Genomic DNA, 57,671 nt, shown 5'->3' on the forward strand with positions numbered 1-57,671 from the left:
TGCTCACGGTGCTGATGTTCACGCACCACGGCAAGAGCGGCCGGCGTTTCGCCGACGTCGGCGACAATGTTTTCTACTGGGATTTCGTGGTCGTGACCTGGGTCCCGATCTATCTGCTGATCTATTGGGTACCGAGGCTCGGCTGACATGCGCGCGGTGTGGTTGGGAACTTCCTGGGGTGGACTTCTATCGGGGCCGTTGGCTTGGGCCGTCTCGACGCAACTGAACTACGCGCTGGTCCCCTGGCAATGCAAGCATCAGGTCCCGGTCGTGCTTCCCGTGGCATTGCTGCTTGCCTTGCTTTCTCTTCTCGGCGGTGCACTGTCCTGGCGGGCGAAGCGACAAGGCGGCGCCGCTTTCAAACCGGAGCGCACGCGCAGCACAGAGCGTTTCGTCGCCGATCTCAGCATGCTGGCGGCTTTGCTGTTTGCGCTCGTCATCATCATGCAGGGCAGCGCCGCGCTGATCCTCGACGAGTGCCTGCGATGAGCTTCGAGCCGCTCTTCTCCACCTCGATCTGCTATGGCTCCGGTGCGCCCGAGGCCGGATGGACGCTGGCTTTCCCCATCACGCTGCCGCTGGCTGGTCTTGCGCTCATCTACGCGGCCGGTGCGACCAGGCTGTGGCGCCGCAGCGGCCCCGGCCGGCCCTTACGGATGCGTCAGGCACTGCTGTTCGCCGCCGGGTGGGGCGTGCTGACGGCAGCGCTGGTCAGCCCGATCCATGCGCTCGGCGAGCGAATGTTTGCCGCGCATATGATCGAGCATGAACTGCTGATGGCCGGGGCGGCGCCGCTCCTGGTCGCCGCCTGCCCGGCCGCGGCGTTGCTGTGGGGATTGCCAGTAGCCTTCCGGCGCGCCCTGAGAATGGTTGGACATGGACGATTGCTGCAGATGGTCTGGGCGTTTGTCACCCGGCCCCTCAACGCCACAGTCATCCACGGCATTGCGATATGGATTTGGCATATTCCGATCCTGTTTGAGACAGCGCTCGAGCGTGGCGTGTTCCATTATGCCCAGCATGCAAGCTTCCTCGGCACCGGCCTGCTGTTCTGGTGGGCACTGCTGCCACGCCCGGGTCACCAGCAGGCCTATGGCAACGCCGTCATGCATCTTTTCTTCACCTCGCTGCACACCGGCCTGCTCGGCGTTCTGCTGCTTCTGTCGCCGAAGCTATGGTATCCGGAAAACGCTGCCGGCGCGGCATTGTGGAATCTGAGCCCGATTGAGGACCAGCAACTTGCCGGGCTGGTGATGTGGGTCCCGGCCGGACTGATCTATGGCGGGGTAGCGTTGCTGCTGGCTGGCCTCTGGATAAGAACGAGCGGGACAAGGGGGGCGGCGCATGCACTCCGACCTGTCTAGGCTGATTGCCGGCGCTGTCGCCGCGGTTGTTCTGCTGGTCCTCACCGTCGCCGCGCTCACCTGGTGGTCCGGCCGCACCGCCCGGGTCCAGCATGAGGCGGATGAGGCCACCGGCGGCGTAGGCGCACGCGCCATACCCATCATGAGGGCGAATGGATGTGCCGGCTGCCACACGATCCCCGGTGTGCCCGGCGCGGAAGGAAAGGTCGGTCCGCGCCTCGACGCCAGCCTTGCCGGCAGGGTCCATATAGGCGGTGTGCTGGCGAACAATCCGGAGAACATGATCCGCTGGATACGCGCTGCAAGGGAAATCAATCCGCGAACGGCGATGCCGTCGACTGGCATTTCCGAGCAGGAAGCGCGGGACGTCGCGGCTTATCTATACGCGCTCAAATGAGTACTGCTCGCCGGGAATGGTTCCGAGTGTCGGCCATAGCGATTGCACGCAGATCGACCCGCAGCGTCTGGACCGAACTGAACTATAGGCTTTGCAATACGCTTTCGGCAGCACAGATTTGATAGGTCCCGTCGGATCGCAGATACGCGAGACCCACCGCAGCCGCGATGGCCACTCCCGCGGCAGCGAGCAGGAGCTTGTCTCGCGGCTCCTGGTTGCTGAGTACGCCCTGGACGGCCGAAGACGCCTGGCCGACCGTGGCAGCTGCTTCGTCAGCGGCCTCGCCGGAGACCCGACGCAATCCGTCAACCACCCCGGGCATCCCGGCCCCCAGATTCCGCACCTTCTCTATGACGGTACCGACCAGGTCCCCCGCATTCTCACTTACTGTTTCGGCCGCCTCGGCGCTCAATTCACCCACTTTCGACGCGACCTCGCGGGATTGCTCCTTCAGCCGCCCTCTTTGCGCGTGCGGCAGATGACGGCAAGGGCGAAGGTGAGGTGCGCGCGGGGATGAAGGCGGGGAGCGGGTGCGCATCTCGCGGTCGGAGCGGTCGAGCGAGCGCAGGCGCGGCAGGGGGATTTTGAGAGGGAGGTAGGGCGCGTCCCAATAGGACCAGGCTCTAGGCGTTGCCCCGAGCCGCAGACGCCTCGGCCCAGGCGGGTGACGATCCTTCGCGCAAAAAGGAGGCTCGGGAAGACGAGCTGGCGTGTATCCTACAGGGAGCTCTGTTGGGCTAGGAGTTCGTTTTTCCCTAATTCTGAGGCGGCTTTAGCCATTATCGAGCACCAGAATCGATGCGACGTTAGCCGATTTTCCTTTGACTTATCTCATTGAAATTGTTCGACCATGTTAATTTCCGTGTATTTAAAACTTGTAATTGCACGGCATCATTGACTTGTAAACGTACAGCGTATGGAACAAGGCGGCCATCTGGAATTGCCGCAGGACGATCGCTGATATTGGTGCCTGACCCTAAAAATTTCTTTCGCTCTTCGTCGGCACTGGCGAGGTGGGAAGACTCAGTGCGGTGTCATTTGGTGGCGAGCGCCCAGCAACAGCGTAAGATGTATAGACAACCGGTCGCAACTGGTGTTCGTTTCCAATCCGATCGCATGCAATTCGGAAAATGCAGGAATCGTGACCATGGACGCCGCTTCCTTGTTTGATCTGACGGGAAAAAAGGCTCTGGTGACGGGCGCCAGCCGCGGCATCGGCCAGGCCTTGGCTGAGGCGCTCTCCGCGGCAGGTGCCGACGTCGCGGTGACCGCCCGCGACGAAGCGTCCCTTCTTGAGACGGCGGACCGAATTAGCGCTAACGGAAGAAGGTCGCTTTGCCGGTCACTCGACGTGCTCGACACCGATCGCATCCGCGTGGTGGTCGACGAGGTGGCGGATGCCTTTGGCGGGCTCGACATCCTGGTCAACAACGCCGGCTATGAGAAAGTCCAGCCGTCGCTCGACGTGGACGAAGCGGTGTGGGACCGCATCGTATCGACCAATCTGAGGGGCGCCTTCTTCTGCGCGCAGGCTGCGGCGCGGCGGATGGCTGCCGACAGCAGCGGTGGCGCGATCATCAATCTTTGCTCGCTGACCTCCTATGTCGGCATTCCGACCGCGGCACCTTACGGCTCCTCGAAGTCTGGACTTCTGGGCATGACGCGCGCGCTGGCCACGGAATGGGCATCGCTCGGCATCCGCGTCAACGCCATCGCTCCGGGGTATTTCCATACGGCGATGACAGATGCTTTTTATCAGGATCCCGACTGGCAGATGGCAATGCTGGCCAAGATACCGCAGCGGCGTTTCGGCACGATGGAGGATCTGGCGGGAGCCGTTGTATTCCTGGCGAGCGGGGCATCCGCCTATGTCACCGGGCATTGCCTCCCAGTTGACGGCGGCTATCTCGCATCCATCTGAGCGACTGAGGGCGGGTGCAACAAGAACCGTGTAGACCCATGTTGTATATGGTTGTATATACCACCTCGCAACGCTGGACGTTCTTGCATGCGGCCGGCGACAAAAAGGGGAACCACAATGCAGGAGCCTTTCCGGGCCGGAGCTTCGCGGGAAGCGGAAGGCGGCAGGGAAATTGCAGTCACAGTCCGCAACGTCGGGATGGACTTCGATGGGGTTCACGCCGTCAAGAATGCGTCCTTCGATCTGCCGAAGGGCCGGTTCCTCACCATTCTGGGGCCTTCGGGGTCCGGCAAGACGACCCTCCTGCGCATGATCGCGGGATTCCAGACCCCGAGCAGCGGCGAGATCTTCATCAACGGTGAAGCGGTGAGCGCGGTGCCACCGCACAAGCGGTCGATCGGCATGGTCTTTCAGAGGCTTGCGTTGTTTCCACATATGACGGCGGCTGAGAATGTCGCCTTCCCGCTGAAGATGCGTCGGCGCGATGCACGCACCATTCCCGAACGCGTCGAGCGATACCTCGCGCTGGTCCGGCTCGGGGGCTATGGCGGCAGGCGCATTCACGAACTTTCCGGCGGGCAGCAGCAACGCGTCGCGATCGCGCGCGCGCTGGTGTTCGAGCCCGACCTGCTGCTGCTCGACGAGCCGCTGGCTGCGCTCGACCGCAAGCTGCGCGAGGAAATGCAGCTCGAATTCCGCCGCATCCAGCGAGAGCTCGGCGTCACCACGATCAACGTCACCCACGACCAGCGCGAGGCGCTGGTGGTTTCCGACGACATTGTGGTCATGGATCAGGGCGAGATCCAGCAGAAGGCGCGGCCAATCCATACCTACCGCCAGCCCCGCAACGCCTTCGTCGCCAATTTTATCGGCGTCACCAACTTCATTGCCGGTACGGTACGGTCCGTATCGGAAGGGGGCGACGTCTCCATCCTTCGCGGTGCTCTGACGCTTGCCGGAAAAATCGGCGATCCGGTCAATCCACCTGCGGAGGGCGGCAAGGCGTCGGGAGCGATCCGCGCCGAGCAGATCCGTCTCGCCGGCGACGCTGCTCAGCTGTCGAAGCTCGATTGCGTGCTGGCCGGGACTGTAATCGATACGATCTTCGAAGGCGAGCGCATGGTCTACGAGGTAGCCTGCGCCGCGATTGGCGACGAGGTCATTCGCGTTTTTGACCATGATCCCGCCGCGCACACGCAGTTCGACATAGGCGAAAGCGTGTTCCTGGGGTGGAATGCCAGGGACATGCTTGTTTTTCGATAGAACCGGAAACCGGTCAAACCCAGAGGAGAATGCAGATGAAGCGCTTCAAGCCGACATTATCCCATCTTTCCCGCAGAACCTTCCTTCAGGCCACCGCCGCGCTCGGCGGCGCCTCAGCTCTCGGCCTGCGCAGGTCCTATGCGCAGGAACCGGAAAAGCCGGCGGAGATCATCGTGCGCGCCTGGGGCGGCAGCTGGGTGGATAGCCTGAAGGCCGGCGTGTCCGACAGCTTCACCAAAATGACGGGGATCGCTGTCCGTCACGACCTGACTGAAGACAACGAGATCCAGCCCAAAGTCTGGGCGGCCGTGGCGCAGAACCGGGTCCCGCCGATCCACATCAACTGGGACACCACCACCAATGCCACGAAGTCGGCACTGCGCGGCGTGACAGAAGATCTCTCCGACCTGCCGAACCTCGCCAATGTGACGGACCTTGCCAAGCCGGCCGGCCTGGAAGGCTTCCCGATCGTCAATACCTACGGCTATGTCTATGTGCTGGCCTATCGGCCTGCGGCGTTCCCGGACGGACCGCCGAAGTCCTGGAAAGACCTGCTCGACCCGAAGTTCAAGGGCCGGCTTGCCTTCTACAATGACGGCATCGGCTTCCACTTCCCAGCCCAGGTCGCCGGTGGCGGCAAGCTGGAGGACATACCCGGCAACATGCAGCCGGCTTGGGATTTCATCACCAAGATGAAGGCGCAGCAGCCGCTGCTCGGCGAAGATCCCGACTTCACCACCTGGTTCCAGAACGGCGAAATCGATGCCGCCTGCACCATCTCCACCAACGCCCGGGAGGCCCGCAAGAACGGCGTGAAAATCGAATGGGTTGTGCCGGAGGAGGGTGCGAAATTCGACACGGACGGTTTGTGGATCCCCAAGGGCCTGCCGGAAAACGAACTCTACTGGGCCAAGCAGTACATCAACCATGCGCTGACCAAGGAAGCCCAGCAGGTCTGGCTGGACGGCCTCGGCTTGCCGGGCGTGGTGCCGGGCCTCACACCGCCGAAGGATCTGGTGGGCGACCCGTCCTATCCGACCACCGAAGCGGATTTCCAGCGCCTCATCCGCATCTCGTCGAAGATCCAGGTCGAGAACGAGAGCGAGTGGTTTTCCAAGTTCAAGGCGATCATGCAGGGCTGACGCCGGGTCGGCCGGTGCTGCGCTGGCGGCACCGGCTCCTTTACGAGGTCGGTTACGGATTTCTCATGCGGGCAGCCAGGACAGCCTATCCCTTGAAATGGCGTATCATGGATGCGCTGGAAGGCATTGCCGCCGCCATCTGGCCAGCGCGATTCAGGCGCGCCACGCCCTATGTGATGCTGCTTCCGGCAGTGCTGCTGGTCGGACTGCTCGTGCTTGGTCTCATCCAGATCGCGGATGCAAGCCTGCGCACGCTTGACACCACCACCTTCCAATTCTCGGACGATTATTCCATCGCGAATTTCCGGCGGGCGCTGACAGAGCCGCTGTTCCTCGTTGTCGCGCAGCGCAGCCTCATCGCCGCCCTGATCGTCACCGCGGTGACACTCGTCTTCGCCTTTCCCTACGCCTATCTGATGGTGCGCACGCGTTCGCCAAGACTGCGCAAATTCCTGCTGATTGCGCTGTTCCTGCCCTTCTTCATCGGCCAGGTTGTGCGTGCATATGGCTGGCTGATCATCCTCGGCAATCAGGGCATGGTGAACGAGGCGCTCGGCCTTATCGGGGTCGCCCCGATGCGACTCATCTACAACTATCCCGCCGTGCTGTTCGGCCTCGTCCAGTACATGCTGCCCTTCGCCGTACTGATGCTCGCGCCGGCACTCACCGCCATTCCCGAAGAGCTGGAGGCGGCCGCTGGATCGCTCGGTGCGAACTGGGTTCGCACATTCATCCATGTCGTGTTGCCACTCGCTCGTCCGGGCTTCATCGGCGCCGGCGTGGTGGTGCTGACGCTTTCGCTCACCGATTTCGCAGTCCCCGCGATCCTTGGCGGCGGCTCGCAGGACTTCATCGCCAACGCCATCTACGATCAGTTCTTCCGAACGTCTGACCAGGGCCTCGGCGCGACGCTGGCGCTTATGCTTGTCGCGCTCGGGTCAATTCTCGTCGGCTTGGTGTTCGCGCTGTTCGGAGCCGGAACGCTTGCGATGGGGAGGTCACGGGCGTGAACGGCTCGCGCAGCAAATCCGTTGTCTTGTGGACCCTGGTCACGATCGCCCTGGTGACGCTTTCAGCGCCGACGATCGTCGTGCTCGGCGCTTCCTTCACCGGCGGCAACATCATCACGTTTCCGCCGGACGGGCTATCGCTGCGGTGGTACGCGCGCATCTCACAGGCCTCCGACCTGCGCAACGCTTTCCTGCGCACGCTCCATGTCGCGACGGTATGTACGATCGTTGCCATTCCCGTGGGCACGCTGGCTGGCATCGCGCTGGCGAAATATGCGGTGCGTTTTGAGAAGACGATGCAGATTTATCTGCTGCTGCCCTTTACCATCCCGCTGATCGGATCGGGCATCGGCCTCATGCTGATTTTCGGCAACGCCGGCATTCTCGGCCAGCTCTGGCCGGTCGGCATCGCCTGCTGCGTCATCAACCTTCCCTTCATGATCTGGGCGGTGACGGCGAGTGCCACCGGGCTTGACCCGGACCTGGAACTGGCCGCCGCCAACTGCGGCGCGCCGCCGCTCCAGGTGTTCTTCTCCGTCACCCTGCCGGCGGTGATGCCGGGGGTGATCACCGGCTCGCTGCTGATGTTCATCCTTGCGCTCAACGAGTTCCTGGTCAGCCTGCTGCTCGTCGATGCGCGCATCGTGACGCTGCCGGTGCTGATCTACAACTCCATCCGCTCGATCATCACACCGGATCTTGCCGCGATCTCCGTGGTCTTCATCGCCTGCTCGGCTGTCGCCATCTTCCTGCTCGACAGGCTGGTCGGGCTCGACATCTTCCTGAAATCGAAATGAGGAATGCCGGCCTGCCGGCCGCAAAGGGAAATCCTATGCCAAACGTATCGTTCCACGACCTGAGCCAGATCGACGCCGCCGGTCGTTCGGCACTGATGCGGCGCTCAGAGACCGATCTCTCTGGCTTTATGGAGAAGGCCGCACCGATCATCGAGGCGGTCCGAACAGAAGGCGACGCCGCGCTCGTCCGCTTCGCCCGCGACTTTGACAAGGCAGATCTCGATGCCGCGCGGCTGAAGGTCAGCCCCGCGGAGTTCGACGCCGCCTTCGACATGGTGGACGAGGACGTGGTCGCCGCCATTCGCTTCGGCATCGACAACATCCGGTATTTCCACGAAGAACAGAGGCCGGAAGCGATGTGGCTCAAGGAAATGCGGCCCGGCGCCTATGCCGGCGACCGCTTCACGCCGATCCGCTCGGTGGCGCTCTATGTCCCGCGTGGCAAAGGGGCGTTCCCTTCGGTGACAATGATGACCGCGGTGCCCGCAGTGGTGGCGGGCGTCCCGGAGCTTGCTATCGTCACGCCGCCAGCGCCCGATGGTTCGGTGGACGCAGCGACACTGGTTGCAGCGCGCCTCGCCGGCGTCGCCACGGTCTACAAATGCGGTGGCGCGCAGGCGGTCGCCGCGGTCGCCTACGGCACGGAAACGATCAGGCCGGCGCTCAAGATCGTCGGTCCAGGCAGCCCCTGGGTGGTTGCGGCCAAGCGGCTGCTTGCCGGGGTGATCGATCCCGGCCTTCCCGCCGGTCCGTCCGAAGCGATCATCCTCGCCGACGACAGCGTGCATGGCGGGCTAGCCGCGCTCGACCTCCTCATCGAGGCAGAGCACGGACCGGACTCATCGGCCTACCTGGTGACACACAGCCGCCGCGTGGCCGAGGAGGCATTGGCCGCCCTGCCCGAGCACTGGGCGCGCATGACCGAGCAGCGAGTAGCGTTTTCCACCGCGGTGCTGACCGGCGCCTGTGGCGGCATCGTCCTGACGGCGGCGATCGAGGAGAGCTACCGCTTCATCAACGACTATGCACCGGAGCATCTGGAGATACTCTCCAACGATCCCTTCGCATACCTTGGCCACATCACCGAAGCCGCCGAGATCCTGATGGGGCCGCACACGCCAGTCTCGATCGGCAATTTCGGGTTAGGCCCCAATGCCGTCCTGCCGACCAGCCGCTGGGCTCGTACCTGCGGCCCGCTCTCGGTCACGGATTTCGTCAAGCGTTCTTCCATCGGCTACGTGACGGCGGCGGCCTATCCGGAATTCGCGCGCCATGCCCGCACGCTTGCCCGCTACGAAGGCTTCTCCTCGCATGAACACGCCGTCTCCGACGTGCGCGACCGATATCTGGTGCGGTAGCGACGATGAAGGCTGCCAGACTCCACGCGGCGGGCGATTTGCGGGTTGAGGATGTGCCGTCTCCCGGCGAACCCGCGCCTGGCTGGGTGCGGCTCAAAGTGACGGCTGCCGGCATCTGCGGCTCGGACCTCCACAACTTCCGCACCGGTCAGTGGATCAGCCGGGCGCCGAGCGTCGCCGGGCACGAGTTCTCTGGCGAGGTGACAGCCGTGGGCGCCGGCGTGTCCCAGTTGGCCTGCGGAGATCGGGTCGTCGCCGATTCGCGTTTCTGGTGCGGCGAATGTCCTGCTTGCCGGGCCGGCCTGCATAATGTCTGTGCCAGACTGGGCTTTGTAGGCGAGGTTTGCGACGGTGGCTTCGCGGAAGAGACGGAGCTGCCGGCGCGGCTGCTCCTGCGCCACGACCCGGCGCTCGATCCCGCAATCGCCGCCATGGCGGAGCCGCTGGCGGTCGCCCTGCACGCCGTCCGGCGACTGTCGGCGCCGGCCGGGGTGCCGGTACTTATCGCCGGTTGCGGCCCGATCGGCGGGCTGGCTGCGCTGCTCCTGTCGCGGCACCGCGAGAGGCCGGTCCTGGTCGCCGACCGCAATTCGGCACGTGCGGATCTTGTGGCCGAGGTGAGCGGCGCGACCGTCGTCGACCTGGACGCCCTGCCCTGTGATCCCAATCTGCGCCATGCCATCGACGCGACGGGAAACGTGGCGGTGATGGCGCAACTGCTCGATCTCCTGGCCGGGGGTGGCACGCTGGCGCTGGTCGGCATATCGCATGGCCGCCTCGATCTCGACCCCAACCTCCTGGTCGAACGCGAGATCGCGCTTGTCGGTTGCCACGCCTTCGCCGACGAGCTTGCGCCGGCCGTCGCGATGCTTGGTGATCTCGCCCCCGCGCTGTCGCGCTTCGTGTCCGAAGAGATCGCGATCGGCGAGATTCCCGTCGCCTACCAGCGCCTGATCGCAGGCACGAGCGGCGGGTTGAAGACCATCATCCGAATGGAGAGAGGATGATGATCAGGCTTCCCGAAACCGCCGGGCCCCTCTACGAAAAGGTCAAGGACTACGTGCTCGGCAACATCGGCAGCGGCAAATGGCCGAAGGACCGCAGGCTGCCTTCCGAAAACGAGCTGGTCAGCACGCTTGGCGTCTCGCGGATGACTGTGCACCGGGCGCTGAGGGAACTGACCTCGGAAGGCCACCTCCTGCGCATCCAGGGCGTAGGCACCTTCGTGGCGCCGCCGAAACCGCAATCGGCCCTCATCGAAATCAGGAACATTGCCGGCGAGATCGCCGCGCGCGGCGCACGCCACAGGGCCGAGGTCGTCGTCCTCGAGAAGATCCGCAACCCGGCGCTGGACCTCATTGTCGCCTTCGAGTTCACGCGCCGCAGACCGGTCGCCCATTCGATCATCGTGCATTTCGAAGACGAGGTGCCTGTCCAGCTCGAGGAGCGCTTTGTCAATCCGGCTCTCGCACCGGACTACCATCGGCAAAATTTCGTTGCGACCACCACCTACGACTATCTGCAGCGGGCGACGCCGCTGACGGAAGTGGAGCACGTGATCTCGGCCGTCGCCGCAGAAGAGATGGCGGCCCGCCATCTGATGATTCGGCCCGGCGACCCCTGCCTGCTCCTGCATCGGCGGACCTGGTCGGGCGCGGCGGTCGCGACCGTCAACAATCTCACCTATGTCGGCAGCCGCTATTCGCTTGGCAGCCGCTACGCGCCCTCACCCGCCGCATAGCAGCAACGGCCCGCCAAGCGGGTGGGCAGCGTCATCGGCCCAACGGCTGCCTTGATAGGGAAATCAGTTCTGCCTCGTCGATCACGCCGGCCATGTAGTGGCAATAATACGAGACGCGAGCGCCTCACGCTGACCAGTCGATTGACCTTCAAGCTTGAGCTGTTGGAACGTTCGAGCCAGCAGAGCCAACTCGGACGGATCAAAAATACCAGCTTCCTCAGCTTTTCGACGGATCGCCATGGCTTCCTCAAAGACGATGACGTGTCTTTGCAACGTTTCCGGCGACATTGTGTTCCTGGAGGTGCTCAAGACAAGCTTGGGCGCGCGCGCCCTTGCTAGCCATCAGCTGACAGCGGCTAACCCCAGTGGCCGCTAGCCGGCCTGCCCTAAGAGCGCACCACCAGAGGCACCAGACCTTCATGGCGATGGTCGAGATAGCACACAACGCGGTCGCCAATGCGCTCGAAGATGAGATCGACTTTCGCCTCGCCGATGGCCAGATGGCGGATAACAATGTTGTCGATACCGATCGGCAGCCGCGGGCGTTCCACAGTGATCTCGCGTTTCCAGCCGTCGACCCGGATGCCCAGGCAGGCCTGCAGCATCATGAACGCGGAGCCTGCCGACCAGGCCTGCGGCAGACATGCGACCGGGTAGGCCACCGGTGAATCGCTCGCCGCGCGCGTAAAGCCGCAGAACAGCTCCGGCAGCCGCATGTTGAAACGGACCGCCGCCTCGAACATACCGCTCATCAGCTTCACGACGTTGTCGCGCTCGTGATAGCGGGCGAGCCCGGAGGCGCAGAGTGCGGTGTCGTGCGGCCAGATCGAGCCATTATGATATGACATAGGGTTGAATGGGATCTCGTCGTCGGCCAGTGTGCGAACGCCCCAACCGCTATGGAGATGACCAGAGAGCAGCTGGGACGCGACTGACTGAGCCCGTTCCGCCGACGGCAGCCCGACGTAAAGCAGGTGACCGGCATTGGATGTGCGAACCGCGCATTGCTTGCCTTCTCCGTCGATTGCCAAAGCATAGAAATCGCGGTCCGGCATCCAGAAATGCGTCTCCACTGCCTGACGGATCCTCTCTGCCAGGGCGCTCCAGTGCGCCGCCTTTGCATCGTCGCCGCGCCTGGCGGCCAGCGCCGCCATCCCTTGATATGCGGCGAAGGCATAACCTTGCACCTCGACCAATGCGATCGGTCCTTTGGGGATCGTGCCGTCGGCATGGAAGACGGCATCGGAACTGTCCTTCCAGCCTTGGTTGAACAGACCCGTGTCGGCCGCCCTGTTGTAGGTTACAAAGCCATCCCCGTTGCGCGCTCCGACCTCTTCCATCCACGCAGTGGCAGCGCCCAGGGAGTTCCACATGCGATCTACGAATGCCTCGTCTCCGGTGCGATCGGCGTAGGACGAAGCCAGGTAGACATAGAGTGGCGTGGTGTCGACGCCGCCATAGTAGCGGCCGAACGGCAGTTCGCGCAGCACGGCCATTTCCCCCTTGCGGGTTTCATGCATGATTTTGCCAGGCTCGGCATCGTCGAATACAGAGGTCTCGGTCGATTGATAGTGGGCAAGGAAGGCCAGGACCCCTCGAGCAAGGTCCGGATTGAGCCAAAGCATCTGCAAGGCGGAAATGACGCCGTCGCGGCCGAAAGCCGTCGAAAACCAAGGGATGCCGGCATACGGGTATGGCCCGGTCTCCAGATCGGTCGTCAGCAGCGCGATGTCGGCGCGCGTGCGTGTCAACCAGTCATTGAACACGCGCCCGGAGCTGAAGACGGTGGCGCCCTGCCGGCGCTTTGAGCGCATCGCGAAGCGGGCTCGCGCAGCGGCCGCGCGAAAGCGGTCGCTGGAGGGGGTTTCTACGCTGTGGCCGACCTCCAGGTACAATGCTCTGCTGTCACGCCTTGCCACAACAATGAGGAAATCGGCGTGATCGGGGTGCACCTGATCGGGCTTGATCGAGAATGCGATAACCGATTGACGAGCCACATTGTCGAGGCCTTCATATCGGAACGTTACGCTCGCCTCGCCGACCAGTGCGTCATGCGCGCGACCGCGGCGGCTGCGCATAGTGCCGCGCACCTCGAACATGTCACGGAAATCGGCGTCGAAGTCGAGCCGGACCGGCAGAACAACCTCGCGCGCGGAGTAGTTGGTGAACTTGATGCGTTCGAACATGCGGTCCTGCCAGATGAACCGCGTCCGATCGACGTGGACGACGCCCGGCAATGCTTCGCTGCCATTCGGCCCGATAGTGGCTAGATTGGTGAGATTGGCGGTGAATAGGATGTTGTCCTGCGACAGCGAGGCGCCGAGCAGCGACGGCATCCGGCCGCCAATGAACAGACGGAAGCGCGACAATACACGCGTGTCGTCGCGGAAAAGCCCGTCGCCGGTGCCGCGTATGTCGCCGTAGCTGTCTGCGACGACGAAGCAATCCTCGTGTTTCAGCGCAAATTGCCGATGCGGCTCGCGCGGTGCCGTTTCGTCGATTGCCGGCAGCGCCACGGCTGGATCAATCTTGCGGTCTTCGAGTTGAGTGGTCATGGTCACCCCCTCCCGTTCAGAAGCGAACAAGGCGGCTCAGGCGCTGATCCGGGCAGCCGAGCCGTCGCCTTGCTCGGTCAGGTAGACATAGTCATCATTGCGGCATTTTTAGCGCGCTTGTTTTGAGAACCAAGTGCTTTCGTTATGTCGTCCGAGAGCGAGCCATAGATCGCCACGTAGTCGCGGCACATGCGCTCAACCGTGAATCGCTCTTCAAAAGTCCGTCGCACCCGTGCACGATCGAGGCCGTTTATCCGCCGTACCGCGTCCACAGCTCCGTCGAGCGTGTCGACGATCAACCCGGACACACCATCGTCGATGACCTCGGGAACGGCGCCGCGTCTAAACGCTATCACAGGCGTGCCGCAGGCCATCGCCTCGATGGTTACGAGTCCGAAGGGTTCCGGCCAGTCAATAGGGAACAAAAGCGCTGCCGCATTGCCCAAAAAGTCTGCTTTTTGCCGTTCGTCGATCTCGCCGATGAATTCCACGTGGGAATTTCGAAGCACCTGGGGTTCGACCCGCTCTTTCCAATATGATTGGTCTACCTTGTCGATCTTGGCGGCAATCTTCAGCGGCATTCCGGTACGCGCTGCGATTTCAATCGCTGTTTCCGGCCCCTTTTCCGGTGAGATGCGGCCGAGGAAGGCGAGATAGCCCGAGGCTTTCGGGCGAAAAGGGAGAAGGTCGCGAGGCAGACCGTGATACACCGTTCCGATCCAATGGACAGGCGGCATGGGCCAGCGTTGATCGTCAGAAATCGAAACCAGCGGAATGTCATCAAACATCGCATAAAGCTGCGCCAGATCCGGGAGGTCGAGCCGTCCATGAAGTGTCGTAACGGTTCGCTCGGCAAAGTCCCGGACTACGGGGAAGTGGAGAATATCGATGTGAAAATGCAGCACGTCGAATTCATCGGCCCGCCTGCGCACCTGTTCAAGCATCATCACGTGCTGGGGAATATCGTGCCGGACCCTGGGATTCAGGCGCAATGCAATATCGCAACACGGTACCAATTCGGCAGAGGTGCGTGAATCACCGCTGGCAAACAAGGTCACATCATGCCCCTGCCGAACAAGCTCCTCAGTCAGATATGAAACTATTCTCTCGGTCCCGCCATAGGTCCGCGGCGGCACGGCTTCGGTAAGAGGGGCGATCTGGGCAATTTTCATCTGCAACACTTCTCGAAAGTGAAGGTCATCCTTCAAAAAGCTCCGACGGCAATCCCCTTCCTCGCGTTCATTGCGGTGCGGTCCTCCTCGCCAACTCTCGAAGCGCCGATATGTTCCCGGCGGGAACAAACGCCCGAGTCAGGGGAGTTCAAGCAGATGGACCAAAAGGAGAACCAGGATGGTTACGAAGCTTCAGGACACAAAAGCCGTCAAGGGACCGAGCGACGAGCATGGCGGCAACCGCGGCGGCAATCAGGAGAAGAAGGACAAGCCGCAAAAGAGCAGCCAGGCTGCCGGCAAGAATCCAAACCGCGGCGAGGACTGAACGATGCCTGCCCCGCAGGCGGACCGTAATGGCTGCGATCCCCGACCATCGATAGGAGTGACACCATGACAAAGACCAGCTCGTTTACGAAAGCCGAGCATCCTGTATCAGGAAAGAGGGCAAGCGGCAGCGACAAGGCCAAGGAACCGGCCAAGGGCGGCGCCCAAGCCAGGAACGCCCAGGAATGGGGCGGCGGATCGAAAGCGTCGAAGGGCAAGATCACCCGGGCAGACCGGGAAAACTCCAACTCGAGCCGGCGCAGCTAAGCTTTTGCATTCATCTAATCAGTCGGCGCGCATTTCGAACTGCTTGGACGGGATGGGTTCGGATTGGGGTGGTTCGGATTACAGGCCCATCTCGCCTGTCGTTTGCCCCTTCGACGTTGCAATTCGAAAATGATCGAAGGCCCCGTGCCACAGCGCCGGCAATTGCGGCCTTGACGCGATGTGCATTAGGTCGTTTGTTGCGGGCGGGAGTGCCACGGGAGGAAACCATGGAAGTCACCCTGGGGGCGGATAGCCTCGCAGCGCGGTTCCACGTTTTCACGCCAATGACCGGCGAAGGCTCCCGCGCATGAATTCCGGAGCGATCCTCGAAGCAGCGGGATTGACTAAGGAATTTGGGGGTTTCGTCGCTGTCAGCAATGTCAACCTGACGGTCGAGCGAGGATCGATCCACGCGCTGATCGGGCCCAACGGCGCAGGCAAGACGACCCTCTTCAACTTGCTGACCAAATTCCTCCAGCCGACGCGCGGCGCGATCCGCTACCAAGGCCGCGACATCACCAGGATGCAGCCGGCCGACATCGCGCGGCTGGGCCTGGTGCGCTCCTTCCAGATATCGGCGGTGTTTCCGCACATGACGGCACTCGAGAATGTCCGCATCGCGCTGCAGCGCCGGCGCGGCGACAGTTTCGATTTCTGGCGTTCCGAGAAAGTGCTCTCCAAGCTCAATAGCGAGGGTGCGGCTCTTCTCGCCGATGTCGGCCTGACCGAGTTTTCGGATATCCGCGCCAGCGATCTGTCCTACGGCCGCAAACGCGCGCTTGAGATCGCGACGACGCTGGCGCTGAACCCTGAAATGCTGCTCCTCGACGAGCCTATGGCCGGCATGGCGCAAGAAGACATCGAGCGCATTTCGGCGCTGATCCGGCGCATCTCCAAGAAGCGCACCATTTTGATGGTTGAGCATAATCTTTCGGTCGTAGCCTCGCTGTCGAACCGCATCACCGTGCTCGCGCGCGGCAAAGTCCTCGCCGAAGGCGACTATGCTGCGGTTTCCAAGGATCCGCGCGTTATCGAAGCCTATATCGGGGCCGGACATGTCTGAAGTTGAACTGACGAGCAGGCCGGCTCCTGCCCCCTCGGCGAAACCGCTGCTGCGCGTCGATGGCCTGCAGGGCTGGTACGGCGAGAGCCATGTGCTTCACGGCGTGAGTTTCGAGATTGGCGAAGGCGAAGTGGTGACGCTGCTCGGCCGCAACGGCGCCGGCAAGACGACGACGCTGAAGGCAGTCATGGGCATCCTTTCCAGGCGCTCGGGCTCGGTCACCTATGACGGCCGCGAGACGATCAGGCTGCCGTCGCGGTTGATCGCACAGATGGGCATCGCCTACTGCCCAGAGGAACGTGCGATCTTTTCCAGCCTTTCGGTCGAGGAGAATTTGATGCTGCCGCCGCAGGTGCGCCCCGGTGGGCTCAGCGTCGAGCAGATTTTCGAGCTTTTCCCGAACCTGAAGGAGCGGCTTTCGAGCCAAGGCACCAAGCTTTCGGGCGGCGAACAGCAGATGCTCGCCATCGGCCGGATCTTGCGGACGGGCGCGAAGCTTTTGCTGCTCGATGAGCCGACCGAAGGGCTTGCGCCCGTCATTGTGCAGCAGATCGGTCGCACCATTGCCCGGCTCAAGGACGAGGGATTCACGATCGTGCTCGTTGAACAGAATTTTCATTTCGCCGCGTCGGTCGCGGACCGTCACTACGTGGTCGAACAGGGGCGCGTGATCGACACGATCCCCAACGACGAACTCGACGCCAACATCGACAAACTGCACGCCTATCTCGGTGTCTGAGGCAATCATCAACGGCGCGTTGCGCCGCAATCGGAGGAGAGTAGCGATGAAAAAAATGGGGTTTATTCTGGCTTCGCTGACGAGCCTGCTGATGGCCGGCACGGCCCACGCCACGGATGTCAAGATCGGCGTTCTGAATGACCGTTCCGGCATCTATGCAGACATCGCCGGTGAAGGTTCGGTCATCGCGGCCCAGATGGCGGCGGAAGACTTCAAGGCGGCGGACAAGGGCATCAACGTGTCGATCGTCTCCGCCGACCACCAGAACAAGCCGGACGTGGGCTCGAACATCGCCCGCCAGTGGTACGACACTGAAAATGTCGATGTAATCGCCGACGTGCCAACCTCGTCGGTGGCGCTCGCCGTCAACGAGATCACCAAGGAGAAGAACAAGATCTTCCTCGCCTCGGGTCCGGCCTCGTCCGACCTCACCGGCAAAGCATGTTCGCCCAACACCGTCCACTGGACCTACGACACCTGGGCGCTTGCCAACGGCACGGGCTCGGCCATGGTCGCACAGGGCGGCGATAGCTGGTTCTTCGTCACAGCCGACTATGCGTTCGGCCACGCGCTCGAGCGCGATACGTCGGCGGTCGTCGAAGCATCGGGCGGCAAGGTTCTCGGCGCTGTCCGTCATCCTTTCCCCGGCCAGGATTTCTCGTCCTTTCTGCTGCAGGCGCAAGGGTCGGGTGCCAAGGTCGTCGGCCTCGCAAATGCCGGCGGCGACACGATCAACGCGGTCAAGCAGGCGTCGGAATTCGGCATCACGCAGGGTGGCCAGGCGCTCGCCGCCCTGCTGATGTTCATCAATGACGTGCATGCGCTTGGCCTCGACGTGGCGCAAGGCCTCGTGCTCACCAGCGCGTTCTACTGGGACAAGGACGATCAAACGCGGGCATTCTCTGCCCGCTTCCAGGAGCGGAATGCCGGACAAAAGCCTTCGATGATCGAGGCGGGAGTCTACGCTTCGGTCCTGCATTACCTTAAAGCCGTCGAGGCCGTTGGTGACAAGGATGCGACCAAGGTGATGGCCAAGATGAAGGAAATGCCGACCGACGATCCGCTGTTCGGCAAGGGTACGATCCGCGCCGACGGGCGCAAGCTGCACGACATGTATCTGTTCCGCGTCAAGAAGCCGGACCAGTCGAAGGGGCCATGGGACTATTTTGAGACGGTGGCCACCATTCCGGCCGACAAGGCGTTCCGCCCGCTCGCCGAAGGCGGCTGTTCGCTCGTTAAATAAGCGCCCTCGCCAACGACGCGCCGAACCGCTCGGCGCGTCGTCTCGTCGACAAGTCAGCTGGAGCGACCATGTTCGAACTGCTTGGAATTCCGCCGCAGGTCCTGTTCGGCCAGTTGCTGCTCGGGCTGATCAATGGGTCCTTCTACGCGGTTCTGAGCCTCGGGCTGGCGGTCATCTTCGGTCTCTTGAACATCATCAATTTCACGCATGGCGCGCAGTACATGCTGGGCGCCTTCGGCGCTTGGATGCTGCTCAACTATCTCGGCGTCGGTTACTGGTGGGCTGTGTTCATCGTTCCGCCGATCGTCGGCGTCACCGGGATCGTGCTCGAGCGCGTGCTGATCCGACGGCTCTATCACCTAGACCATCTCTACGGACTGCTTCTCACTTTCGGCCTGGCGCTGATAATCGTCGGCTTCTTCCGCCAGTTTTTCGGCGTATCTGGCCTGCCTTACCCGCCGCCGCCGCTTTTGACCGGCGGGCATAATCTCGGTTTCATGTACCTGCCCAATTCGCGCGCCTGGGTGATTGTGGCTTCCCTGATCGTTTGCCTCGCGACCTGGTTCATCATCGAAAAGACCCGGCTTGGCGCCTATCTGAGGGCAGCGACCGAGAACCCGACGATGGTCGGCGCGTTCGGCATCAACGTGCCGCTGCTGGTCACGCTCACGTATGGCTTCGGCGTCGCACTCGCGGGTTTCGCCGGCGTGCTCGCCGCGCCGATATACGCAGTCAATCCGAACATGGGGGCAGACCTGATCATTGTCGTCTTCGCCGTCGTCGTCATCGGCGGCATGGGCTCAATCCTGGGCTCGATCCTCACCGGCTTTGGGCTTGGGTTGATCGAGGGCCTGACCCGCGTGTTCTATCCGGAAGGCTCGGCCGTGGTGATCTTTGTCATCATGGCGCTCGTGCTGCTCGTCAAACCCGCCGGTCTGTTTGGGCGGAGTGTGTGATGGCAACCGACACCAACCCGATCGCTATGGCGACCATCACGTCCGTTGGCGCCGCGGGCATGCCCCGTCATCACCTTGCGATCTTCGCCGCGCTTTTCGTCTTCCTCATCGCCGCGCCATTTCTGCTCTATCCGATCTTTGTCATGAAGGTGCTGTGCTTCGCGCTGTTTGCCTGCGCCTTCAACCTGTTGCTCGGCTTTGGTGGCCTCCTGTCCTTCGGCCACGCAGCCTATTTCGGCATGGCAAGCTACGTCTCGGCCCATGCGGCAAAGGTGTGGGGTCTGACGCCTGAACTTGCCATTGTCGCGGGCACGCTGGTGGCAGCCGTGCTCGGTCTCGCCATCGGTTCCCTCGCCATTCGCCGCCACGGCATCTATTTCGCCATGGTGACACTGGCTTTTGCGCAGATGATCTATTTCTTCTCGCTGCAGGCGGCGTTTACCGGCGGCGAGGACGGCATCCAGGCCGTGCCGCGCGGCCATCTGTTCGGGCTGATCGACCTGCGCTCGAGCGAAGTCCTCTATTTCTTCGTGCTCGCTGTCTTCTTCGCCGGCATATTGCTGATCTACCGGATTATCCATTCGCCGTTTGGACAGGTGTTGAAGGCGATCCGCGAGAACGAGCCCCGCGCGATCTCGCTGGGCTATCGGGTCAACCGCTACAAGCTCGCCGTATTCGTGCTGTCGGCCACGCTCGCCGGCGTCGCCGGTGCAACCAAAGCAATCGTGTTCCAATTGGCGTCCCTTACCGACGTCTACTGGACCATGTCCGGCGAGGTCGTGCTGATGACGCTCTTGGGCGGCATGGGCACAGTGTTCGGACCGATCGTCGGCGCGGCAGTCATCGTCACGATGCAGAACTACCTCGCGACATTCGGCGACTGGGTCACCATCGGCCAGGGCATCATCTTCGTTGTCGCGGTGCTGTCGTTCCGGGAGGGCATCGTTGGCGTCCTGGCAAAATGGATCCGGAAGCCGCTCTGAACGAGCATGAGGCCGAAATTTCGGATCATCAATGGTCGACATCGAGAAGTCGACTCACAAAGACGTTTGAGCGTCAGGTTCGGCCAAGGGCGCGCCTGTTGACGTCGCAATCCGCAGGCTAGCACCCTATCTACGCCGCATGAACGACATCACGAACAGACGCGCGCTTCTACTCGTCAATCCGAAGGCACGACGCGGGCAGGAATCTATCGCACCGGTCGTCGAGCGGCTGGAAGCCGGTGGGCTCCGCGTCAGCGTCGAGACGTTTGAGGCGCTGCCCGAGATAGCACGCGACATCGTTCGCGTTCGCCATAGGGCCGATCTTGTGATCGTGTGCGGCGGCGATGGCTCGGTGTCCTCGGCGGCGGTCGCGGTTATGGAAAGCCGGCTGCCGATGGGTATAATTCCGATGGGGACGGCGAACGATCTGGCGCGCACCCTCGAAATACCGTTGGATTTGGGGAAGGCGGCCGACGTGATCGTAGAGGGCGGACGACGTCTGATCGACATCGGAACCGTCAATGGTCACGCTTTCTTCAACGTTGCGAGCATCGGCCTCAGCACCGACCTTGCGCAGGGTCTCGATCCGGCGCTGAAGAAGCGTTTCGGCAGGTTTGGCTATGCCTTGGCGGCCATGAAAGTGTTGACCAAGGCCCGCCTCTTCGAAGCAAGGATTACCGAAAAGGGCGTAGCGACCGAAGTCAAGACCTACCAGATTGCAGTCGGCAACGGCCGCCACTATGGCGGCGGCAACATCGTCGAGGAGACGGCGGAGATCGATGACGGTCATCTCGACCTGTACAGCCTGGAAATAACGAACCTCTGGAAAATGGCGCTTATGCTGCGCTCGTTCCGCTCAGGCACGCATGGCGCCTGGAGCGAGGTTCGCACGGCGAGATGCGTCGAGTTTGACATCGAGACGAAAAGGCCGATGCCGGTGAACACTGACGGGGAGATCGTCACCTCGACCCCGGCGCATTTCAAGGTCCACCCGAAGGCGATTTCGGTGTTCGCGCCTGCTGGCGCGCGCATACAGCCCAGCACAAAGGTGCTTGATGATGCGGTCAGCGCAAATAGCGGGTAGACTGGCGATCAAGCGCGCGTCGAATAAACCCAACCGCCTGCGGTCATCTCTCGATCAGGAGCCCGCGCCTCTGGAACAAGGACGCGGGCTGATCGGGCAACAGCAATTGTCGTCAGCGAGAACACGCCGCAAAGCCGCTAACTTTCGCCTTCAGACACGTCTTTGATCATTGCTTGAGGAACGCGCCCGTGTAGGTCTGGCCGGCAAGCCTAACGGTTCCGGCCAGGGTTCTGTCGGGCCGCACGACAAAACTGACGTCTGCGCCATTCGGTAGGCGCTCAAGCTTCAACGTACTCCCCACAATTCTTCCAGCGCCGGCGGCCTCTCCCGGATGGTTGTCGCCCAGAGTTCCCCACGCATAGGTAACCGTCACCTTCCCATTGGAAGAAATCGTCTGAACAGCAAGTATGGCGTCATACATCCCATCCAATCGTCCGGCCCATAGACCCGAAAAAACAGCATACTTTGTCGGAACGGCCTTGTCAGGCGGAGTGACCGCCACGGATTGATGCATAATTGCTGCGCCGGAGGGAACAGCCGCAGGATCCGAGGCAGTTTGGGCGGGAATGGTACCAGGTTCTAATGCAGGTTCGGGAGTGGGTTGCGGCGCTTCAGGAGCCGATTGGCACGCGGTTATGGCAAGCGCCGCGAAGCCAAGCATTGCGTTGCACATTCGGCGTGCCATCTTCTGGTGCCCCGGCCATCTCTAGATCTAGCGCAGGCTAACCTTATCGCGCGTTTTTACGACCTCTGTCTACCCAACGTCTCTCGTACAACAGCGGCTCGTCGAAGGACGTGCAGTGGTCGTGAGTGAACGCCTCCCTTCGTCGCCCAAGTAGCCGCCTGGGCGATAGCAAATGTTTTTTTATTCAAACATTTACGCAGAATTTTCGATCTATTTTCTAGGTTTTGGCTTTCGACCACAGATGCCTTAAGCTGCTATCGACGCAGCCGCTGCCGTCTCGTCCGCGACGCCATCCACCATCACATGACCGATGCCCCGCGAGCAGCGCTCGATCCGCGCCTCGACGCGGTACACGTCGCGCAAAAGCGCCGGGGTGACAACATCTTCCGGCGTGCCGCAGGCGATCATCCGGCCGTCTGCAATGACGATGCATTTGTCAGCGAAGCGCAGGGCCTGATTGAGGTCGTGAATTGCGATCAGCACCGCAATCCCGTGCTTGCGCGCAAGCCCGCGCATAAAGCTCAGCACCTCGACCTGCCGGTGCAAGTCAAGCGCGGACGTCGGCTCGTCCATGAGCAGGATTTCAGGTTCGCGGGCGAGGGTCTGGGCGATGCTCACCACCTGCCTTTGCCCCCCGCTCAATTCTCCGACATTGCGAAAGGCAAGATCCGAGATGCTGAGCGCGGCCAGGATGCCGTCTATGAGTGCGAGGTCGCCATCGCTAACCGACCAGGCAGAGCCCTGCTTGCGGGCGAGCAGGATCGATTCATAGACGGTCAGCACCGCGTTGGCTGCCGTATCCTGCGGCATGTAGCAGATGCCGTCCGGTCCCTTCGCCGCTCCCTCGAGGCAGACGCGCCCCGGGCCTTTCAAGAGTCCTGCGATGCGCTTGAACAGCGTTGACTTGCCCGCTGCGTTGGGCCCGATAACGGCGACTACCTCGCCACCTCGGAAAATGGGAGTTGAAACGTCCGAAAGGACGAGCCGCGTCCCGTGGAAGGCTCCGAGACCATCGAGCCTGATCGTTACCATGAGCGCCTCACATTCGAGAGGATCAGGGAGATGAAGAAGGGAATGCCGATAAGCGAGGTGACGATGCCGATCGGGAAGATCGTGCCTGGAATGAGCGACTTGCTGGCAACCGAACTTGCCGAAAGGATGAGGGCGCCAGCAAGCGCTGAAGCGGGCAGGAAGAAGCGTTGATCTTCCCCGATCAGCATGCGGGCGATGTGCGGACCGACGAGCCCGATGAAACCGATGGTGCCGACGAAGGCGACGGGAATGGCAGCAAGCAGGCTCACCATCATCATGGTTTCGAGCCTCAGGCGTGCGACCTTGACCCCAAAGCTCGCGGCCTTGTCTTCGCCTAGCCGCAACGCCGTCAGCGCCCAGGCGCGGCGCGCGAATATCGGCAGCGTTGCGATAAGGATGAGGCTGGTGATGATGAGCTTGGGCCAGGTGGCCTTGGTGAGGCTTCCCATCGTCCAGAACACGACCGCGGCGAGCGCCTGCTCCGAGGAAAGATACGCGACGAGCGACAGCAGCGCATTGAAGGTGAATACGAGCGCGATGCCGAGAAGCACGATGGTTTCGACCGTCACGCCGCGCTTGAGACTCAGCAGGTGGATGACGAGCGCGGTCAGCATCGCCACCACGAAGGCGTTGAGGGGCACAACATATTCGATCGCGGCGGGGATGAGCGCGACGCCGAAGGCGAGCGCGAGCGCGGCGCCGAAGCTGGCCGCCGCCGAGATGCCTAGCGTGAAGGGGCTGGCGAGCGGATTATTGAGGATGGTCTGCATCTGTGCACCGGCGACCGACAGTGCTGCGCCAACGACCACGGCCATCAGCGCGATGGGAAGCCGAATTTCCCACAGTACGACGCGCACCTGAAGGGGCACGCTGGCGGGAGAAACGAGCGCGAGCACCACCTGGTCGAGGCTGTAGCTGGCAGGGCCGAGCGCAAGATCGACGCAAAGGCTCAGGAGCAGCGCCAGGGCGAGCCCTGCGAGCGTGAGCTGCTTGCGCAGAACAAGAGCGCGGTAGAGGCCGCGCCCTTCCTTGGCAGACAGGGCAGCGGGTTCACTGCTCATCGGACAGCGAGACCCAATGGCCAGGCCTGAATTCGACCGGCAGGAATTTCTCGTGCAACTCCTTGAAGGTGGCCTCAGCATCCAGATCGCCGAACAGGTCGGGATGCAGCCACTTGGCCATCTGCTGGATGGCGACGAACTGATAGGGGCTGTTGTAGAACTGGTGCCAGATGGCGTGGATCCGCCCGTTCTCCACCGCCTTGATGCCGGTGAGGGCGGGCCGCTCCGTCAGGCCCTTGAGTTTCTTCAGTGCTGCCGCTTCGACCGCGCCGGGACCGACGCCGACCCATTTGCCACCCGGCACATAGGCCTCCCAGTTACCGCCCGTAACAATCACCTGATCGGGATCGCTCGCGATGATCTGTTCGGGATTGAGCGCGCCAAAAGTGCCCGGGATCAGATCCGCCGCGATATTCCGGCCGCCGGCCATCTCGACGAACTTGCCGAAATTGTCGTTGCCGAAGCTCATGCAGCAGTCATCGGAATAGCCCCCGGCGCGCTCGACGAAGACGGTTGGGCGCTTTGGATCCTTCTCTGCGATCACCTCGGTGACGCGCGCGATCTGCGCGGCGCGGTAGGCGATGAACTCCTCGGCCCGCTTTTCCTGGCCAAAGAGCTTGCCGATGAGGCGCATGCTCGGCTCGGTGTTGGTGAAGGGATGCTCGCGGAAATCGACATAGACCACCGGAATGCCAACGGCGGCGAGCTTTTCGATATATTGCGCGTCCTCCGTTGCCTGCTTGGACTCGATGTTCATGATCATCACGTCCGGCTGAAGCGCGATGGCCTGCTCGATGTCGAAGGTGCCGTCCTTGAAACCGCCGAAGGTCGGGATCGTGGCCATCGAGGGGAATTTTTCCAGATAGACGGCGTAATTGTCGGGATCGGCCTGGGAGAAATCCTCGCGCCAGCCAACGATTCGCTTGAAGGGGTTGTCGGTATCGAGCGCGGCGATCAGGTAGATTTGCCGGCCTTCGCCGAGGATGACCTTCTCGACCGGCGTCTTCACTTCGACCTTACGGCCACTAATGTCGGTGACGGTCTCGGCGCGCGCGCCGAGGGTAAGCGGCATGAAGGCCGCGAGGGCGACCGCGGCCGCAAATATCGACTTCAAAATCATTGTGCTCTCGCAATTCAGTTTTGCCCACCCCGCTTAGAAAACGTGAATTGTCTAATCAAGTATTATCTTTTAGAGCAATTCCAATGTACCGCTTTTGGGGAGAGCGTTTCGGGCAATGACGGCTCACGCAAACTATTCGCTGCGCGACGAAATTCGGGACTATTGGTCCGATCGCGCCGAGACGTTCGACCTGCAGGTCGGCCACGAGATTTTTTCCGAGCGCGAGCGCGCTGCCTGGCATGCGCTCATAAGCAGGCACCTTGGGCCTGGCGCCGGGCGGGCGGCTCTGGATCTTGCCTGTGGGACAGGCGTCATTTCGCATCTGATGCACGATCTAGCCTTTGTGGTGACAGGCCTCGACTGGTCGGAAGCCATGCTCGCCAAGGCGCGCGCCAAGGCACAAAAACGCGGCGCCGATATCCGCTTCATCCTGAGGGATGCTGAACGGACGCTCGAGGACAGGGCGAGCTACGATGTCATCGTCACCCGTCACCTGGTCTGGACGTTGGTGGATCCGAAGACGGCCTTTGCCGAATGGTTCTCGCTGCTGAAGCCCGGCGGCAAGCTGCTGATCATCGACGGCGATTTCGTCAGCCGCAACTGGGCAATGGGTTTGCGGGAACTTTGGGAGAAGCTCACGGCCGGCAAGTCCCGGGTCTCGGACAATGACGGCGCCTCCATGGTCAGACGCCATCAGAGCATTCTTGCTCGTATCTATTTCTCGGGCGGCGCACGGGCGGAAGAGATAGCGCGCTTGCTGGCCGAAGCCGGGTTGGAGCAGCCTGTCGTCGACTGGAAACTGGGCGCGATCCATCGCGCTCAGTCTCGACAGATGAGTTGGCCCAAGGCGCTCGAACGCGTCACTCAACATCGCTTCGCGATCTGCGCGACAAAGCCGCAGTAAACTCCTCGGCGCTGCCGGCGTCGGTCGATGGCGCGGGCGGCACGACTGCGAACAGCTGCCGATCTGCGGTCAGCTCAGATGCGCCACCGAGTATTATTTCTTCTGACTGGCGTCCTGCAAGATCATTTCCGATGCCTTCTCCGCGATCATCACCACTGGAGAGTTGGTGTTGCCGGAAACGATCGTCGGCATAATCGAAGCGTCGACGACGCGCAGGCCAGAAATGCCGTGCACCCGCAGCCGGCCGTCGACCACCGCCATCGAGCCTGTGCCCATCTTGCAGGTGCCGACCGGGTGGAAAATCGTAGTGCCGATATCGCCGGCCTTGCGGACGAGATCTTCGTCGCTTTCATATTGTGCACCGGGCAGCATTTCCTCAGGCGCGAAACGGGCAATGGCGCGCGCCTTCATCAAGCGGCGGACATGGCGAAGCGAGGCTACGGCGACGGTCCTGTCTCCCTCGGTAGACAAATAGTTCGGCCGGATCTTCGGGGCACTCGGCGGATCGGGTGCCTCTATGTGGACGGTGCCGCGGCTTTCCGGTCTGAGGTTGCAGACCGAAACCGTGACCGCGGGGAAGCGATGAAGCGGCTCGCCCAGCCGGTCAGTGCTCAACGGCTGGACATGGTATTCGAGATCGGGCGTTTCCAGGCGTGGGTGGCTTCTGGCGAAGATGCCAAGCTGGCTCGGCGCCATCGACAGCGGTCCGGTGCGACGAATAGCGTATTCGACGCCCATGGCCGCGCGGCTGAACAGATTGTGGTAGCGCTGGTTCAGCGTCGAGGCATTGGCGATCTTGAAGACTGTGCGGATCTGCAGATGATCCTGCAGGTTCTCGCCGACGCCTTCCAGTGCGTGGCGAACCGGGATTCCTGCTGCGCCAAGCACGGCAGGTCGGCCGACGCCGGAAAGCTCGAGCAGCTTCGGGGAATTGATCGCGCCAGCGGCAAGTATCGTCTCGCGTGCCCGCGCACGATGCAGTTGACCGCCCATTCGGAAAATAACACCAGTGACGCAAGCTCCGTCGAAATTTAGCTTCTCGGCCTCGGCGCCGGTCACGACGCGCAAATTCGGCCGCCGCAGCACGTTGCGCAGGAACGCTTTCGATGTATTCCAGCGCACGCCCTTCCGCTGGTTGACCTCGAAATACCCCGACCCCTCGTTGGTCCCGCCATTGAAATCCTCCGTCCGGGGGATGCCGAGTTCCTCGGCAGCATCGCGGAAGGCATCCAGGATTGGCCAGGACAGGCGCTGGCGCTCGACGCGCCATTCGCCACCGGCGCCATGAAGGTCGTTGGCGCCACCAAAATGGTCCTCGGACTTGCGGAAATACGGAAGCACGTCATCCCAGCCCCAACCAAGATTTCCGGCTTGCCGCCAGCCGTCATAGTCGGCCGCCTGGCCGCGCATGTAGATCATGCCGTTGATCGACGAGCAGCCGCCCAGAAGCTTGCCGCGCGGATAGTTGAGCGCACGACCGTTCAGCCCGGCTTCCGGCTCGGTCTTCATCAGCCAATCGGTGCGCGGGTTGCCCATGCAGTAGAGATAGCCGATGGGAATGTCGACCCAGTGATAGCGGTCGCTGCCGCCGGCCTCCAGAAGCAGCACGCGCATGGCTGGATTGGCCGACAGTCTGTTGGCCAGCACGCAGCCGGCTGAACCTGCGCCAACGATGATGAAGTCGTATTGTCCAAAATCGGCAGCGGTCTGTGTCAATTGGACGTCCGTTCGCTTGCCATCCTGTCCCATAGCGGACCCATGGCCTGGTTGATTTCGCCATACAGGCGATAGCGCTGCTCATAGACCGGTGCGATCTCGCTATTGGGCTGGTAGCAGCGGTCGGGCGCGGTCATCGCGGCCGCGCCTGAAGAGAAGTCGGCAAACAGGCCGACGCCTGTCCCGGCTGCAATTGCAGCTCCCAGCGCACCAGTCTCGCGGCTGCGCGCTACCGTCACCGGGACGTCCAGCACATCGGCGAATATCTGCGGCCAGATGGCGCTGCGCGAGCCGCCGCCCGAAAGAACCGCCTGGCTGACGGTCGCTCCCGCTCGGCGCAGCGTCTCGACATGGCGCCGGTGTTCGAAGACGACTCCCTCGAACAGTGCGCGCAGCATATGCGCCCGCGTATGCCAGCCGGCGATGCCGTAGAAACCTGCACGCGCCTTGCCATTCTGCTGCGAGCCGTAAAGGAATGGGTGGTAGATCGGCATGTCTCCCGCGGGACCGACGGAAGCAACAAGCTCGCTGCAGATTTCGAATGGCGATGCGCCTGCCGGCGGCGCATGCTCGAAGAACTCACGAACGATCCATTCGAGATTTGCGGCCGAAGTGGCGCTCGATTCGATGGCGAGATAACGCACCGGATCGAACGTCGACAGCATGAAGATCGACGGATCGCGGATCGGCTCTTCGGTGATAACCTGGTTGATGCTCCAGGTGCCGGCAATGATGGAGGCGGCGCCGGTGCTGGTGACGCCCGAACCGATGGCGCTGGCGACGACGTCGAACAGACCCGCCACCACAGGCGTGCCCGCCCGAAGGCCGGTGGCTGCGGCGACATCGCGGGTGATATGGCCGGCGATGTCGGAGGCCTCCAGCACGTTCGGCAGCAGTTCCATGCAATCGTCGAGCCCGTAGGCGGCCAGCAACTCACGCTCGTAGCGTCGGCCGGGCATCTGCAAAAGCCCGCAGCCCGACATATCCGAGGTCTCGGTCGAGCGCGCTCCGGTGAGGCGGTTGACGACAAAATCCTTGCACAGGAAGACGGTGCCTATTCGGGCAAAAAGCGCCGGATCATGGCGCCTGAGCCACGCCAGCAGAGTCGGCGTCTGCGCCGCCCAGGGCCGTTGCAGGCAGTGGACATAGGTCTGGTCGCCAACGCCTGCGGCCGCCCATTCGCTCACGATGCCGATGCCGCGTGTGTCGAGCGACTGGATGCCGAGCAGCGGGTCGCCGCCGCGGTCCAGCGCGTAGAGCCCGTTGCCGTGGCCGGCGCAGCCGATCACCGCGATGTCGCGGGGATCGATGCCCGACTGGTCGAGGCACTGACGGATGACCTCGACGGCGTTGCGCCACAATTCGCCGAGGTCCCGCTCGACATGGCCGGGCTTTGCCATGCAGGAGTGGCCGTCCCGAGCGGCAAGCGCGAGTTCGCGACCTGCCGTGTCGAAGATGATGGCCTTGATGACGGTGTTGCCCGCATCAAGACCCAGAATGTATTGCTGCATTGAAGCGCCTCCCAAGCTACCAAGGTTTATTCTTGTTGGTAGAGCTCCCAAGCTGCAGCGCCGTCCGCATTCTCATGGATGATCGCCATCAATCCTCGCACGACGGCACGAGGGTTGGAATGCTGGTATATGTTGCGGCCATAGACCATGCCTGCCGCGCCTTGTGCCATCAGCGCCGCCGACTTGTCGAAGACGGCGCGCAAATCCTCCCTGCCCCCACCGCGCACAAGGACAGGACAGCGCGCCACCTCCACGACCCGGTGGAAGTCGTTCGGATCGGTGGTCGGGTCCGCCTTGATGATGTCGGCGCCCATCTCGCTTGCGAGCCGGGTCAGGGTGACGATCTTTTCTGGGTCGCCGTCGACCATGTAGCCCCCGCGCTCCGAGTTGGGCAGCATTGCCAGCGGCTCGATCATCAGCGGCAGGCCGTATTTTTCGCAGTCGGCGCGAACGCGGGCAATGTTGTGGACGCATTGCCGGAACAGGTCCGGTTCATCGGGCAGCATGAATAGATTGACGACCACGCAGGCGGCGTCCATCTCCAGCGCGCCGATCAGTGGCTCGGCTTCGTTCTGCAGGATGGCCCACATCGAGCGATGGCGCGTTTTGTTATATGGATTTCCCATGTCTATGCGCATGACCAATGCCGGCTTGTCCTTGCCAGGCAAGGACTGCAGCAGATCGGCCTGGCCATAATTCATCTGAATGGCGTCCGGTCCCGCGGCAACCAGCTGGGTGACGACGCCGGCCATATCCTCGAGCCCTTCCAGAAACGACGGCTCGTTGCACACGCCATGGTCGATTGCGACGTCGAGACAGCGCGCTCCCCCGAACAACCGGTTCATGCGGACTTTCTTGTTGATGCGCATTCGGCGCTCCTTCCTTGGTCTTTTTGGGATAGCTGGTCGAGATCGACGCCGTGCCGGTGTTGCAACAGGGCAAGGAAATCGGTGCGCTCGAATGCCTTGCGCGCGGCGTCCCAGTTCTTTTCGACAGCGAGAATATCGAGAACGGCATCGAGAAGGTCGGCCGAGAGAGCACCGGTGATGGCGATTGTCGTGCGGCGAAGCAGCAGGTCCTCCAGTTGCTCGACATATTCATTGGCGATGAGATATCGAATCTCCCGGGCCGAGTAGTCGCTGCCGGGCAAGAGCTCGTCATGTCCCGCTGCCATATAGGCGGCGACGGCATCCGCCGCGGTTCCGTAGCGCTCGAAGAGGCTGCGCATGCGGTCAAGCGACAGGCCGTGCGTCGCCGCGCGTTCTGCGCACCATTTTGCAGGGGCAGTGGGAAAATCCCGGCCGCCGCCGATCGGCATGTTTTCGGTGCCGACGACGCGCTGTCGGCGCAATCGCTCGAGCACGATATCTGCTGCCAGTTCGCCGAACGATCGGAAGGTGGTCCATTTCCCGCCGATCATGCAGAGCGTCGGCGGCAGTATACCGGCGCCCTCGACCAGTTCGCAGAAATGATCGCGGGGAATGCGCCCGGTAAAACTGTCTTGGCTTATCGGCAGCGGCCTCACTCCGGTGAACTGAAAGACGATGTCGGCATCAGTGATCTCGATCCCCGGAAACACGAATGACAGGGACTGCAGGATGTATTGCCGCTCGTCATCCACGCAGCGCGCCTGGTCGGGATCGTCGACACGGATGTCCGTCGAGCCGACCAGCACGTTGCCGAGATAGGGGAACAGGATGCAGATCCGGCCGTCCTCGTTCTCGTAATAGATCATGTGACCGTCGAGCGCGTCATGAAGTTCGCGATTGTCGACGATCAGATGCGAACCTTTGGTGCCGCCCATAAGCTTCGGCGCAACGGCTCCGATCGCCGAATTGGTCAGGTCGATCCAGCCGCCTGTGGCATTGACCACGAGCCGCGGCTTCACGGCTACCGTTTCGCCAGAAAGTCGGTCGTTAAGCACCAGGGTCGCGTCATCGAGCGATACGCGTGCATAGTTGAGCGCTCGAGCGGACGGCTTTTGGTTCATGGTGTCGCGCAGCATCTCGGTCCCCAACCGCTCGGGGTGGCTGACCCAGGCATCATAGTATGTCGCCGAATTGCGAACAGCAGGATTGATTGCAGGCCAGACCTTGAGTGTTTCGGCTCGGCTCCTGAATTTATGCGTTGGGACGATACGCCGTGCGGCGGTGAAGAAGTCATACATCGCCAGGCCGGTCTTGATGACCAATGCGCCGCGCCGGCCCGGACGACGGCTTAGCCCAAGGAAGCGAAATGCGCCATTTGCTATGCCTGACAACAGGTCGAAGATCGGCACCGTGGTTGGCAGTGGCGCAACGTAGTGCGGCGCGTTCTTCAACAGCCGATCGCGTTCGAGCAGAGATTCGCGCACCAGCTTGAACTCGCCGTTTTCAAGATAACGCAAGCCGCCATGAACCATGCGCGAGAGGGCTGCGCTGGCGCCGGAACAATAATCTCCCTTTTCCGCGAGCAGCACATCGACGCCCTGCAAAGCGAGTTCGCGAAACACGCTGATGCCGTTAATGCCGCCGCCTATGACGAGCACGTCGACATCGGGGTTCTCGCGCAAGCCGGCGATCGTCTGGATGCGATTCATCTCAAGATGCGCTTTCGATCACGCATCTATCGCCACGAGATGCACGGCCACCGCCGCATCGACGGCCGCCAGTTCCGCAGGGCTCAGCGAAATCTCCCCTGCCCTGGCGTTGTCGAGCGCCTGCGCCGCGCTTCGCGCTCCACACAACGCGAAGGTGATGCCGGGCTGCGCTAGCGTCCAGGCGATCACGATCTGCGCCATGCTTGCCTGGTGGACCTCCGCGACCGGGGCCAGGCCATGTTTCAAAGCGGCTACCTTGCGCCGGTTGGCCTGAGAGAAGCGCGGATTGCTTTTGCGCTGGTCGTCGCCGCTGAACTCACGCGCCGGATCGATCGCGCCCGAAAGCAGGCCGAGTGCAAGCGACGAGTAACTGAGCGCAGCAACTTGATGCTGGCGCGCGATCGGCAGCAATGTCTGCTCAATCTCGCGATCCAGCATCGAATACCTTTCCTGGATCGCGTCGAGCTGGCCAGCTCCTACATACTGCTGCAGCTCGGCGGTGTTGAGATTGCTTGCGCCGATGGCGCGGATCTTGCCAGCTGATTTGAGGCGTTCGAGCGCTTCCATTGTCTCGGCAATGGGGGTCGTCGGGTCCTGCCAATGGGTGATGTAGAGATCGATGTAATCGGTGCCGAGCCGCCTCAGGCTCTGCTCCACTTCATGAGCGATGCCATCGGCGCCCAGATATCGGTTCACCGGCTTTCCGTCCTGATCGAAGAAGTGATTGCCCTTTTTCGAATGCCAGTTCAGGCCACATTTGGTGGCGATGACCGCGCGGTCCCGCCGGCCCTTGATCGCCTTGCCGACGATCTCCTCGCTGCGGCCGAGACCGTAAGCCGGCGCGGTGTCGATCAACGAGACGCCGGCATCGATGGACGCCTGGATCGCAGCGATCGATTCAGCTTCATCCGTGCCGCCCCACATCCAGCCGCCGATGGCCCAGGTGCCGAGCCCTACTGCCGACGTGACAACGCCGGACTTGCCGACGCGACGGGTGATTTGTCGAGAATTCATGCTGCATTTCCTTCGGCGAGCTCGAGGATCTTCAAGCCGGTGGTTTCGTCGGTGACGAGGGTATCGAGGTGAGAGCCGCGCATGGCACTGAGGATCGGGACCACCTTGCTTGCGCCGCTTGCGACCCCGATCGACTGCGGAATGGTCGCGAATTCCTCGAGCGTCAGCGAAACGAGTGAGTGGTTGAGGCGGTAGTCCGCGAGCTTGCCGCTGCCGTCTATGAGATGGGCGAGCAGCTCGCCCGCCGCGCCCGAGCGCTCGATGGCCAGCCGGTCGGCGCTTGAGGACGGGTGCAGATCGTAGTAGCTCGAATCGTCGGTCAGGATGGAGCCGATGCCGACGACCGCAAGCGTTGCTTCGCGGGCCTTGTTGAAGACATCCGAAACGGCCCGGACGCCCATCAGCATGTCACGTTGGGCCGGGCTGTCGGCAAACAGCGGCGCGTGAATCTGATAAGCGCGGCCGCCGAGTCTGTCGGCCATCAGAGACGCGACATGATTGACGTCGGTGTAATGCTTGCCCTGGACCAGGCCGGTCGCGGGAACAACCTCGACGTCGTAGCTGCGGCTCGGCTTGAGACCAGCGACGACGGCACTCACCCCTTTGCCCCCGGTAATGGAAATCGTGTCGCCGTCCTTGATCGTCTCGAGCACCAGCCTGGCCGCGGCCTCGCCAACGCGCTGGAGCGCAGTCTGCGGATTGTCCGAAACGGAAGGGACGACGACGGCCCTTTGGAGTCCACCTATCGCGACCAGTCGCGCCTCGATGTCGACCAGTTGCTCGACCGGCGACTTGATCTTGATCTCGACAAGCCCGAGTTGATGACCGCGCTTGATCAGCCGGTTGACGGTCGCATGCGAGATGCCGAGCTCCTTGGCGATTTCAGCTTGCGTCTTGGCTTCCATGTAATGAAGCACAAGCGCCTGATACATCTGGCGGACGATCGTGATGTCGTCCCGCGAATTGGATGGTGACATGATTGGATGCTCAACTCTCGCGCTGCTGCTCAGGATTTCCTGCGATGCAGGAAGTGGTCGATCGATACTGCCGCGAGCAGGATGCATCCCTTGATCATGTCCTGCCAATAGACGGAGACGTCGAGCAGGATCAGCGAACTTGTGACGACCGAGAGCAGCGCCATGCCCAGTATGGCGCCGAAGATGGTGCCCGAGCCGCCATTGAGCGATGCCCCGCCAATCACCGCCGCGGCGATGATGTTGAGCTCCATGCCAGCGCCGAAGGTCGGGGTCGCAGCGCCAAAGCGCGACATGTAGATGGCGCCGGCGAAGCCCGCCAGGGTCGAGCAGAGAACTGTGACCCAGAATTTAACCTGCTTGGTCTTGATACCCGAAAATTGGGCCGCCTTCTCGTTGCTGCCGGTATAGAAGACCTTGCGGAAGGCAGTGGCACGCCGAAGCAGGAAATCGAAGATGGCTACGACCACAACAAAGATGACGATGACATAAGGCACATTGCCGAAGCTGCCCTGGCCGATCGCTTTGAACCCCGGCGGCAGGGTGAACAGCGACAGCGGGGTTCCCTTGGTGATGACAAGGCAAAGACCGCGGACGATCACCATCGCTGCCAGCGATGTGATGAAGTGATTGAGTCCGATGACGGTCACGAAGAAGCCCATCGCCGCGCCGATCAGCGCGCTGGCGCCTATCCCGATTAGGCTCGCGGTCCACGGGTCCAGACCCATCAGGAAGAGAGCGCCTGACACGACCATGGAGAAGCAGACCACCGACCCGACGGACAGGTCGATGCCGCCGACAATGAGAAGTATCGTCATGCCGACCACGACGATGCCTTCGATGGAGAAGCTCATCAGCATGGCGCGGAAATTTCCCCAAGTCAGGAAATGCGGCGAAGCGAATGTCATGGCGATGCACAGCGCCAGCATGATCGCGATCAGCCCCGCCTCGCGCATTGACCCAAGACGCAACCAGTTGCGCCCGCCAAGCCCGGGGGCGCTCGCCTTGAATTCAGCGTCCATGAGGGTTCCTCCGGTCTGTCTAAGCGACATTCTGAACCTGCCTTGCATTTGGTCGTTGCTGCCGGAGGCCCGAAGCCAGCAGCATGATTGCCTCTTCGGTCAATTCGTCCGCCCCCAGTTCGCCGGCGATGCCACCTTCGTGTATGACAAGCACCCGGTCGCTGAGCCCGATTAATTCCGGAAGCTCGGATGAAATCACGATGACGCCGACGCCCCGCTCGGCGAGATCGCGGAGCAGGCGATGAATTTCCACTTTCGCGCCGACATCGACCCCGCGTGTGGGCTCGTCCAGAATGACCACTTTGGGGCCAACCGACAGAAGCCTGGCGATGGCGACCTTCTGCTGATTGCCACCGCTAAGCGTCGACACCTGTGCCTCGATGCCGCCCATGCGCACACCGTGGCGCTCGACCAGGTCGGTGGCTTGCTTTGCCTCGGCACGGCGATCGAGCAGCCCAAGCGGTGTGGTCAGTTTCCGAAGGTCCAGCGCGGAGATATTAGATGCAACCGACAGGTCCAGGAACAGGCCCGACGCCTTGCGGTCCTCTGAGAGGTAGACCAGGCCTGCGCGCACGGCATCGCTATAGGTCCTGATGCTGACCGGCTCGCCATTGAGTTCGACCGATCCCGCCACCTTCGGGCGCAAGCCGCAAACGGTCTGGACCATCTCGCTGCGGCCGGCGCCAATCAACCCACCGATGCCAAGAATTTCGCCTGCACGAAGCGTGAAGCTGACGCCCTCGGAACCTGCTCGATAGGAGAGATTGGTGACCGACAGCACAGGGCGGTCGGTACGCCGTTCAGGCGAGAGCTTTTGCGGATAGAGCTGCGTGATTTCGCGCCCGACCATCTTGCGCACGACATCATTGGGAGTGACCGAAGCGATAGGATCGGTCGCGACATATCTGCCGTCACGAAACACCGTGACGCGGTCGCACAGGCTGAAGATCTCGGCCATGCGGTGGCTGATGTAGATAATTGAAATTCCGCGCGCCCTGAGATCGCGGACGATGGCGAAAAGGCGCTGCGCCTCTATTTCGGTCAGCGCGGCCGTCGGCTCGTCGAGCATCAGCACCCGGCATTCTAGCGTCAGCGCCTTGGCTATTTCTACAAGTTGCTGGTTGGAAATCGAAAGGTCGGCGACCGGCGTCTCGACCGGGATCGGCGCCAGCAGGTCCATTATCTTCTGCGCATCAATGTAGAGCCGACGAAAATTCATCAGCGGCGCGCGCCGATTGTTGATGGCCGCCATGAGGATATTCTCGGCGACCGTAGCATCCTGGCAGAGCGCGATTTCCTGATGGACGAGGCCTATGCCAAGCCGCTGCGCGGCGGATGGTGATGCAATGGTGACGTCCTTGCCTTCGAGACGAATGGCGCCTTCGTCGGGTTGCACAATGCCGGCGATGATATTCATCAGCGTGGACTTGCCCGCGCCATTCTCGCCGCACAGCGCGTGAATTTCGCCCCGCTGCAGCGTGAAATCGACCCCGGTCAGCGCTTTGATGGCGCCGAAAGATTTCGATATGTCGCGGATTTCAAGAATGGCGGCGGCAGTCACTCCGTCCCCCTGCAGCGTTGATGTTGACGGTTGGGTCGACGGGGCGCGAGCGCGCCCCGTCCCGGATCGAGCATCTTCGAAGAGCCCCGAAGAGATAACGGTGAGCCCTTATTCCTCGATGCCCTTGGTACCGCGCCGCTTGAGGTAGGCATCCCAATAGAAATCGTCGGCATTTTCCGCAGTGACGATGGAAAAGCCGTTGTCGACGAAAGGCACGCTCATGCCATTGAATCCCGACCGCCGGGCGTCGTTCATCGGATCGATCAGCTCAGGATGCTTGGCCAGCCACAGCAGCATGAACCCCATGTAGCCCTGCATGCCCTGGTTCGGGTTGACTGAGCCAAAAATTTCGCCGGCCTTGATCATATCGAGGATCTTGGCGTTGACGTCGGCCAGCATAACTCGGATCTTGCCGCCGCCTTCCTTCGCGGCCTGAGCGGCGCCGATTGCCGAGTTGGCTTCCGGCATGAACACCGCGCCCAGTTCGGGATGCGCCTGCGCGAGGCTGAGCACGGCCTGATAGGCCTTCGTCGCATCCTGGTTCGACGCCGCGCGGCCGACAAGCTTCATATCCGGCCATTTGGCTTCCATGCGGGCGATGAAGGCGGCGATGCGCTTGTCGTGATTGTCCTGTCCAGGGTTTTCGAGGACCGCGTATTCGCCCTTGCCGTCCATCGCCTTGGCGACTGCATCGGCGGCATAGGTGCCTTCGGCGACGTTGTCGGAGGTGATGTAGGATACTCGTTTGGAGTTGGGCGAATCTGCGGCGAATGTGACTACGGCCGTTCCCTGGTCTATCGCCCGATTGATTGGCTCGATGAATGGATCAGAGTTCATCGGATGCACCAGGATGCCAGCCGGCTTCTGAGCCAGCGCCTGGTCGAATGTCGCTATCTGCTTGTTCACGTCGTATTCTGGCGTTCCGGTGTATTCGGTCTCGCAACCGAACTGCTGTCCGGCCTGCTTGAACATCTCATAGACCGGGAACCAATATTCGACGCCGGAAACCATGACGTTCATAACGTATTTTTCACCCGGCTCGCATTTGAACGGGTTAGCGGCCTGGGCCGCGGCGTGACTTGCCCCCAACACAGTGGTGGCTGCTGCCGAAATGGCGAGCATGCTCAAAAATTTGCGCAAGAGTCCTCCCTCGGCCGAAGCCTGGTCAATGGGCGGTCGGACACTACGTGCCGCCGCTTGTGGTTGATGAGGCCGAACCTCCTCCCGAGGCCCAGCAGTCGATCATTCGCAGGAGTTGGCTCGAATGTCAATAAAATTCACATGTAGAAATATATTTCACACCTCATCGCGACCGGCAACTTCGCGCCAATTGGCGACCCTGCCCGGCGTATATTGATACCGACATGGAGTTCGCGCACTTCGGGTGCCTGTTCGAACACCGCGGCCTCGATGCCGAGTTCATGCAGAGCTAAAGCTGTCGTCAAGCCGCCAATCCCGGGCACCCGCAATCAAAACTTTCATTGCTCCGTCTCTCATCAGCTAGTTTAATTTTAGCCGCGGCCGCAGCAAGGCTGGCCCTTCACGCGCGGCGCCATCAAAACCTTTGAAATTCAGCACAGAACGCCTGCGCGGCGTCTGTGTGACATGGCGTCCGCAACGAATGATCGACGGAATCAGATTGCAGCAGAACAGGCAACGTTTCGAGCCTTCGCAAACAGCTATCTGCGTGAGTTGAATTCCGGGGACCCCGTGTTCCACCGCATTGGAGAGCGGAACTTCGATTGCGTGGAGATTTCCCTCCCATCGCGGCATGTAGTCCTGCGTATCGAATCAAATCCCGATCGCTTTGGTGGCGCGTGGCGGCGCTTACTCACGACTGGGCGCGGCTCAGGACTGACGACGCAGCTCTCGAGCTAAAGAGTGGACAGGCCCCCAGGCCCGCTCCAGCCCACGGTTCGAGATCGGCAAAGATCTTTCTCCGGTGGCTGTGAGGTGATTCCAAGCGGCGGGCGCGCCCGCCGCTTGGAGGTCTAATCTCGACCGTGCCGGCCGAACGCTGGTATCAGCGGCCCCAGATCCCCTGGCCATAACCGGGCCCAGGAATATCGAAGATCGAATTCCCTCCCGAGGTCGGTGCGCTGTCGGTCGCGCTGACACTCGCTGTGCCGCTCGGGTCGACCGCGTAGCCGTTGTCGGACACCATCGAATGGTGACCGGTGTTCGAATAGCCGGAGCCATGGCTGTAGTCGGAGCCATAGTGGTCGCTGCCGGCAAGAGCCATGCCGGAGGCAAACAGGAAAGTGGCAGTGGCAAGAACGATCTTAAGCATTTCAATTCTCCATCTTTGAGGGTTAGCATTTGGCCTCAACGCGCCGTGCCCCGCACCGCATCGATGAGCCGTCTTTCATGCCCTTTGGGCAAACCGACAACCGCTATCCTTCTGGATTTGCGGCGGCAGGTTGTTCAGCGCACGGTTGTCTTGTTACGTTCGTGCGCTGTTCGGAGGGCTGCTTGATAGCAGCCGAGATCATCACCATTCAGCGACGCGGCCTGTATGAATGGCGGCTGTTCCCGATCAGCCGTCGCGTGGCGGGGTTGACGTCTGCCCCTTGTCGATCATGGCGTTGTAAGAGCCGGCGAGCCCCTTCATGGGCCGGATGGTTTTGGTCAACAAGGCTCGCGCGGAGCCGGTCGTACGAAGTAACTGGCTTATGCATTTTGAACCTCAGGTTTCGGAGCAAGACGCGTCGACACCTCGACAAGACTAGATGTTCGTCCATGGCACTGGATATTTGTGCCTTGCCCGTCGAATCTGCCGCATCTGCGGTTCTTATTGTCATACACCGCTTTCGTTTCAGGCGTTTTTCTGTAGTGCGGTAGGAGTGTTTCGTTTGTTTCAGGGGCACGCGCGACGGGGCGGGCCGCATTTTGTGGATGGTTGTGGTCCGAGTCGTTTGCTCCGGATCCAGAAAGGATCAAGGCGCCAAGGTTGCGAACACTCTGGCGCGTGGCCGAGCGGCCCGGAACGAATGGAATGCCGCCCGCACTCTCGCGGAGTGTCCTTTCCGCGCCGTCCGATCGACACGTCCTGGCTCGGGGCTGCGCGGCAAGTGGTGATCCATATGGTCACCGATCCTGAACGAGAACAGCACGAGCGACCTGGATCGTAGGTTCAGACTGAATCCGGCGGAGGCTGACGTCGTCCTGGAAAATCTCAATGGCAACGGGCGCGACGCCGCTGCCCGGCTCGGCATCGCGGCCACACGATCAGAGCGCATCTAAGGCATGTCTTCGAGAAGACCGGCGTGCGCAGGCAGGCCGAACTCGTCCGGCTGCTACTGGAGGCGAGCGCGAGCTGACGAGCACTGATGGCGGTGATTTTGCAACTAAGGCCAAAACTGTTCCTGCGAGGCCAACACGGCCTGCGTAGGTCATGCCTGCGTCCTTTCACGACCTTCTCCTGGGAAAAGGAAGGTCTGGGTAGGTCAATATCCCGTCCATCCAGAACACATGCTGAATAACGGCTTTCCGGGAGCCGATCTTCAGCCGTCGCATATCGATCTCGTCGGAGATTCGACGAGAATCTTCCTCGATGGGCGCGACACCGGCTTCCGCATGCCACAGGCCTGTCCGCCTCGGCGCGACCCAAGGACGGACAGGCTCAGCCTCGGCTTACGGCCGGATGTTGTGGTTGACGCGGAAGAGGTTCGCCGGATCGTATTTGCGCTTGACCGCGACGAGCCGCTCATAGTTGGCGCCGTAGGCGGCGCGTACGCGCGCTTCGCCTTCATCATCCATCATGAAGTTGATATAGGCGCCACCATGCGGGTTGTGCTTGTGCACCGCGGCCCAATACTCGCTTGCCCAGCGCCTCAGCTCCGGCGCCTTCGTCGGGTCGGGGTCGATGCCGGCGATAACCATGGACCAACGCGCTCGCCGCGCTCCCCAGGCGGTGGCGTCCGGAGCCACTTCCTGGACCGCTCCGTCGATCGGGTAGAGATGCATCAGCGACAGCTCGCTCGGGGTTTTCGAGCCGTGCTCGGCATGGGCAGCGATGGCCGCATCGGACAGCTCGTCGACATAATCGCCCTTCCAGTACCACTGCAAGCCCTTCGGCAGCAGCGGATCAAACAGCGCCTGCAGATCGACGAAGGGCATCTGCATCATACCGTCCATTAGAGGCTTGGGAAGCGCGTCGCGCACGGGCTGCATCGCTCGGATGCCGTCCTCCTCCGCGCCGTTGTAGCAACTGATTAGCGCGCAGATGCGCCTTCCCCAGATCTCGCGCGGGAAAGGGTCGCAGGAGGGCACCGTCTTGATGCCGAAGAACATCCCGAGCTCTCGCGGCGCTCCGGGCAGGAAGTCCCGGTACCAACGCATGATCTCTACGGCATGTGCGATGTCGAAGAAGATCGGCCCGGCATAGACATCCTTCGCCGGATGCGCCTGAAATGTGAAGCGCGTCACGACGCCGAAGTTGCCGCCGCCGCCGCGCAGCGCCCAGAACAGCTCCGGGTGTTCGTCCTCACTTGCAGTCACGACGCTGCCGTCGGCCAGCACGACCTCGGCCGCAAGCAGATTGTCGATGGTGAGGCCGTGTTTGCGCGTTAGATGGCCGGTGCCGCCGCCCAGCGTCAGTCCGGCAATGCCTGTGGTCGAGACGAGGCCCGCCGGCACCGCCAGCCCATGAGCGCGGGTGGCGCGGTCGACATCGCCTTGGGTGCAGCCGGCCTCGACATGGACCGTGCGAGTCCTGGGATCGATATCGACCCGTTTCATCGGCGACATGTCGATGACCATTCCGCCGTCGCAACTGCCGAAGCCTGGACCGTTGTGGCCGCCGCCGCGAATGGCAAGAAGCAAATGGTTCTCTCGGGCATGATTGACTGCCGCGACGACGTCGGCGACTTCGGCGCAGGGGACGATCCAGCGCGGCCGCTTGTCGACCATAGCGTTGTAGAGCCCGCGAGCCTCTTCATAGGCCGGATGGTTTTGGTCAATAAGGCTCGCGAGGAGCCTGTCGGGGAAATCGTACGAAGTAACTGGCTTATCCATATTGAACCCTCAGGTTTCAGAGCAAGACGCGTCGACGCTCGCCAGGAATAGATTGTTCATCCTGGGCGCCGGACATTTGCGCTTCGCCGGTTGAATTTGCCGCATCTGCGGCTCTTCTTGTCATACACCGCCTTCGTTTCAGACGTTTTTCTGTGGTGCGGTGGGAGTGTTTCGTTTGTTTCAGCGCTCGCCCACGGGGATGACAGGCGGCACTTTGTGACTGGTTATGGTCCGAGTCGTTTGCTCGAGCCGTGGTATCGGCCGTGCAACCCTGGCCATTCGTGTTTCCGCCGTTTTTCCGGAGTTGGGTAGAGTTTCGTTTTCACGTCAGCGCTGGCGAAGATTCCCACGCGCCGAAACAGTTGAAACAAATCACGCGGCGTCTGAATGTATGCTGAAACAAAGAGGGCCTAGTATCCGCCCTCGCGAGATCACGCGAACAAAAGGAACGACCATGCGGCCTGATAATCCGGTGCCATCCACACACACAGGCTATGCCCTTTTTGACGCCAACAATGTCCTCGTCGACGGCAATCCGGAGATATTTGGAAGCCGGCGGCTCGATCGCGGCGAGATGCATCCGATGGACACCATTGCCGCAGTCGCCGAAGCCCTCTCACATCTGAAAAGTTTCGACGGCCGCCCCATCGAGCCGAGCAACGCGTTCGCTGAAAGCGCCGCTGCGCGATGGACGCAAATCAACAACCCTCCAGTTGAAGCTGAGACATTAGATGGCCGGTGGAAGTTGCTCACCGCACATCCTCGGCCGAATGGTGGCATGGCCCTGGTAAGCGTCGACATTACCGACATGAAGCGAGCGCAAATCGCGCACCGGGAAAACGCGGAGATATTCCGCTGCATCACGGACAGTCACCCGCTGCCCGTTTGGGTGGTGGACGCGGGAAGCGGGAAAATCGTCTACGAAAGCCTCGATGCGTCGAACCTGCTTGGCCGAAAATGGACCCCGAACGAGCCGCAATTCCTGACGGATTATTTCGTGAATACTGGCGAATTCGATGAAATCAGTTCTCTCGCCAGCAACAGCGAGATCGTGCGGGATCACGAAATCCAGCTTAGAAACACAAGCGGATCGACCGTCTGGTGCTCGACCAACTGCCGTCGCGGCGTTTATGACGGGCGCCCCTCGCTCATCATCGGCGTATTGGACATTACGGAACGTAAGCAGCGCGAGGATCTGTTCGGTTTCCTGATCAAGCATCATCCGTTGCCGGTATGGATGACCGACGCAAGTTCGGGGGAACTCATTTACCAGAGCAATGCTGCCGAACGGCTGCTTGGATGGAGCAAGAAGGCGCAACGCGAGACGGTGCGGCTCGGCGACTACTTTGTCGACCCCGAGAAACACCGGGAAATCAATCGGGAGCTCATGCAAAAGGGCGTCGTCGAAAATTGCGAGGTGCTTCTTAAACGACCCGACGGCCAAGAGTTCTGGGCCACGGGCAATCTCAGGATCGTCGAGTTCCAAGGCCGGCGAGTGGTTCTCGCCGGCATCGCCGATGTGACCAAGCAGAAGAAGCGTGACGGCGAAGTCGCTGCGGCGCGGGAGATGCTCGCAGACGCCGTTGAATCACTCTCCGAGGGATTCGCACTGTACGACGAAGATCACCGCCTGGTCATGTGCAACAGCCTTTACCGCGAACTGAACCACCCGGTGCGGGATCTCGTTGAACCGGGCGTGGAATGGAACGAGCTCCTTCGCGAATCCGCCAAGCGCGGCGTGTACCGCAACGCGGTTGGGCGCGAGGACGAGTGGCTCGACGAGCGGATTCAAGGCCGGATCGAGTTCCACTCCCATTTCGAGGTCCCCCTCTCCGACGGCAAATGGCACTCGGTTTCGATACATCCCACCGATCTTGGCGGCTTCGTCGTAACGCGCGCCGACATCAGCGGGCGCAAAAAGGCCGAGGCTGCCGAGCGCGACGCGACGGCTCTGCTGCAAAAGGTGCTCGATGCCTGCCCTTCGCCGATACACATGACCACGTTCGAGGGAGAAACGCTCTACCGCAATCCTGCTACCAGAGATCTCTACGCCGATCGCCCTCGAATAACCGACCACTATGTCGATCCAGACAATAGCGCAATATTGGAGCGCACCCTGATCGAAAAGGGCAGGATCGATGATTTTCGGGTCCAGCAGTACGACACAGAGAACAAGCCCTTCTGGGCTTCGGTTTCCGCTCGCCTGATCGAGTTCCAGGGAAGGCAGGTGATCGTGTCGAACACGACGAATATCACCGACATGATCACCGCCCAGCAAGAAACGCGCAAGGCAAACGAGCGGCTGATCGACGCGATCGAATCTCTCGCCGAAGGGTTTGCCCTCTACGACAAGAACGATTGCCTGGTGCTGGCCAACAGCAGGTACCGCCATATGCATGCGATAAGCGCGGATGTGCTCGTTCCCGGGGTGAACTGGTTCGATTTCCTCCGCGTGACCGCAGAGCGCAACCAGTTTCCGGTTCCACGGGACAAGATCGACGACTGGCTTGCCGAGAGGGCAAGGGACCGCCGCGAGTTCCGGCAACAGGAATTCCGTCATACGGACGGCGGTTGGTTTTTCGTCTCGAACTGTCCAACCCGCGAAGGCGGGTTCGTGGTCACCCGCGTCGACATTACAGAGCGCAAGCGGGCCGAGGAGGCCGCTAAGGAAGCGGATGAAATGGTCCGTAAAGTCCTCGAAGCTTGCCCCGTCAACATCCAGATGACCCGCGCGCATGACGGGAAGCTGCTCTACCGCAGTCCCGCCACCGTTGAGCTGCTCGGCAATGTGACCAGCGCCATCGACTACTATGTCGATCCTTCAGAGCGGGTGCGATACGTTGAGCGGCTGCTCGCGACGGGGTTGGTCGACGATTTCGAAACCCAGCTCAAACGCAACGACGGTGGAACCTGCTGGTGCTCGATTTCGTCTCGACTGATCGATTACCGCGGTGAGAAGGTGATTGTTTCCCACACCTACGATCTCACCGACCGTATCGAAATGCAGCAGGAATTAGAGCGACAGCGCGAGACGCTGCACCAGAACGAGAAAATGTCGGCGCTCGGCGGATTGCTGGCGGGGGTGGCGCATGAGCTGAACAATCCGCTCTCGGTGGTGCTTGGCCTGTCATCGCTGTTGAAGGAGACCGCAACCGACGCCAAGGTCGTGGAACGCGCCGACAAGATGAGCAAGGCAGCCGAACGCTGCGCCAGGATCGTCAAGACTTTCCTGGCTATGGCCAGACAGCAGCCGACGCGAACCTCAAACGTTGCGATCGGTGACATTATTTCCGAAGCGGTGGAAGTGGCGAGCTATTCGATTCGATCGTCGGACATCGGGCTTTCAGTTCATCTTGAACCTGGTCTTCCCCCGATCTGGGCGGATCCCGATCAGCTTGCCCAGGTGCTGATCAATTTGCTTGTCAATGCAGAACAGGCGCTGCACGGCTGGGAAGGGCGACGGACAATCACGGTTTCAACGCGGCTTCATCCCATGACCGGCAAAATAGTCGTCAGCGTTGCCGACACGGGCCCGGGAATTCCCAAAGAGATACTTCCCCGCATTTTCGAGCCGTTCTTCACGACCAAAGAGATTGGGGCAGGGACTGGGATCGGGCTGTCCTTCTGTCATCGGATCGTTCAATCCCATGGAGGAACCATCGAAGTCGAATCCCCCGAGGGGGGTGGCTCGACCTTCATACTTTCGCTGCCTGCTTCGGACCGTATCGAGGAACGGGCCGAAACGGCCGAAGACGAGCTCCCGAATTCAACCGGCGTTGCTTGTCTGGTGGTGGACGACGAAGAGGAAGTGGGTGAGCTGGTTGCTGAGGTGCTCAGCCGGGATGGTTTCAAGGTCACCATTGCCAGATCCGGCGAAGAAGCGCTGGTGCAGCTCCAGAACCGCACTTTCGCGCTGATCCTGAGCGATCTGAAAATGCCGAACATGGATGGACGGGGATTGTTCAACCAGATTGCCAAGCTTCATCCGGCCGAGCTCGACAGGTTAGCCTTCCTGACGGGGGACACGATCAGCCCGGACGCGCAGATGTTCCTGCGCGCCGCGAAACGGCCCTATCTTGAGAAACCGATCAAACCTAACGAGCTCCGTTCGTTTGTCTCGAATCTGGTCAACAACAATACTTGACAGATCAGTGGATTTGCACGTCACTTCAGGGGCAGCTTATCCATTAGGCTAGTTGCTCGGTGGTCGATTTTGACGACGCACGCACATGTAGTGGTCTGCGATGACGAACCGGATATCCGCGACACGGTGGCGGAATATCTGGAGCATCATGGCTATGCCGTGACAACGGCCAACGCGGGGCCTGCCCTGCGCGAACTTATTAATAGCCAGCACGTCGATGTGGTCATATTGGATATCCGAATGCCAGGCGAGGACGGCCTCTCCCTGGCCCGATATCTACGAGAGCACTCAGACGTTGCCATTATCATGCTGACCGGATCGGCGGAAATCGTCGACCGCGTTGTCGGATTGGAGATTGGCGCCGACGACTATGTCGCGAAGCCCGTGGACCTGCGGGAGCTGCTGGCACGGGTGAAGGCCGTGCTGCGCAGGACGTCGGCGAGCGAACGAGCTGCGGAGAAAGCGAGTACTCCGGACTCTCACCAGGTCCAGTTCGGCAAGTGCCGCTTCGACCCGGATGAACACAAATTATACAACGCCGAGGGGGTCGAAATAGCGATCACCGCGATGGAGTTCCGGCTTCTGAAAGTATTCAGCGAACATCGCGGACGAGTGCTCAACCGCGATCAACTGCTCGAACTCGCCCATGACCGCGGATGGGATCCCTTCGATCGTAGTATCGACATTCGCGTTTCGCGCCTGCGGAAGAAAATCGAGGTCGATCCCTCCAAGCCGGAGGTGATCAGGACGATCCGCGGCATGGGTTACCTCTACTCCTGAGCGCGCCGCACGGTGGACCAGCGCCTCATCCCTTGCGGTTGAGGTATTGCGACTTTGTGGTCCCAGGCGGAGGGCCCCGCTCGAACTACTGAGTTTTCGGAACCAGCTGCCTTGCCCTGGCCTTCCACTATCACGTGTGGGCGCTGAGAGGCGTGCAGGCCAAGCCGGCCTTCTCGACACCTGGATTGTGTGCCGCAGCCGCCGGTTTGCGAGGCTGCGACACGTTTCCTGCGCCGACACGGCGCCGGCACCTGAGCGCGGGTCAGAGCCGTTCGATGCCGAGAAAGTCCGGCGCTCCCACCCACGCGTCCTTGAAGCGCGCATCCATCGCTTCGGCGTCCGCTGTCCTGCCGGTCCTGCGGAACACCTCGCGCAGGCCCCACAGCGCCCAGGCGTTGTTCGGCGTCTGCTCCAAGACGTGCTCGAAGGCCGCCGCGGCCGCCTCGTGCTCGCCCATGGCGATGTAGACCGCGCCGAGGGTTTGTCGGACCGGATAATACCAGTACGCCGGTTCCATATAGGCAAGGCCGTCCTCGATCGCGACGGCCGCCTCAAGCTTCTTGCGCGCTTCCCGCAGGTTGCCCTGGTGCTGGGCAACGCGGGCCTCCACGATCAGCGCGCTCAATTCCAGCAAATTCGGCGCCGGAAGTCCTCCCGCCGTCTCCGTGGAAAAATCGGCGTCGGCAGCGAGCTTGCGGATTGCGGCGGTCTCGGGGCGCGCCGCCTCGCTCGCACCCTTTGCGGCGAAGGCGACGCCCCGTGCATATCGCCAGGTTGCCTCGATATAAGGCAGGGCGTTTGCCGGCAGCGGCAGCGCGAGTATGACCTCGGGATCGCTGTACTGGGCGTGCGCGAAATAGGGAGCCGCCTTGATCGGCTGCAGCCCGGCCACCTTTCTGGCCATGGTGTCGGAGACCAGCGATTCGAGCTTTTTGGCCGCCTCGGCGATTGCCTCGACGTCGCCCGCCATCTGTGCGGAGGTCATCAGGAAATGCAGGTTGTGCGGATAATAGCCGTCAGTGTAGACGCCGGGCGTGCTCTCCGGCGCTATGCCGACGCGCTCGAAATAGGCCTCGTCCGCTGCCACTGCCTCGCGGTTGATCTCCAGACTGTCGATCCACCGGCCGACCTGATGATAGATGTGCGCTGGCATGTGCACGATGTGTCCGGCGCCGGGCATGAGGGCGGCAAGCCGGTCGGCATGGGCTTCGGCCCTTTCCGGCGTCGTGGACGCTTCGACGGCATGGATATAGAGATGGATCGCGCCGGCATGATCCGGATTGCGCGCCAGCACCCGCTCCAGTGAGGCCACAAGCTTGACCGTGTCCGGCTTTGGCGTTGCTCCGCCATCAACCCAGTAGTCCCAGGGCATCAGGTTCATAAGCGCGTCAGCGTAGAGCGTGGCGATTTCGTCGTCCTGCGAATGGCGGTCTGCCAGTTCCGCCATCGCCGCGGCATAGGCCTGGTTCAGGGCGCCCTGGTCGGCCGAAGTATCGGCGCTGTAGCGCTTGGAGAGCGCGGCGATGAGGTCCTTTTCCCGGCCGGTGGCAAGGTGCGCTACCTTGCGCGCCTGCGCGACAGCTTCGGCGGCGTTCGCGGCTGCCTCCCGACCCATGCCGGCATTGATGTTGGGGCCGAGCACGTAAGCCTCGCCCCAGAAACACATGGCGCAGGTCGGGTCCAGCTTCTGGGCGGCCCTGAAAGCGCGCTGCGCCTCGGCGTGGTTGAACGCCCACGCCCAGCGCAGGCCCTGGTCGAAATAGGCCTGCGCCAGCGGGTTGGCGGTGGTGACAGGGTAGGAATGGCTGCCGAGGTTTTCGAACAGCGGGACGCTTGTCGAATCCTCTCCAACCGCCGCCGCCTTGGCCTGGCGGTGCGGAAGGCCCGAGTCATGGGCATTGGCGGCGGGCGCCGCCAGAAGGGCGGCCAGGCTCGCACAGGCCAGTAGCGGGAGCCTAAATGAAAGCTTCATGGTTTCAGCCCGCCTTGTCTTCTTGGCCGCGCTTCAAGCCGCGGACCACCAAACCAATCTCTGACCGGCTAATCCCGATGTCCCTCAGGAAGGCATCGTCCATTGCCGCAAGGGTCCGTTCCGCCATACGGTGAACCCGGTAGTCCCGGAAAGACCGGTAAGCTGCTCGCATTATCGACATTGCAACACTCCATGATTAGCGCCGCGGGATGCAGCGTTGCCATTGCATTTAAACCATCCCTGTTTCAGGCGTTTTTCCGCGCCGAACGCGAAGTGTTTCGTTTGTTTCAGCGCTTCCCGCGCGGTGCGAACTCCGAGCTGCCAGAGTCGCGGGAAACCGCCTTCTTTCCTGGGGCTGATTGGTGAAACCGGCGTCCGCGATCAGCCACGCTGGCTCGCGCGTCAGATGGCAGCACCGGGACACCGGTCCAATCGCCGGTTATCTGCCGCCTAATGTTAGAGTAGCCATGACATTAGCCGTATCGATCGTCTGTGGTCAGGCCCGACGAGGGGGCCCCTCTTGGGCCGATATGCGGCTGTCAAATCTTCGATCGCCTGGGCTGACATGGGTACGTTGCCGTACCCGGAGATGAATATAATCGGCATGTCTGCCCGCCCGACAGCCGTCGTTCGTTCGCTGCTGCTCAAGCTAAACACGAGTCACGGCCTGCCGTTGGGCGGCAGGGGCCCTAGCGTTCGGGTTTTCGCCGTACACGCCGTCAGCGAACCCTGTAGAACGGATTCGGCAGCAGGAACAGCTTCTCGGCATGCCCCCCGAACAGGTCCGATGGCTGGTCACCGACATTGGCAATGATCGTGTAGCCGGCCTTTTCGATTTCGGCTCTTATGGGTGCCTTGAAATCTGCGGCGGAACCATATTTGGCTCCAGGCTGGACCATGTAAAGTTGCTCATAGCCGGCATAGCCCGCCGATTGTAGGTTCTGTTCGGTCGCCCGACGCTGGTCCTCCGGACGTCCGGTGATGAAGAATACTGCGACTTTCGCCGTTCGCGCCTGCCGGAAGACCTCCAGCACAGGGTCGATGGCCGGATCCTTCGCGAGCTGGTCCCAGGCGGCCCAGCCACAGGGACCGTCGATTGCGATGTCGCAGGCGCCGCCGATCGGGCGGCCGAAATTATCACGTGTGATCACTTCCCAGTTGGCCAAAGCCGTCTCGTCGATATCGAGCACCAGTGCGGGGCGAGGCACCTCCGTTGCGCGCTTGACGACCCAATCGCCTGCCTGCTTCGCCACTGCGGCAAGGTCGCGATCATAGTCGCCGGAATCATGATAATTGGCGGCCGCCAGCATCGCGTCGCCGACATTGGCTGGCTGGGACGGGCTTGTAAGAAGGAGCGAGCCGTCGGCACGCGCCGACACAGGCACATTTGTGCCAGTCATCAGCACGATTGCTGCAACGGCCGCACCACGCGCAATTCTATTCCAACTAATCGTCTGCATCATGAGACTTTGCGGTCGCGACAAGTCCTCTGTCAAGCGAGGCAAGGCACAGGTCCTCGAAACTGCGGCGCTGAATTAGAGGATTCCAAAACAGACGCCGAATGTTTCTATGAGTTGCTGCAAGGTGCAGGATTTCGGCCATTGCTGCACAAATTAGCGCTTGCACAAACCGACGCGTCCGGAATGCGCCAACTGCCGACGCTTAGCGCCGAGACAATGGACTACCTATTTTGGGCCGTCTTCTGCCTGTCCGATTTGGCTATGCTGACGACGAACGATCGTGTCGGCAAGGGCTCGCAGCTTTGGCCCGTTGCCGTTCAACGGGCACCGCGGTGGAACGATCGCGGTGCCCTAGTCTGTACCCGCCCAACACCTAGCAGTTCGCCTCTGTCTGCGGATCGCACGCCTTTTCTTGCTTCTGTGTCTTGGGCTTGGCCGCCTGTTCTGGCTCGGCCTGCTGCTCGGCGGCGGGCTGCTCCTTGGCCTTCCGCTTCTCAGGCTTGGCCGCCTGTTCCGGTTCGGCCTGCTGCTGCTCGGCGGCGGGCTGCTCCTTGGCCTTCCGCTTCTCAGGCTTGGCCGCCTGTTCCGGTTCGGCCTGCTGCTGCTCGGCGGCGGGCTGCTCCTTGGCCTTTCGCTTCTCAGGCTTGGCCGCCTGTTCGGGCTCGGCCTGCTGCTCGGCGGCGGGCTGCTCCTTGGCCTTCCGCTTCTCAGGCTTGGCCGCCTGCTCGGGCTCGGCCTGCTGCTCGGCGGCGGGCTGCTCCTTGGCCTTCGGCTTCTCAGGTTTGGCCGCCTGTTCCGGCTCGGCCTGCTGCTGCTCGGCGGCCGGTTGCTCCTCGGTCGTCGGCTTCTCAGGCTTGGCGGTCTCTTCCGGCTCGACCTGTTCGCCGGTCCCTGGCGCCTGTTCGGTCGTGGCTGCGCCTTCGGTCGGCTTTGATTTCCGGCCAGCCTGAACCTGCTTCACCTCCTCGATGTCTTTGAGCTCAGTTGGTTTGGCATCGGGATCGGCCTTGACTTCGCCTTCAAAGACCGTGACCGTATTGTTTTCCAATTTGCCGGCCTGCTCGGGCGTCTCGGTCTTGCTGACCTCGACGACAGTCACCTGCTGGTTCGTCTCCTTCTCGATCACATCAACATCAATGACTTTGTTGATCACCACGTTGTTCTGGATCGTCACGTCGCCGGCCGGCTCGGCCGCCTCGACAATGCGCACAAACTCCGGCTCATCACGGATAACGACGACAGAAATGTCCTCAGCAAGGAATTCGCGGGTGGGGACCACGACCCAGTAGAAATCCGGCGTGGTGTCGAACGTCACCTCGATTGAAATCAAATCGGGATCGCGGCGCGGCGGCAGCGGAGCCCAGATCATGTGCTCCCTGTCACGCCGCCAGCTCACCCATGCTGGCGCCCAACGAGTGCCGGGAACCCAGTACCAGCCGATGTCGTCGGCATAGCCCCACCGGCCGTAATGGTAGGTCGCCCAGCCGAACGGCTCGTCGGACACCCAGAGCCAGCCATACTGCTCGGTATAGACCCAGTGTCCAAGGGTATACGGACGCCAATCGTCAGGTACATCGACCGGGACGAAAACGGTCGCTCCGTGGTAGGAAACCCAATCACCATGGGAAGACAGGTCATCGTAGAATGTGCTGATCGAAATGGAAACGTCGGTGGCGGCACTCGCCTCGGACACAAACGACAATGGCGCAACCGGGTTGGGAATCTCGATGACCGTGAGCAGGCAGGCGGTTACGCCGCCCAGCATCAGCCGCACAGCGTTTTGGGCAAGGACGCGTTTCATCCTAGTCTTCCTCCGAAACAGATCGCCCTTCCTCTTGGAAACTCGCCGGCTGTCGGATTGTTCCACTTGCTAGTGATGCCCGCATCTGCTCACACACCGGCTTGGCATCACACGATGGTACGCCACCCCTATCAGCGCAAACAGCACACATCGGCGCATTGCTGCCTGGCAGCCTCGGGCCGAAAGCAGTCAGCCCGCGCTCTGGAATATAGCCACGAAAAGCGGGCAAGCTGACATCTGCGCGGACAAAACCTAGGTTGCACCGAAGCAGCGGGGCAATCTGCACCCCTGCGCCCGCGCGAAATTGCACGAACAGGATACGGTTGTTCAAAACCGTTTCTGGGCCCCCGATTGAACCGGTGCGGATCGGCGCCACACCAAGAGGGCATCGACTCCGCCCTCAAGCAGCGATGGAACACCATGGTCCGCGGCTGACCTTCACGACCGAGCTTTTCTCGACGCGCCCCGCGTAGTCGAGATACTGCGCCCGGGAAAGCTTCTGACCGGGCTCCGGATTGACGGGCAGCCTGTAGAGATATTCGCGGCATTTGTTGAAGCCTTTTGCGTAGACGCCGGCGTTACCGCCAGAAGGTCTGCCGCCTGCCGCAGGCTAATCCATGCGCTAACTCGGGTCCTCCAAGCGGTTTGTTTTGCGCCACTCCTCATACTCCCCACGGGCGTCGTCATGCAGCGGATAGTAGCGTTGCAACGGCCCGCCCTCCATGAGCTTCACTCGCGAGAACTCCTCCCAATCGTGATGCTTCTGTGATTCTTCGATTACCATCGGGGCAATTGCGACAGGGAGCACCACCACCCCGTCGTCGTCGGCGACGATGATGTCACCGGGGATCACCGTGACACCGCCGCAGGCAATCGGAACGTTGACGGCATTGGGATAGATGCTGGTCTGCACATGATAATTTGGCGTCCAGCCGCGCAGCCATAGGGGCAGATCGAGCTTTTCAACATTGGGCCGGTCGCGCATGCATCCATCGATGACGATGCCCGCGCCGCCCCTGCCCTTGAAATACGTCGACATCATATCGCCGAAGACGCCCGAGCTCATGTCGCCGCGCGCGTCGACCACGACTACATCGCCCTCCTGTGCGTGATAAAGCACGTGCCGATGCAGCTGCGTCTCTGGATCGGCGTATTCTCCCTCGGTGAATAGGTCCGGCCGCTGTGGCATGAACTGCAGCGTCAGCGCCGGCCCGACGATCGACTTCCCGTGGTTCTGCGCCACTGGTCCGACCATGTGCGGATTGCGAAAACCCATGTGGCCAAGCGTGCCGGCAACCGTCGCGGCGCCGATCTCCCTTAGCGCGTCGATCAGGTGTTTTGGCGGCCGCGTGATGTCGGGAGCATGTGTCATCGTGGACTCCGGTTGAAAAAGAACTACCAGTTCGTAACAGAACCGTCGCGGCGCTTAAGGTGAGGTGCTTCCCAAAAACGAAAGCTCGCCGCCTGGATCGCCTCCTCGTTGACCTCGACGCCGAGCCCCGGCAGATCGCCGACCGGATAGTTGGTCCCGTCGAGCCGTGGTTGCACGGGGAAGAAGTCGGAATTGTCGAAGCCCAGCTTTGTTTCGGGTTCCCTGGTCTCGAGCCAGGCGAAGTTGGGTACCGCGGCGGCGAGATGCACGGTCGCGGCCGTGCACACCGGACCAAGGGGATTGTGCGGCATCAGATCCACATAGTGCGCCTCGCTCCAGCCAGCGACTTTCATTGCCTCCGTGAGCCCGCCGACATTGCAAACATCGAGCCGGTTGAACTGGTGGATGCCACGCTCGATGTAGGGCAGGAACTGCCACTTGCTGGCAAATTCCTCGCCGATGGCAAAGGGGATGTCGGTCATCGTACGCAGGGATTCGTAGGCCTCCGGTGCCTCGTCTCGTATCGGCTCTTCGACGAAATCAAGCACGCCGCGGCCGAGCTTGTTGCAGAAGCTCGCCGCCTCGGCCACCGACAGCCGATGATGATAATCGATGCCGAGGACGACGTCGTCGCCCAGCGCCTCGCGCGCCCTGTTAAGCATACTCGAGGTAGCGCCGATCGACTCGCGCGGCTCGAAGATCTCCCTGCTGTTTTGCCCGGCGGGGAAGAAGCGGATCGCCTGCCAGCCCTGTGCGCGTAGCTCGCGGGCTCGTTCGATGGCAACGTCGCCTTCGGCGTCGTCTCCGGTCGAGGCGAAGGTGGGGATGCGGTCGCGCTGCTTGCCGCCTAGCAGCTCGTAGACCGGCACTCCCAGAGCCTTGCCCTTGATGTCGTGAAGGGCGATGTCGATGGCGGAAATCGCCGCCTGCAGAACTCGTCCGCCTTCGAAGTACTGGCTGCGATAAACCTCCTGCCAGATCCGGCCCATCTGCATCGGGTCGCGGCCGATGAGAAACTCGCGATAGTGCTCAACCGCGCCGGCCACCGCTTTCTCGCGACCACTCAAGCCGCTCTCACCCCAGCCGAAGATGCCTTGGTCGGTCTCGACCTTGACGAGCATCTGGTTGCGCGTTCCTACCCACACTGGATAGGGCTTGATCGCGGTGATCTTAAGCTTCGTAGTCATCCACGCCACGTTCCAAACGCATCCATCCTGTCTCAGTTGGCCTCGAGGGCCATTTCGGTTTGGCCGTCGAACAGATGCATCCGCTCCTGGTCGAACTCGAGCCAGATCTGTTCATCGGGCGCGACGGCGATGTTCGGCGGCACGCTGACGTTGACGATGGCGCCGGACAGGAACGCCTGCACGAAGGTGACGTCTCCGGTCGGCTCCACCGTGTAGGCCTTGGCCGGAATGGCACCGGGGACCGCGTTCTTGCGCAGCTTGATCGTCGAGTGACGCGCGCCGAGCACGACTTTCTTGGTCGTTGCCCTTGCGACCTTCTGGGCGTTGCGCGGCGAGAGCTCAAAGCTCCAGCCCTCCGCGCCGGTCAACACAGAGTTGCCGTTTGCCGTCGATGCCTCCAGCGGAATAAGGCTCATCGCCGGGCTGCCGATGAAGCTGGCGACGAACATGTTGACGGGATCGGCAAAGACCCGCGCCGGTGAATCGTATTGCTGCAGGTAGCCGCCGTTCATCACCGCCATCTTGTCGGCCATGGTTACGGCTTCGAGCTGGTCGTGCGTCACATAGATGATTGTCGCCTTGAGGTCTTGGTGGAAGCGCTTGATCTCCGACCGCATCTGCACGCGCAGTTTGGCGTCGAGGTTAGAGAGCGGCTCGTCCATGAGGAAGACGGCGGGGTCGCGGACAAGCGCACGGCCCAGGGCCACCCGCTGCTGCTGCCCGCCCGAAAGTTCGCGTGGCTTGCGCTCGAGCAGGTGCGTCATGTCGAGCACTCGCGCCGCTTCCTTGACCTTCTTGTCGATCTCGTCCCTGGGCAGTTTGCGCATCTGCAGCGGGAACGCCAGGTTCTTGTAAACCGATTTCTGCGGATAGAGCGCGTAGTTCTGGAACACCATTGCGATGTCCCGGTCCTTGGGGTCGAGGTCATTGACCACCCGGTCCCCGATGACGATGTCGCCCGATGTGATCGGGATCAGCCCCGCGACGAGATTGAGCGTGGTTGTCTTGCCGCAGCCTGAAGGGCCGACGAGCGCAACGAACTCGCCGTCATTGACCGTCAGCGAGACGGCGTTGACAGCTTTGAAGCTGCCATAAGTCTTGACGAGATCTTTGAGGACCACGTGGGCCATCGGCAACTCCCTAGTGCTTGACCGCGCCTTCTGTAAGGGCGCGTACGAAGTATCGTTGCAGGACGAGGAACAGCACCACGACGGGCACGCTCATCATAAAGCTGGCCGCCATCAGGCCCGGAAAGTCCGTCGTATTCTCTGAGAAGAAGCGCTGGATGCCGACCGGCAGTGTCAACTGGTCGTTCTTGGTGAGGAAGGTGTAGGCGTAGATGTACTCGTTCCACGCGCCGATGAACGAATAGATCGCGGTGGCGATGATCCCCGGCGTCGAGAGCGGCATCACAATCAAGATGAAGGCCTGGAACCGCGTTGCCCCATCGATGCGCGCCGCCTGCTCGAGCTGCACCGGAATGTTGTCGTAAAAGCCCTTGAGCAACCAGATCGCCAGCGGCAGGCCGAAGGTGAGATAGGTGAGAATCAGCGAGCCATGCGTGTTCATCAACCCGAGCAGGCGCATCAGGATGAACAGCGGCACGAGAAAGATCACAGCCGGGAACATGTTGCGCAGCAGCACGGCGAAGAACAGGAAGTTCCGGCCCGGGAAACTGAAGCGCGAAAACGCGTAGGCCGCAGGGACGGCGACGATCACCGAGAGGATTGTCGTGACGGTCGACACGAAAAGGCTGTTCCAGAAGAAGCGGAGGAAGTCCTGGCCGACGCTGTTCTGGGGATCGAGCAGCTTCTCGTAGCTGGCGAGGGTAGGTTCGTCCGGCCACCATTGCGGCGGGAATTGCATCGCCGCGAACCCAGACTTGATCGAGGTGATCAGCATCCAGATCATCGGCACCGCGGTGTAAAGCAGCATGAACACGAGGAAGATGCGCCCGGCCCACCGCCATCCGTCGATGCGCATGCGGCGACGGCTCAGGCCTGGAGGGGCTGTCTTGGCAGTCGTGCTCATGCGCTCCCCTCTTTCCGCTCGTTGCCGCTTAGCGCACGGACGTAGAAGTAGCCGAGCGTCATCAGGATGAGGAACAGGAGCACCGAATAGGCAGATGCCACACCCCAGCGCTGTCGTCCGAAGGCAAGCTCGTAAATGTGGGTGATCCAGATATGCGATGCGTTGGAGGGCCCGCCGCCGGTCATGATCCAGGGGATGATGAAGGAATTGAAGTTGGCCACCGCGAGCAGCAGGATCGTCACCGTCGAGACGTTGCGCAAGTGCGGGAAGGTGACGTGCCAGAAGCACTGCCAGGCGCTGGCGCCGTCGACCTGCGCGGCGCGCAGCAACTGCTCGGGCACGGTCTGAAGGCCGGCCATCATCATGATCATGGCAAACGGAAACTCGCGCCAGATATTGACGACGATCAGGGAAGGCAGCACCGTGCTGACGCTGTCGATAAAATTCGGCGGTCGGTCGGCCAATCCGAGGCCGACCAGCACCGCACCGATGATCCCGAAGTCCGAATGATAGATCCACTTCCAGATATAGGAGGCGGCGACCGCGCTAATGACCCAGGGAATGATCAGGATTGCGCGCAGGACACCGCGGCCGATAAAGGCGCGGTGGAGTGCCAGCGCGGTGGCAAACCCCAGGACAAAGGAGATCAAAGTGGATCCCAGTGTCCAGATCAGAGTGTTCCAGGTGACTTTCCAGAACACCTCACTGGTGAGGATGGCCGTGTAGTTGTCGAAGCCTATGAAGGTCTTGTCGCGAAGTTGTAGGCCAGGCGGCGTCTTAAAGAACGACAGCTCGATCGTGTAATAGATCGGATAGGCGATGACGATGAGCATCACGGCGATCGCAGGGAGCACGTACGCGTAGTCAGCGCGATGATCCCATATTTTCCGTAGCACGCCGGACCTACCGGATTGCAATCTTCGGCGAGCCTCGGCCTTGCCGGTCACGATCGTCACTGTGGCGCGCCCTTATTTCTTCTGAACGAACCGGCTGCACTATCGGTGCAGCCGGTCAGGCTTGGACTAGAGTCCGCCCATCAGGTCTCTTACCTTCTTAGCCGCGTCGTCCGCTGCCTGGTCGACGGTCATCGCGCCGGTCAGGGCATTCTGCAGCATGTCCGGGACGATGATGTTCATGATCTCGGGGGCCTGCGGCAGCGCTGGGAACGGGATGCCATATGGTAGCATCGAGGTCGTCACATCGAGGAACTTGATGTTGTCTAGGCGTTCCTTCATCCATTTGGTCTTGAAGCCGTTAAGGTTGCCCGGGTTCGAGCCGGCGTAGGCCATCTTCAGCGACCATTCAGGGCTTGTCCACATGCAGATGATAGCCTTTGCAGCTGGCTCGTCGA

General features: G+C 61.7%; 52 protein-coding genes and 1 pseudogene (2 of these 53 only partly in view). 24 read left to right on the forward strand and 29 right to left on the reverse strand.

All coding sequences use genetic code 11. The annotated features are described in order from the left end of the window. From ACWTU8_RS18560 to hutC, 13 genes are all read left to right on the forward strand, one after another. On the forward strand, positions 1-146 hold the end of the coding sequence (locus ACWTU8_RS18560) for a cytochrome c oxidase subunit 3 (protein ID WP_455849315.1). The gene continues 460 nt to the left of window position 1, outside the view; only the last 146 of its 606 coding nucleotides appear in the window; its start codon lies off the left edge, out of view; the stop codon is at positions 144-146. Between the two features lies 1 nt (position 147). Then, the gene (locus tag ACWTU8_RS18565) at positions 148-489 is read left to right on the forward strand and encodes a hypothetical protein (protein ID WP_455849316.1); all 342 of its coding nucleotides are present in this window, start codon (positions 148-150) and stop codon (positions 487-489) included. After that, a complete protein-coding gene (locus ACWTU8_RS18570; RefSeq protein WP_455849317.1) occupies positions 486-1,364 on the forward strand; it encodes a cytochrome c oxidase assembly protein in 879 nt (292 codons plus the stop codon). Before ACWTU8_RS18565 ends, ACWTU8_RS18570 begins: the two co-directional genes overlap by 4 nt. Beyond that, entirely contained in the window at positions 1,345-1,761 is a 417-nt protein-coding gene (locus ACWTU8_RS18575; protein ID WP_455849318.1) for a c-type cytochrome, read from the forward strand. Before ACWTU8_RS18570 ends, ACWTU8_RS18575 begins: the two co-directional genes overlap by 20 nt. 118 nt (positions 1,762-1,879) lie before the next feature. Then, positions 1,880-2,278 (forward strand): hypothetical protein, encoded by a 399-nt coding sequence (locus ACWTU8_RS18580; RefSeq protein ID WP_455849319.1) that lies wholly within the window; start codon positions 1,880-1,882, stop codon positions 2,276-2,278. A 630-nt stretch (positions 2,279-2,908) separates the two neighbouring features. Next, the gene (locus tag ACWTU8_RS18585; RefSeq protein ID WP_455849320.1) at positions 2,909-3,682 is read left to right on the forward strand and encodes an SDR family NAD(P)-dependent oxidoreductase; all 774 of its coding nucleotides are present in this window, start codon (positions 2,909-2,911) and stop codon (positions 3,680-3,682) included. Between the two features lie 117 nt (positions 3,683-3,799). Further along, entirely contained in the window at positions 3,800-4,945 is a 1,146-nt protein-coding gene (locus ACWTU8_RS18590; RefSeq protein WP_455849321.1) for an ABC transporter ATP-binding protein, read from the forward strand. 35 nt (positions 4,946-4,980) lie between these two features. Beyond that, positions 4,981-6,087 (forward strand): ABC transporter substrate-binding protein, encoded by a 1,107-nt coding sequence (locus ACWTU8_RS18595; RefSeq protein ID WP_127313734.1) that lies wholly within the window; start codon positions 4,981-4,983, stop codon positions 6,085-6,087. A gap of 65 nt (positions 6,088-6,152) precedes the next feature. Continuing rightward, a complete protein-coding gene (locus tag ACWTU8_RS18600; RefSeq protein ID WP_455849617.1) occupies positions 6,153-7,097 on the forward strand; it encodes an ABC transporter permease in 945 nt (314 codons plus the stop codon). After that, the gene (locus tag ACWTU8_RS18605; RefSeq protein WP_455849322.1) at positions 7,094-7,894 is read left to right on the forward strand and encodes an ABC transporter permease; all 801 of its coding nucleotides are present in this window, start codon (positions 7,094-7,096) and stop codon (positions 7,892-7,894) included. Before ACWTU8_RS18600 ends, ACWTU8_RS18605 begins: the two co-directional genes overlap by 4 nt. A gap of 35 nt (positions 7,895-7,929) precedes the next feature. Continuing rightward, on the forward strand, positions 7,930-9,252 hold the full coding sequence (hisD, locus tag ACWTU8_RS18610; protein WP_455849323.1) for a histidinol dehydrogenase: 1,323 nt from the start codon (positions 7,930-7,932) through the stop codon (positions 9,250-9,252). A gap of 5 nt (positions 9,253-9,257) precedes the next feature. Continuing rightward, positions 9,258-10,259, forward strand: coding sequence for a zinc-dependent alcohol dehydrogenase (locus tag ACWTU8_RS18615; protein WP_455849324.1), 1,002 nt, complete (start codon positions 9,258-9,260; stop codon positions 10,257-10,259). After that, the gene (hutC, locus tag ACWTU8_RS18620; RefSeq protein ID WP_029355923.1) at positions 10,259-10,993 is read left to right on the forward strand and encodes a histidine utilization repressor; all 735 of its coding nucleotides are present in this window, start codon (positions 10,259-10,261) and stop codon (positions 10,991-10,993) included. Before ACWTU8_RS18615 ends, hutC begins: the two co-directional genes overlap by 1 nt. A gap of 81 nt (positions 10,994-11,074) precedes the next feature. Here the strand turns inward: hutC and ACWTU8_RS18625 are convergent, their stop codons facing one another. The 3 genes from ACWTU8_RS18625 to ACWTU8_RS18635 form a co-directional block, all read right to left on the reverse strand. After that, complete coding sequence (locus ACWTU8_RS18625) at positions 11,075-11,281, reverse strand: hypothetical protein (RefSeq protein WP_455849325.1); 207 nt, start codon at positions 11,279-11,281, stop codon at positions 11,075-11,077. A gap of 98 nt (positions 11,282-11,379) precedes the next feature. Beyond that, on the reverse strand, positions 11,380-13,548 hold the full coding sequence (locus tag ACWTU8_RS18630) for an amylo-alpha-1,6-glucosidase (RefSeq protein ID WP_455849326.1): 2,169 nt from the start codon (positions 13,546-13,548) through the stop codon (positions 11,380-11,382). Positions 13,549-13,625: 77 nt separating this feature from the next. Continuing rightward, positions 13,626-14,720: a glycosyltransferase family 4 protein gene (locus ACWTU8_RS18635; protein ID WP_455849327.1), complete on the reverse strand. Its 1,095-nt coding sequence runs from the start codon at positions 14,718-14,720 to the stop codon at positions 13,626-13,628. Between the two features lie 178 nt (positions 14,721-14,898). Here ACWTU8_RS18635 and ACWTU8_RS18640 point away from each other — a divergent pair, with 178 nt between their 5' ends. From ACWTU8_RS18640 to ACWTU8_RS18675, 8 genes are all read left to right on the forward strand, one after another. Further along, entirely contained in the window at positions 14,899-15,045 is a 147-nt protein-coding gene (locus ACWTU8_RS18640) for a hypothetical protein (protein ID WP_455849328.1), read from the forward strand. 65 nt (positions 15,046-15,110) lie between these two features. Continuing rightward, positions 15,111-15,311, forward strand: a complete 201-nt coding sequence (locus ACWTU8_RS18645; RefSeq protein ID WP_455849329.1) for a hypothetical protein — start codon at positions 15,111-15,113, stop codon at positions 15,309-15,311. Between the two features lie 307 nt (positions 15,312-15,618). After that, positions 15,619-16,374: an ABC transporter ATP-binding protein gene (locus ACWTU8_RS18650; protein WP_455849330.1), complete on the forward strand. Its 756-nt coding sequence runs from the start codon at positions 15,619-15,621 to the stop codon at positions 16,372-16,374. Further along, complete coding sequence (locus ACWTU8_RS18655) at positions 16,367-17,113, forward strand: ABC transporter ATP-binding protein (RefSeq protein WP_455849331.1); 747 nt, start codon at positions 16,367-16,369, stop codon at positions 17,111-17,113. Before ACWTU8_RS18650 ends, ACWTU8_RS18655 begins: the two co-directional genes overlap by 8 nt. A 55-nt stretch (positions 17,114-17,168) precedes the next feature. Next, entirely contained in the window at positions 17,169-18,356 is a 1,188-nt protein-coding gene (locus ACWTU8_RS18660) for an ABC transporter substrate-binding protein (RefSeq protein ID WP_455849618.1), read from the forward strand. Between the two features lie 68 nt (positions 18,357-18,424). Next, entirely contained in the window at positions 18,425-19,312 is an 888-nt protein-coding gene (locus tag ACWTU8_RS18665) for a branched-chain amino acid ABC transporter permease (protein ID WP_029355907.1), read from the forward strand. Further along, entirely contained in the window at positions 19,312-20,295 is a 984-nt protein-coding gene (locus tag ACWTU8_RS18670; protein ID WP_455849332.1) for a branched-chain amino acid ABC transporter permease, read from the forward strand. The genes ACWTU8_RS18665 and ACWTU8_RS18670 overlap by 1 nt, the downstream gene beginning before the upstream one ends. Positions 20,296-20,434: 139 nt before the next feature. Continuing rightward, entirely contained in the window at positions 20,435-21,379 is a 945-nt protein-coding gene (locus ACWTU8_RS18675; RefSeq protein ID WP_455849333.1) for a lipid kinase, read from the forward strand. 166 nt (positions 21,380-21,545) lie between these two features. Here the strand turns inward: ACWTU8_RS18675 and ACWTU8_RS18680 are convergent, their stop codons facing one another. The 4 genes from ACWTU8_RS18680 to ACWTU8_RS18695 form a co-directional block, all read right to left on the reverse strand. Further along, the gene (locus tag ACWTU8_RS18680) at positions 21,546-22,040 is read right to left on the reverse strand and encodes a hypothetical protein (protein ID WP_455849334.1); all 495 of its coding nucleotides are present in this window, start codon (positions 22,038-22,040) and stop codon (positions 21,546-21,548) included. A gap of 270 nt (positions 22,041-22,310) precedes the next feature. Next, positions 22,311-23,096: an ABC transporter ATP-binding protein gene (locus ACWTU8_RS18685; protein WP_065007900.1), complete on the reverse strand. Its 786-nt coding sequence runs from the start codon at positions 23,094-23,096 to the stop codon at positions 22,311-22,313. Further along, a complete protein-coding gene (locus tag ACWTU8_RS18690) occupies positions 23,090-24,157 on the reverse strand; it encodes a FecCD family ABC transporter permease (protein ID WP_455849335.1) in 1,068 nt (355 codons plus the stop codon). Before ACWTU8_RS18690 ends, ACWTU8_RS18685 begins: the two co-directional genes overlap by 7 nt. Continuing rightward, positions 24,147-25,277 carry an ABC transporter substrate-binding protein gene (locus tag ACWTU8_RS18695; protein ID WP_455849336.1) on the reverse strand — a complete coding sequence of 377 codons (1,131 nt, stop codon included), beginning with the start codon at positions 25,275-25,277 and terminating at the stop codon, positions 24,147-24,149. Before ACWTU8_RS18695 ends, ACWTU8_RS18690 begins: the two co-directional genes overlap by 11 nt. A gap of 115 nt (positions 25,278-25,392) precedes the next feature. On the opposite strand from ACWTU8_RS18695, the gene ACWTU8_RS18700 reads away from it, so the two are divergent. After that, positions 25,393-26,181 (forward strand): class I SAM-dependent methyltransferase, encoded by a 789-nt coding sequence (locus ACWTU8_RS18700; protein WP_455849337.1) that lies wholly within the window; start codon positions 25,393-25,395, stop codon positions 26,179-26,181. 93 nt (positions 26,182-26,274) lie between these two features. Here the strand turns inward: ACWTU8_RS18700 and ACWTU8_RS18705 are convergent, their stop codons facing one another. The 12 genes and pseudogenes from ACWTU8_RS18705 to ACWTU8_RS18760 form a co-directional block, all read right to left on the reverse strand. Beyond that, complete coding sequence (locus tag ACWTU8_RS18705) at positions 26,275-27,897, reverse strand: GMC family oxidoreductase (protein ID WP_455849338.1); 1,623 nt, start codon at positions 27,895-27,897, stop codon at positions 26,275-26,277. Next, positions 27,894-29,408 (reverse strand): FGGY-family carbohydrate kinase, encoded by a 1,515-nt coding sequence (locus ACWTU8_RS18710; protein ID WP_455849339.1) that lies wholly within the window; start codon positions 29,406-29,408, stop codon positions 27,894-27,896. Before ACWTU8_RS18710 ends, ACWTU8_RS18705 begins: the two co-directional genes overlap by 4 nt. Before the next feature lie 26 nt (positions 29,409-29,434). After that, positions 29,435-30,277 carry a class I fructose-bisphosphate aldolase gene (locus tag ACWTU8_RS18715; RefSeq protein WP_455849340.1) on the reverse strand — a complete coding sequence of 281 codons (843 nt, stop codon included), beginning with the start codon at positions 30,275-30,277 and terminating at the stop codon, positions 29,435-29,437. Then, on the reverse strand, positions 30,250-31,986 hold the full coding sequence (locus ACWTU8_RS18720) for an FAD-dependent oxidoreductase (protein WP_455849341.1): 1,737 nt from the start codon (positions 31,984-31,986) through the stop codon (positions 30,250-30,252). Before ACWTU8_RS18720 ends, ACWTU8_RS18715 begins: the two co-directional genes overlap by 28 nt. 18 nt (positions 31,987-32,004) lie before the next feature. Beyond that, the gene (locus ACWTU8_RS18725; protein ID WP_455849342.1) at positions 32,005-33,000 is read right to left on the reverse strand and encodes an aldo/keto reductase; all 996 of its coding nucleotides are present in this window, start codon (positions 32,998-33,000) and stop codon (positions 32,005-32,007) included. Further along, positions 32,997-33,977: a sugar-binding transcriptional regulator gene (locus tag ACWTU8_RS18730; RefSeq protein WP_455849343.1), complete on the reverse strand. Its 981-nt coding sequence runs from the start codon at positions 33,975-33,977 to the stop codon at positions 32,997-32,999. Before ACWTU8_RS18730 ends, ACWTU8_RS18725 begins: the two co-directional genes overlap by 4 nt. 29 nt (positions 33,978-34,006) lie before the next feature. Then, positions 34,007-34,996 carry an ABC transporter permease gene (locus ACWTU8_RS18735; RefSeq protein WP_455849344.1) on the reverse strand — a complete coding sequence of 330 codons (990 nt, stop codon included), beginning with the start codon at positions 34,994-34,996 and terminating at the stop codon, positions 34,007-34,009. 19 nt (positions 34,997-35,015) lie between these two features. Beyond that, on the reverse strand, positions 35,016-36,557 hold the full coding sequence (locus tag ACWTU8_RS18740; protein WP_455849345.1) for a sugar ABC transporter ATP-binding protein: 1,542 nt from the start codon (positions 36,555-36,557) through the stop codon (positions 35,016-35,018). Positions 36,558-36,665: 108 nt separating this feature from the next. Further along, positions 36,666-37,697: a substrate-binding domain-containing protein gene (locus ACWTU8_RS18745; protein ID WP_455849346.1), complete on the reverse strand. Its 1,032-nt coding sequence runs from the start codon at positions 37,695-37,697 to the stop codon at positions 36,666-36,668. 883 nt (positions 37,698-38,580) lie between these two features. Next, positions 38,581-38,847: a hypothetical protein gene (locus ACWTU8_RS18750; RefSeq protein ID WP_455849347.1), complete on the reverse strand. Its 267-nt coding sequence runs from the start codon at positions 38,845-38,847 to the stop codon at positions 38,581-38,583. Between the two features lie 1,343 nt (positions 38,848-40,190). After that, a complete protein-coding gene (locus tag ACWTU8_RS18755) occupies positions 40,191-40,850 on the reverse strand; it encodes a BBE domain-containing protein (RefSeq protein ID WP_455849619.1) in 660 nt (219 codons plus the stop codon). A gap of 210 nt (positions 40,851-41,060) precedes the next feature. Beyond that, positions 41,061-41,573: pseudogene (locus ACWTU8_RS18760) on the reverse strand (FAD-binding oxidoreductase); the annotation flags it as partial. A 454-nt stretch (positions 41,574-42,027) separates the two neighbouring features. Between ACWTU8_RS18760 and ACWTU8_RS18765 the strand changes: the two are divergent. Together ACWTU8_RS18765 and ACWTU8_RS18770 are read left to right on the forward strand one after the other, a co-directional pair. Continuing rightward, on the forward strand, positions 42,028-45,717 hold the full coding sequence (locus tag ACWTU8_RS18765) for a PAS-domain containing protein (RefSeq protein ID WP_455849348.1): 3,690 nt from the start codon (positions 42,028-42,030) through the stop codon (positions 45,715-45,717). Between the two features lie 69 nt (positions 45,718-45,786). Beyond that, positions 45,787-46,497, forward strand: coding sequence for a response regulator (locus ACWTU8_RS18770; RefSeq protein WP_287330555.1), 711 nt, complete (start codon positions 45,787-45,789; stop codon positions 46,495-46,497). A gap of 262 nt (positions 46,498-46,759) precedes the next feature. Here the strand turns inward: ACWTU8_RS18770 and ACWTU8_RS18775 are convergent, their stop codons facing one another. The 10 genes from ACWTU8_RS18775 to ACWTU8_RS18820 all read right to left on the reverse strand — a co-directional run. Continuing rightward, a complete protein-coding gene (locus ACWTU8_RS18775) occupies positions 46,760-48,469 on the reverse strand; it encodes a tetratricopeptide repeat protein (protein ID WP_455849349.1) in 1,710 nt (569 codons plus the stop codon). Positions 48,470-48,473: 4 nt separating this feature from the next. Beyond that, on the reverse strand, positions 48,474-48,650 hold the full coding sequence (locus ACWTU8_RS18780) for a DUF1127 domain-containing protein (protein WP_095491021.1): 177 nt from the start codon (positions 48,648-48,650) through the stop codon (positions 48,474-48,476). Positions 48,651-49,188: 538 nt separating this feature from the next. Next, positions 49,189-49,869 (reverse strand): HAD family acid phosphatase, encoded by a 681-nt coding sequence (locus ACWTU8_RS18785; protein WP_051695470.1) that lies wholly within the window; start codon positions 49,867-49,869, stop codon positions 49,189-49,191. A gap of 433 nt (positions 49,870-50,302) precedes the next feature. Next, entirely contained in the window at positions 50,303-51,730 is a 1,428-nt protein-coding gene (locus tag ACWTU8_RS18790; protein WP_455849350.1) for a DUF6600 domain-containing protein, read from the reverse strand. Between the two features lie 622 nt (positions 51,731-52,352). Next, entirely contained in the window at positions 52,353-53,102 is a 750-nt protein-coding gene (locus ACWTU8_RS18795; protein ID WP_455849351.1) for a ribonuclease activity regulator RraA, read from the reverse strand. Positions 53,103-53,125: 23 nt separating this feature from the next. After that, positions 53,126-54,289, reverse strand: a complete 1,164-nt coding sequence (locus ACWTU8_RS18800; RefSeq protein ID WP_455849352.1) for a mandelate racemase/muconate lactonizing enzyme family protein — start codon at positions 54,287-54,289, stop codon at positions 53,126-53,128. Positions 54,290-54,321: 32 nt separating this feature from the next. Next, entirely contained in the window at positions 54,322-55,419 is a 1,098-nt protein-coding gene (locus tag ACWTU8_RS18805; RefSeq protein ID WP_455849353.1) for an ABC transporter ATP-binding protein, read from the reverse strand. Between the two features lie 10 nt (positions 55,420-55,429). Further along, complete coding sequence (locus tag ACWTU8_RS18810) at positions 55,430-56,320, reverse strand: carbohydrate ABC transporter permease (protein WP_455849354.1); 891 nt, start codon at positions 56,318-56,320, stop codon at positions 55,430-55,432. Beyond that, entirely contained in the window at positions 56,317-57,276 is a 960-nt protein-coding gene (locus ACWTU8_RS18815; protein ID WP_455849355.1) for a carbohydrate ABC transporter permease, read from the reverse strand. Before ACWTU8_RS18815 ends, ACWTU8_RS18810 begins: the two co-directional genes overlap by 4 nt. A 66-nt stretch (positions 57,277-57,342) precedes the next feature. After that, a protein-coding gene (locus tag ACWTU8_RS18820; protein WP_095491407.1) for an ABC transporter substrate-binding protein crosses the window boundary here: on the reverse strand, positions 57,343-57,671 show its final stretch. 1,150 nt of this gene lie beyond the right edge of the window; 329 of the gene's 1,479 nt are visible here — the last part of the coding sequence; the start codon falls outside the window, past its right edge — the gene reads right to left on this strand; the stop codon is at positions 57,343-57,345.

The sequence above is a fragment of the Mesorhizobium sp. BHbdii genome (assembly GCF_053848045.1).

Coding starts and splice junctions, on each gene's coding strand:
- ACWTU8_RS18565 (WP_455849316.1), top strand. CDS start 148: ATGCGCGCGGTGTGGTTGGGAACTTCCTGGGGTGGACTTCTATCGGGG.
- ACWTU8_RS18570 (WP_455849317.1), top strand. CDS start 486: ATGAGCTTCGAGCCGCTCTTCTCCACCTCGATCTGCTATGGCTCCGGT.
- ACWTU8_RS18575 (WP_455849318.1), top strand. CDS start 1,345: ATGCACTCCGACCTGTCTAGGCTGATTGCCGGCGCTGTCGCCGCGGTT.
- ACWTU8_RS18585 (WP_455849320.1), top strand. CDS start 2,909: ATGGACGCCGCTTCCTTGTTTGATCTGACGGGAAAAAAGGCTCTGGTG.
- ACWTU8_RS18590 (WP_455849321.1), top strand. CDS start 3,800: ATGCAGGAGCCTTTCCGGGCCGGAGCTTCGCGGGAAGCGGAAGGCGGC.
- ACWTU8_RS18595 (WP_127313734.1), top strand. CDS start 4,981: ATGAAGCGCTTCAAGCCGACATTATCCCATCTTTCCCGCAGAACCTTC.
- ACWTU8_RS18600 (WP_455849617.1), top strand. CDS start 6,153: ATGCGGGCAGCCAGGACAGCCTATCCCTTGAAATGGCGTATCATGGAT.
- hisD (WP_455849323.1), top strand. CDS start 7,930: ATGCCAAACGTATCGTTCCACGACCTGAGCCAGATCGACGCCGCCGGT.
- ACWTU8_RS18615 (WP_455849324.1), top strand. CDS start 9,258: ATGAAGGCTGCCAGACTCCACGCGGCGGGCGATTTGCGGGTTGAGGAT.
- hutC (WP_029355923.1), top strand. CDS start 10,259: ATGATCAGGCTTCCCGAAACCGCCGGGCCCCTCTACGAAAAGGTCAAG.
- ACWTU8_RS18625 (WP_455849325.1), bottom strand. CDS start 11,281: ATGTCGCCGGAAACGTTGCAAAGACACGTCATCGTCTTTGAGGAAGCC.
- ACWTU8_RS18630 (WP_455849326.1), bottom strand. CDS start 13,548: ATGACCACTCAACTCGAAGACCGCAAGATTGATCCAGCCGTGGCGCTG.
- ACWTU8_RS18635 (WP_455849327.1), bottom strand. CDS start 14,720: ATGAAAATTGCCCAGATCGCCCCTCTTACCGAAGCCGTGCCGCCGCGG.
- ACWTU8_RS18640 (WP_455849328.1), top strand. CDS start 14,899: ATGGTTACGAAGCTTCAGGACACAAAAGCCGTCAAGGGACCGAGCGAC.
- ACWTU8_RS18645 (WP_455849329.1), top strand. CDS start 15,111: ATGACAAAGACCAGCTCGTTTACGAAAGCCGAGCATCCTGTATCAGGA.
- ACWTU8_RS18650 (WP_455849330.1), top strand. CDS start 15,619: ATGAATTCCGGAGCGATCCTCGAAGCAGCGGGATTGACTAAGGAATTT.
- ACWTU8_RS18655 (WP_455849331.1), top strand. CDS start 16,367: ATGTCTGAAGTTGAACTGACGAGCAGGCCGGCTCCTGCCCCCTCGGCG.
- ACWTU8_RS18660 (WP_455849618.1), top strand. CDS start 17,169: ATGGGGTTTATTCTGGCTTCGCTGACGAGCCTGCTGATGGCCGGCACG.
- ACWTU8_RS18665 (WP_029355907.1), top strand. CDS start 18,425: ATGTTCGAACTGCTTGGAATTCCGCCGCAGGTCCTGTTCGGCCAGTTG.
- ACWTU8_RS18670 (WP_455849332.1), top strand. CDS start 19,312: ATGGCAACCGACACCAACCCGATCGCTATGGCGACCATCACGTCCGTT.
- ACWTU8_RS18675 (WP_455849333.1), top strand. CDS start 20,435: ATGAACGACATCACGAACAGACGCGCGCTTCTACTCGTCAATCCGAAG.
- ACWTU8_RS18680 (WP_455849334.1), bottom strand. CDS start 22,040: ATGCTTGGCTTCGCGGCGCTTGCCATAACCGCGTGCCAATCGGCTCCT.
- ACWTU8_RS18685 (WP_065007900.1), bottom strand. CDS start 23,096: ATGGTAACGATCAGGCTCGATGGTCTCGGAGCCTTCCACGGGACGCGG.
- ACWTU8_RS18690 (WP_455849335.1), bottom strand. CDS start 24,157: ATGAGCAGTGAACCCGCTGCCCTGTCTGCCAAGGAAGGGCGCGGCCTC.
- ACWTU8_RS18695 (WP_455849336.1), bottom strand. CDS start 25,277: ATGATTTTGAAGTCGATATTTGCGGCCGCGGTCGCCCTCGCGGCCTTC.
- ACWTU8_RS18700 (WP_455849337.1), top strand. CDS start 25,393: ATGACGGCTCACGCAAACTATTCGCTGCGCGACGAAATTCGGGACTAT.
- ACWTU8_RS18710 (WP_455849339.1), bottom strand. CDS start 29,408: ATGCAGCAATACATTCTGGGTCTTGATGCGGGCAACACCGTCATCAAG.
- ACWTU8_RS18715 (WP_455849340.1), bottom strand. CDS start 30,277: ATGCGCATCAACAAGAAAGTCCGCATGAACCGGTTGTTCGGGGGAGCG.
- ACWTU8_RS18720 (WP_455849341.1), bottom strand. CDS start 31,986: ATGAATCGCATCCAGACGATCGCCGGCTTGCGCGAGAACCCCGATGTC.
- ACWTU8_RS18725 (WP_455849342.1), bottom strand. CDS start 33,000: ATGAATTCTCGACAAATCACCCGTCGCGTCGGCAAGTCCGGCGTTGTC.
- ACWTU8_RS18730 (WP_455849343.1), bottom strand. CDS start 33,977: ATGTCACCATCCAATTCGCGGGACGACATCACGATCGTCCGCCAGATG.
- ACWTU8_RS18735 (WP_455849344.1), bottom strand. CDS start 34,996: ATGGACGCTGAATTCAAGGCGAGCGCCCCCGGGCTTGGCGGGCGCAAC.
- ACWTU8_RS18750 (WP_455849347.1), bottom strand. CDS start 38,847: ATGCTTAAGATCGTTCTTGCCACTGCCACTTTCCTGTTTGCCTCCGGC.
- ACWTU8_RS18755 (WP_455849619.1), bottom strand. CDS start 40,850: ATGTTCTTCGGCATCAAGACGGTGCCCTCCTGCGACCCTTTCCCGCGC.
- ACWTU8_RS18765 (WP_455849348.1), top strand. CDS start 42,028: ATGCGGCCTGATAATCCGGTGCCATCCACACACACAGGCTATGCCCTT.
- ACWTU8_RS18775 (WP_455849349.1), bottom strand. CDS start 48,469: ATGAAGCTTTCATTTAGGCTCCCGCTACTGGCCTGTGCGAGCCTGGCC.
- ACWTU8_RS18780 (WP_095491021.1), bottom strand. CDS start 48,650: ATGTCGATAATGCGAGCAGCTTACCGGTCTTTCCGGGACTACCGGGTT.
- ACWTU8_RS18785 (WP_051695470.1), bottom strand. CDS start 49,869: ATGACTGGCACAAATGTGCCTGTGTCGGCGCGTGCCGACGGCTCGCTC.
- ACWTU8_RS18790 (WP_455849350.1), bottom strand. CDS start 51,730: ATGAAACGCGTCCTTGCCCAAAACGCTGTGCGGCTGATGCTGGGCGGC.
- ACWTU8_RS18795 (WP_455849351.1), bottom strand. CDS start 53,102: ATGACACATGCTCCCGACATCACGCGGCCGCCAAAACACCTGATCGAC.
- ACWTU8_RS18800 (WP_455849352.1), bottom strand. CDS start 54,289: ATGACTACGAAGCTTAAGATCACCGCGATCAAGCCCTATCCAGTGTGG.
- ACWTU8_RS18805 (WP_455849353.1), bottom strand. CDS start 55,419: ATGGCCCACGTGGTCCTCAAAGATCTCGTCAAGACTTATGGCAGCTTC.
- ACWTU8_RS18810 (WP_455849354.1), bottom strand. CDS start 56,320: ATGAGCACGACTGCCAAGACAGCCCCTCCAGGCCTGAGCCGTCGCCGC.